The organism is Methanosarcina sp., assembly GCF_035390745.1.
In the GTDB taxonomy this organism is placed as follows: domain Archaea; phylum Halobacteriota; class Methanosarcinia; order Methanosarcinales; family Methanosarcinaceae; genus Methanosarcina.
The window spans coordinates 56,845-106,180 of record NZ_DAOOUJ010000004.1; the positions used below are offsets into that span (position 1 = coordinate 56,845).

40 protein-coding genes are annotated in these 49,336 nt (G+C 42.8%); 27 read left to right on the forward strand and 13 right to left on the reverse strand.

Features of this window, described 5'->3' with window-relative positions; genetic code table 11:
• Nucleotides 1–152: 152 nt before the first annotated feature.
• The gene (locus PLL47_RS02300) at nucleotides 153–2,546 is read right to left on the reverse strand and encodes a PGF-pre-PGF domain-containing protein (protein WP_324444341.1); all 2,394 of its coding nucleotides are present in this window, start codon (nucleotides 2,544–2,546) and stop codon (nucleotides 153–155) included.
• Between the two features lie 644 nt (nucleotides 2,547–3,190).
• Here PLL47_RS02300 and PLL47_RS02305 point away from each other — a divergent pair.
• The 5 genes from PLL47_RS02305 (at nucleotide 3,191) to PLL47_RS02325 (ending at nucleotide 7,331) form a co-directional block, all read left to right on the forward strand.
• Entirely contained in the window at nucleotides 3,191–3,595 is a 405-nt protein-coding gene (locus tag PLL47_RS02305; RefSeq protein WP_324444344.1) for a GerW family sporulation protein, read from the forward strand.
• Nucleotides 3,596–3,737: 142 nt separating this feature from the next.
• On the forward strand, nucleotides 3,738–4,640 hold the full coding sequence (locus tag PLL47_RS02310; RefSeq protein ID WP_324444346.1) for a DUF2953 domain-containing protein: 903 nt from the start codon (nucleotides 3,738–3,740) through the stop codon (nucleotides 4,638–4,640).
• A 34-nt stretch (nucleotides 4,641–4,674) separates the two neighbouring features.
• The gene (locus PLL47_RS02315) at nucleotides 4,675–5,640 is read left to right on the forward strand and encodes a beta-ribofuranosylaminobenzene 5'-phosphate synthase (RefSeq protein ID WP_324444425.1); all 966 of its coding nucleotides are present in this window, start codon (nucleotides 4,675–4,677) and stop codon (nucleotides 5,638–5,640) included.
• Nucleotides 5,637–6,647: an NOP5/NOP56 family protein gene (locus PLL47_RS02320; RefSeq protein ID WP_324444348.1), complete on the forward strand. Its 1,011-nt coding sequence runs from the start codon at nucleotides 5,637–5,639 to the stop codon at nucleotides 6,645–6,647. The genes PLL47_RS02315 and PLL47_RS02320 overlap by 4 nt, the downstream gene beginning before the upstream one ends.
• On the forward strand, nucleotides 6,648–7,331 hold the full coding sequence (locus PLL47_RS02325) for a fibrillarin-like rRNA/tRNA 2'-O-methyltransferase (RefSeq protein ID WP_324444350.1): 684 nt from the start codon (nucleotides 6,648–6,650) through the stop codon (nucleotides 7,329–7,331). It abuts the gene before it with no gap.
• A gap of 169 nt (nucleotides 7,332–7,500) precedes the next feature.
• Here the strand turns inward: PLL47_RS02325 and PLL47_RS02330 are convergent, their stop codons facing one another.
• Nucleotides 7,501–8,046 (reverse strand): ArsR family transcriptional regulator, encoded by a 546-nt coding sequence (locus PLL47_RS02330; RefSeq protein WP_324444352.1) that lies wholly within the window; start codon nucleotides 8,044–8,046, stop codon nucleotides 7,501–7,503.
• A gap of 437 nt (nucleotides 8,047–8,483) precedes the next feature.
• On the opposite strand from PLL47_RS02330, the gene PLL47_RS02335 reads away from it, so the two are divergent.
• The 5 genes from PLL47_RS02335 (at nucleotide 8,484) to PLL47_RS02355 (ending at nucleotide 22,098) form a co-directional block, all read left to right on the forward strand.
• Nucleotides 8,484–9,176 (forward strand): DUF2162 domain-containing protein, encoded by a 693-nt coding sequence (locus tag PLL47_RS02335; protein ID WP_324444354.1) that lies wholly within the window; start codon nucleotides 8,484–8,486, stop codon nucleotides 9,174–9,176.
• Complete coding sequence (locus tag PLL47_RS02340) at nucleotides 9,173–9,796, forward strand: MotA/TolQ/ExbB proton channel family protein (RefSeq protein WP_324444356.1); 624 nt, start codon at nucleotides 9,173–9,175, stop codon at nucleotides 9,794–9,796. The genes PLL47_RS02335 and PLL47_RS02340 overlap by 4 nt, the downstream gene beginning before the upstream one ends.
• Nucleotides 9,797–9,828: 32 nt before the next feature.
• Nucleotides 9,829–10,251, forward strand: a complete 423-nt coding sequence (locus PLL47_RS02345) for a DUF2149 domain-containing protein (protein ID WP_324444358.1) — start codon at nucleotides 9,829–9,831, stop codon at nucleotides 10,249–10,251.
• A gap of 698 nt (nucleotides 10,252–10,949) precedes the next feature.
• The gene (locus PLL47_RS02350; RefSeq protein WP_324444360.1) at nucleotides 10,950–16,508 is read left to right on the forward strand and encodes a cobaltochelatase subunit CobN; all 5,559 of its coding nucleotides are present in this window, start codon (nucleotides 10,950–10,952) and stop codon (nucleotides 16,506–16,508) included.
• A 1,222-nt stretch (nucleotides 16,509–17,730) separates the two neighbouring features.
• The gene (locus tag PLL47_RS02355) at nucleotides 17,731–22,098 is read left to right on the forward strand and encodes a cobaltochelatase subunit CobN (protein ID WP_324444362.1); all 4,368 of its coding nucleotides are present in this window, start codon (nucleotides 17,731–17,733) and stop codon (nucleotides 22,096–22,098) included.
• A gap of 138 nt (nucleotides 22,099–22,236) precedes the next feature.
• Here the strand turns inward: PLL47_RS02355 and tsaA are convergent, their stop codons facing one another.
• Nucleotides 22,237–22,656: a tRNA (N6-threonylcarbamoyladenosine(37)-N6)-methyltransferase TrmO gene (tsaA, locus tag PLL47_RS02360; protein WP_324444364.1), complete on the reverse strand. Its 420-nt coding sequence runs from the start codon at nucleotides 22,654–22,656 to the stop codon at nucleotides 22,237–22,239.
• Nucleotides 22,649–23,269, reverse strand: coding sequence for an FmdE family protein (locus PLL47_RS02365; RefSeq protein ID WP_324444366.1), 621 nt, complete (start codon nucleotides 23,267–23,269; stop codon nucleotides 22,649–22,651). The genes tsaA and PLL47_RS02365 overlap by 8 nt, the downstream gene beginning before the upstream one ends.
• A 1,227-nt stretch (nucleotides 23,270–24,496) precedes the next feature.
• On the opposite strand from PLL47_RS02365, the gene PLL47_RS02370 reads away from it, so the two are divergent.
• Together PLL47_RS02370 and PLL47_RS02375 are read left to right on the forward strand one after the other, a co-directional pair.
• Nucleotides 24,497–25,285, forward strand: a complete 789-nt coding sequence (locus PLL47_RS02370; protein WP_324444368.1) for a helix-turn-helix transcriptional regulator — start codon at nucleotides 24,497–24,499, stop codon at nucleotides 25,283–25,285.
• Nucleotides 25,286–25,369: 84 nt separating this feature from the next.
• Nucleotides 25,370–26,293 (forward strand): ribose 1,5-bisphosphate isomerase, encoded by a 924-nt coding sequence (locus PLL47_RS02375; RefSeq protein ID WP_324444370.1) that lies wholly within the window; start codon nucleotides 25,370–25,372, stop codon nucleotides 26,291–26,293.
• A 51-nt stretch (nucleotides 26,294–26,344) separates the two neighbouring features.
• Here the strand turns inward: PLL47_RS02375 and PLL47_RS02380 are convergent, their stop codons facing one another.
• From PLL47_RS02380 to pyrH, 4 genes are all read right to left on the reverse strand, one after another.
• Nucleotides 26,345–27,007, reverse strand: a complete 663-nt coding sequence (locus PLL47_RS02380) for an ATP-binding cassette domain-containing protein (RefSeq protein ID WP_324444427.1) — start codon at nucleotides 27,005–27,007, stop codon at nucleotides 26,345–26,347.
• Nucleotides 27,008–27,101: 94 nt separating this feature from the next.
• Nucleotides 27,102–28,217 carry an ABC transporter permease gene (locus PLL47_RS02385; RefSeq protein WP_324444372.1) on the reverse strand — a complete coding sequence of 372 codons (1,116 nt, stop codon included), beginning with the start codon at nucleotides 28,215–28,217 and terminating at the stop codon, nucleotides 27,102–27,104.
• A 56-nt stretch (nucleotides 28,218–28,273) separates the two neighbouring features.
• Nucleotides 28,274–29,455 carry a hypothetical protein gene (locus tag PLL47_RS02390; RefSeq protein WP_324444374.1) on the reverse strand — a complete coding sequence of 394 codons (1,182 nt, stop codon included), beginning with the start codon at nucleotides 29,453–29,455 and terminating at the stop codon, nucleotides 28,274–28,276.
• A gap of 181 nt (nucleotides 29,456–29,636) precedes the next feature.
• Nucleotides 29,637–30,338 carry a UMP kinase gene (gene pyrH, locus PLL47_RS02395; protein WP_324444376.1) on the reverse strand — a complete coding sequence of 234 codons (702 nt, stop codon included), beginning with the start codon at nucleotides 30,336–30,338 and terminating at the stop codon, nucleotides 29,637–29,639.
• A 185-nt stretch (nucleotides 30,339–30,523) separates the two neighbouring features.
• Between pyrH and PLL47_RS02400 the strand changes: the two genes are divergently transcribed.
• The 15 genes from PLL47_RS02400 to larC all read left to right on the forward strand — a co-directional run bounded on the left by PLL47_RS02400 (nucleotide 30,524) and on the right by larC (nucleotide 45,381).
• Nucleotides 30,524–31,102, forward strand: a complete 579-nt coding sequence (locus PLL47_RS02400) for a TetR/AcrR family transcriptional regulator (protein ID WP_324444378.1) — start codon at nucleotides 30,524–30,526, stop codon at nucleotides 31,100–31,102.
• Between the two features lie 259 nt (nucleotides 31,103–31,361).
• Complete coding sequence (locus PLL47_RS02405) at nucleotides 31,362–32,057, forward strand: flavodoxin (protein WP_324444380.1); 696 nt, start codon at nucleotides 31,362–31,364, stop codon at nucleotides 32,055–32,057.
• A gap of 14 nt (nucleotides 32,058–32,071) precedes the next feature.
• Entirely contained in the window at nucleotides 32,072–32,767 is a 696-nt protein-coding gene (locus PLL47_RS02410; RefSeq protein ID WP_324444382.1) for a DUF4405 domain-containing protein, read from the forward strand.
• Nucleotides 32,768–33,336: 569 nt separating this feature from the next.
• Nucleotides 33,337–34,080 carry a hypothetical protein gene (locus PLL47_RS02415; protein WP_324444384.1) on the forward strand — a complete coding sequence of 248 codons (744 nt, stop codon included), beginning with the start codon at nucleotides 33,337–33,339 and terminating at the stop codon, nucleotides 34,078–34,080.
• 16 nt (nucleotides 34,081–34,096) lie between these two features.
• Nucleotides 34,097–35,797, forward strand: coding sequence for a vWA domain-containing protein (locus PLL47_RS02420; RefSeq protein ID WP_324444386.1), 1,701 nt, complete (start codon nucleotides 34,097–34,099; stop codon nucleotides 35,795–35,797).
• A 17-nt stretch (nucleotides 35,798–35,814) separates the two neighbouring features.
• Complete coding sequence (locus PLL47_RS02425; protein ID WP_324444388.1) at nucleotides 35,815–36,957, forward strand: toxic anion resistance protein; 1,143 nt, start codon at nucleotides 35,815–35,817, stop codon at nucleotides 36,955–36,957.
• A gap of 208 nt (nucleotides 36,958–37,165) precedes the next feature.
• Entirely contained in the window at nucleotides 37,166–37,588 is a 423-nt protein-coding gene (locus PLL47_RS02430) for a cupin domain-containing protein (protein WP_324444390.1), read from the forward strand.
• A gap of 38 nt (nucleotides 37,589–37,626) precedes the next feature.
• A complete protein-coding gene (locus tag PLL47_RS02435) occupies nucleotides 37,627–38,610 on the forward strand; it encodes an aldo/keto reductase (protein ID WP_324444392.1) in 984 nt (327 codons plus the stop codon).
• Nucleotides 38,611–38,632: 22 nt separating this feature from the next.
• Nucleotides 38,633–39,268, forward strand: a complete 636-nt coding sequence (locus PLL47_RS02440; RefSeq protein ID WP_324444394.1) for a flavodoxin family protein — start codon at nucleotides 38,633–38,635, stop codon at nucleotides 39,266–39,268.
• Between the two features lie 56 nt (nucleotides 39,269–39,324).
• Complete coding sequence (locus PLL47_RS02445) at nucleotides 39,325–39,864, forward strand: flavodoxin (RefSeq protein ID WP_324444396.1); 540 nt, start codon at nucleotides 39,325–39,327, stop codon at nucleotides 39,862–39,864.
• Between the two features lie 58 nt (nucleotides 39,865–39,922).
• The gene (locus tag PLL47_RS02450) at nucleotides 39,923–40,462 is read left to right on the forward strand and encodes a flavodoxin family protein (protein ID WP_324444398.1); all 540 of its coding nucleotides are present in this window, start codon (nucleotides 39,923–39,925) and stop codon (nucleotides 40,460–40,462) included.
• Nucleotides 40,463–40,678: 216 nt separating this feature from the next.
• A complete protein-coding gene (locus PLL47_RS02455; RefSeq protein ID WP_324444400.1) occupies nucleotides 40,679–41,671 on the forward strand; it encodes an alpha/beta hydrolase in 993 nt (330 codons plus the stop codon).
• Between the two features lie 137 nt (nucleotides 41,672–41,808).
• Entirely contained in the window at nucleotides 41,809–43,014 is a 1,206-nt protein-coding gene (locus PLL47_RS02460) for an aldo/keto reductase (RefSeq protein WP_324444402.1), read from the forward strand.
• Nucleotides 43,015–43,314: 300 nt separating this feature from the next.
• The gene (gene larB, locus PLL47_RS02465; protein WP_324444404.1) at nucleotides 43,315–44,133 is read left to right on the forward strand and encodes a nickel pincer cofactor biosynthesis protein LarB; all 819 of its coding nucleotides are present in this window, start codon (nucleotides 43,315–43,317) and stop codon (nucleotides 44,131–44,133) included.
• A gap of 57 nt (nucleotides 44,134–44,190) precedes the next feature.
• Nucleotides 44,191–45,381 carry a nickel pincer cofactor biosynthesis protein LarC gene (gene larC / locus PLL47_RS02470; RefSeq protein WP_324444407.1) on the forward strand — a complete coding sequence of 397 codons (1,191 nt, stop codon included), beginning with the start codon at nucleotides 44,191–44,193 and terminating at the stop codon, nucleotides 45,379–45,381.
• A 259-nt stretch (nucleotides 45,382–45,640) separates the two neighbouring features.
• Here the strand turns inward: larC and asd are convergent, their stop codons facing one another.
• From asd to PLL47_RS02495, 5 genes are all read right to left on the reverse strand, one after another.
• The gene (gene asd, locus PLL47_RS02475; protein WP_324444409.1) at nucleotides 45,641–46,669 is read right to left on the reverse strand and encodes an aspartate-semialdehyde dehydrogenase; all 1,029 of its coding nucleotides are present in this window, start codon (nucleotides 46,667–46,669) and stop codon (nucleotides 45,641–45,643) included.
• 95 nt (nucleotides 46,670–46,764) lie between these two features.
• A complete protein-coding gene (locus tag PLL47_RS02480; protein ID WP_324444411.1) occupies nucleotides 46,765–46,947 on the reverse strand; it encodes a ferredoxin family protein in 183 nt (60 codons plus the stop codon).
• A 247-nt stretch (nucleotides 46,948–47,194) separates the two neighbouring features.
• Nucleotides 47,195–47,503 carry a hypothetical protein gene (locus PLL47_RS02485; RefSeq protein ID WP_324444413.1) on the reverse strand — a complete coding sequence of 103 codons (309 nt, stop codon included), beginning with the start codon at nucleotides 47,501–47,503 and terminating at the stop codon, nucleotides 47,195–47,197.
• 84 nt (nucleotides 47,504–47,587) lie between these two features.
• The gene (locus PLL47_RS02490; protein ID WP_324444415.1) at nucleotides 47,588–48,679 is read right to left on the reverse strand and encodes a CobW family GTP-binding protein; all 1,092 of its coding nucleotides are present in this window, start codon (nucleotides 48,677–48,679) and stop codon (nucleotides 47,588–47,590) included.
• 264 nt (nucleotides 48,680–48,943) lie between these two features.
• The gene (locus PLL47_RS02495; protein WP_324444417.1) at nucleotides 48,944–49,249 is read right to left on the reverse strand and encodes a hypothetical protein; all 306 of its coding nucleotides are present in this window, start codon (nucleotides 49,247–49,249) and stop codon (nucleotides 48,944–48,946) included.
• Nucleotides 49,250–49,336 lie beyond the last annotated feature (87 nt).

The window sequence follows — 49,336 nt, forward strand, 5'->3', positions numbered from 1 at the left end:
CCGATTTAAAGTATTACTCCCTCAAAAACGAAAAAAACGCATACAGATCAGTGAATTAATTGTTTAATTGTAGGAATAGTTTAATTGCAGGCAGTAATTTATCTTTTGCTTCTCGTAAAAAGAGAAATGGAATGTTGTGAAACATTCCAGTCTTATTTCTTTACACTTTTCAGTACTATCCCGATTACTGCCAGCGCTACGATCGCAATCAATCCCATTAAAATGATCTCGCTGTTGTCCTCATCAGATTCAGGTTCTTGAGTATCATTTCCTTCTGATTGAATCTCACCAACAGATCTCTCTTCTGCAGCGATCTGGGTACCTTCTGTATCCACCTGCTGGACAGCCTTACCTGTTATTGCAAAGAAGGAGTATCCTGAAACATCGGCTGTAAAGTACAGATATTTGCTGTCTTCATTCAACAGGCTGGCCGGCATCTGTTCCCATGTTTCGTCACTGTACCTGTTCAGAGTTATTGAATCCTGATCTATATTATTGTCCTGCAGCCAGGACTTTTCAACCTTGAAGCAGATCACAGGATTTTCTATGTTCTCTGAGCTTGCAAACCCGCTGTTTCCTACCCAGACATTGAAGTACTTATAGACCTCTCCTTCAGTCAGGTTGGATGTGAGCGTAGATTTGCTTTTCAACTGCTCGGCAATTGTTGTGGTTTTTCCAAAGGTCTTCCTGGAATCAAAGCCCACATACACTACACAGGTTGCATTCTTCGTGAAATCAAACTGTATGGGCTTTCCATTGGTGACGAATACCTGGGAAATTTCCTTTACCTCAACGTTCTTTGCGGGCTCAGGTGAACCCCCACCGCCACCGCCGCCACCGCTGCTTCCACTGCTGTGGCTGCTTCCTTCATCATCTTCATCATCTACGTCTATCGTAGTAGTTTTTTCACTTGTGCCGTTTGCATTGATTGCAGTCAATTTAGCTGTGTAAGTACCTGCAGAAGCATACTCATATGTAAAGCTTGAAGCGTTTGAGTCTTCAATCCCATCGCCGTTGACATCCCAGCTTATAGATGCTGCATTTTGCGAAAGGTCGGTAAAGGTAACTGATAGTGGAGCATAGCCGCCGGTAGCACTGGTGCTGAAGTCTGCTACAGGAAAGCCTTCTTTTTCTGCTTCCAGAACTTTTATGCCAAGGGTTTTTGAAGCCGTACCGTTTTCATTGCTTACTGTCAGGTTAACGTTATAGTCTCCGGGATTTTCATAAACATGAACTGGATTCTGGTCTGTAGAAGAAGAACTATCACCAAAGTCCCAGTTCCATGAAACTGCTTTTTGTGAAAGGTCCGTAAACTGGATTGCAAGTGGGGCAGATCCCTGAGTGGCATTGGTGCCGAAGTCTGCCACAGGCAGCTCAGAATTCTGTAAGACCGTTATTGTACCAGTTTTTGAAGTCTCACCGTTTGCATTGTTTACTTTTAACGTTACATTGTAATTCCCTGCTGAGGTATACGTGTGTATGGGGGTCTTGTCCTGTGAATTAGTTCCATCTCCGAAATCCCAGTTCCACGAAGTGGGAGTTCCTGTGCTTTTATCAGTAAACAGGACGTCAAGAGGTGCATTTCCCGAAGTAATGCTGCTGCTGAAGTCCGCAACCGGGATTGTGGGCGCAGCCGAGTTTGAAGACGACACAAGAGGCAGGTAATCCTTATACGAGCTGTCACCCGGCAGGCTGTATGCTGAATCGGCAATCCCGTCTCCATCACTATCCACTGCCGTATCGGAAAATCCCTTGCCATCAGGTTTTCCCCAGTAGTTTCCGCCGATATAAGAGCCGCCAATTATATTTGTGCCTGCGGTTTTTGTAATATTATAGGAGTTTCCAGATCCTTTTTTTACGGTCACATCGGTGTTATTGAAATAGTTGTTGTACACGGTATTATAGTCGCAAAGGCTGCATTCATAGAACCCTAAATAATTATTATAAGTTACTTTGTTACCTGAAATTGTATTGTAGTCAGCGGAACCCAGATAGATACCACGGCTGCTATTATAAACCGTATTATCAGAAATGGTATTGTTTCTGGAGCTCCCTACCTCAATTCCGTATACTCCGTTATCCATGACTGTGTTTTTCGAGACAGAGCACTTACTGGAACTTGTGAGGCGAATTCCATATCCGTTATTCGTAAGTTTATTATTTTCAAGTGTGCAGTCACTGCATTTGTAAAGGTAAATCCCCGAATAGCTGGATCCGCTTCCTGTGGCTTTGATCCCTCTAATCGCAACATTATTTGCTTCGTACACCAGGAGTACATTTGCTGCTGATCTTTTAGCATGAATTATCGTATCATCAGGATTTCCAGACTCTGACCTGATTGTAAGATTACCTTTGGTTATGTTGACATTTTCGATATAAGTACCTGGTTTTATGATTATTTCATCATATGGACTTGCACTGTCAACAGCAGTCTGTATCGAATTTCCCGGCTCGACAGTTATCTCGGCCGCTGATCCGATAAATGAAATTAATAATAATAGGAAAATAGCAATTGGTAAAATGAATAGTTTATTTTTAATTTCCAATTCCTCCATCCACTTACAAAATTTAGGGGTAAAATCTGTGTTCTGGATGAATTGATTTATTAGCAATCAATCAAACTCACTCACAGCGCTAACAATCTACAGGTTCAGTTATTAGTTCCAATAACTGATTTTTTATATCCAGATTTACACCTCATACTCCATACTTTAACCTGAGTGGAAGACATATTATACAATATAAATATGCTGATTTAGATTAATACTTTTTAATAGAAATAAAAACCTGATTTTCGCAGCCTAATGGAGCAATGCTTTTAAAGTCAAAAACAGTCTGTTTGTTCTTGTTTAATTACTCAGTTTTTTTATACTTCCAGTCTTCTGTCCAAGAATACTCCTTTTTTGGTACTTCATTTTTTAGTTATTTGCCAGAAACAATCCCGAAATTATTATTATATTATAGGAAAGACAATAATAAATCCTGAAAGGTTACTACAAAAGGACTATAATGTCGTATAATGAATTATATTGGGAACAATGAGAGTTATGTTTGGACTTGAGGTTCCATAATTACAGAAATATGTTAAAACTAATATTATAGTAACTTTAAGCGGAAAGTATAACAGAGAATAGATAACATTATTCTCCATATAAAAAAATGATTCCTTACACATCGGGGGATAAATTAGATGGGCGTAGAAGAAACCATTAAACAAATCGCATGCGAACTTGAAAAAGTTGCAAGCACGAAAACTGTTGTTGGAGATCCTATTACAGCTGCCGGGAAAACAATCATTCCTGTCTCCAAAATCTCAATGGGGTTCGGAGCAGGAGGCGGGGAAGGCAAGAAAGATACTGAATCTGGATTCGGAGGAGGGGGAGGTGCAGGTGCGAAGATCGAGCCTGTTGCTTTTATCATGCTTTCCGAAGATGATGCAAAGATCTTCAGGATCTCTGAAAAAGGCGATGTAGGGGCAATTCTCAGTTCCCTTCAAGAGGTAGTGCCTGAACTTCTGGATAAAATCAAAGGCAAAACCGGGAAGCATAAAAAAGAAGAAAGTTCTGAAGCCGAAAAAACTGAAGTTAATGAGTAAAAAAATCTCTGTTGAGAATGGAGACGGTTTCCACTAAATTTTTCGGGTTAAACCCCCTTCAGTGATTTTTCACGGGGCAGGACTAATAGGTTATGATTTCAGGGGATGATCAGTAGTACTCTTTCCCTTTCACTTGTTTAGCATGCTTGCCATATACCTCATCCTTCTGGTTTTTCTAATTATTCTGTTTGTACTCCTTACAGCAATAGTCCTTACTCTCAAGCTCAAGGTACTTAGTTTGAAAGAAAAAAACGAATTTGAAGGCACATTTACTGTTAAATGGCTGTTTTTTTCCCATACTTTTTTAATAGGAGAACCAGGGGAGAAAAAATACCATATTGAAGAGCCGGGTACAGGGGAGAAAGGAAAAGAAACAATAGCGGAAATGGAATCTCAGCAGGAAAAAGCAGGTCCTGAACAAACCGAAAGCAGGGAAGAAGATCTGAGCTCAGAGTATAAAGTGCAGGCCGAAGAAAGAGGGTCCGAAGAAAAAATGCCTGAGGAGAAAACGGTAATCTTTGAAGATGAGGAGAGAATTGAGGTTAAAGAAAAAACCCCGGTTAAAAAGAAAAGAGGAATATTTGACCGGATAAGAAGGAAAAAAAGAGCCGGTGAAGAAGGTGAAGTTGAATCGGAAAAGGGAATGACTATCAGAGAAAAGCTCCACTGGGGACTGGAAGCTTACAAAGCCCTTAGAAAACCTCTTTTCCGCCTGTTTTCCGATATGCTTAATGCAGTAAAAATCAAAAACCTGAAAGCTGACCTCACTTTCGGGCTTCCCGATCCTGCAGATACGGGGATGCTTTGCGGGTTTATACATGCCATACTGGGAATAGTATACAGCCGCTGCCGGAGCTGCAGTTTTTCTGTCTGTCCTGTTTTTATGGAATCCCTGCTGGACTTCCGGGGGAGCGCGGAGATCCGTGTAAAAATATATTCTCTGATTTTCCCCTTCATCAAATTTATATTAAACGGGAAAACTTTATCTTTTACTTATTCGATTGTTAAGGAAAAACTTCGGGGTAGTTCGAAGATAAACTCCTAAGCTTTATGAATAAGCAATGAGGATACAGATGAATATGATTAATGTGGTGTCTCCATCCAGACTGCACCTCACCCTTATCGATCTCAATGCAGAGATTGGCAGGGTCGATGGAGGGGTAGGAATTACTCTCGAGTCACCCAGCCTGGAAATTTCTGCATCTGAAGCGGATACTGTTGAAGTCGTGGGTTCTTCTCTTCTCGCGGGCAGGATGCTAAAAGCAGCAAAAGCTGTGCTTCCGGAAGGCAAAGGGATAAGAATCCTTATTAAAAGGGATCTCCCTGACCATGTGGGGCTTGGTTCCGGAACCCAGGCTGCACTTTCGGTAGCTGCAGCCATAAATGAGATTTACGGGCTTGGTAAAAGTGTCAGGGAACTTGCAGTTGCCGTAGGCAGAGGAGGAACTTCTGGAATAGGGGTTGCTGCTTTTGAAAACGGAGGTTTTATCGTGGACGGAGGTCACAAGTTCAAGGAAAAGGGTGCATTTTCTCCTTCCGCAGCCAGCAAAATGCCTCCAGGACCTGTACTTTTCAGAAGAGCGTTTCCTGACTGGAATATTGTCCTTGCAATCCCCAATACCAAAGGAGTTCATGACGCAGAAGAAGTGGATATTTTCAAAAAGGTCTGTCCCATCCCTCTTGCAGAAGTTCAGGAGATCTCCCACGTAATCCTTATGCAGATGCTCCCTGCGCTTATCGAAGAAGATATTGAAAGTTTCGGCAGGGCAGTCAACCATTTCCAGACTGCAGGTTTCAAAAAACGGGAAGTCGAACTTCAGCCAAAACCTGTACTCGATGCTATGAAATACATGCAGGACAACGGAGCAAGTGGTTCAGGAGTAAGTTCTTTCGGTCCCGTTGTTTATGGAATTGTCGGGAGTTCTGGAGACGCCAGAAAACTCCAGAAAGACGTCCAGAGCATGCTTGATGAATCACTTGGCGGAGAAGTTCTGCTTACAAAGGGAAGGAACCGGGGTGCGGATATCTTCGGAGGCTCCGATTGATAATCAATACCTGGTTTGGAGTTCTTGAGCTGGGCAGTAACGGGAAGCTGTCCGCCTCCGAGCTTTTTCCAAAGGATGTAAGAGAGCTTGCACTTCGTTCTCTCTCTCTGAGGGACAGCAGGCAAAATCTGCCGCCCGAAGGATTTGACCTGAAAACTGCAGCTATAGAGTGTGGTTTTGCAGATTCTTCTTCCGAATACTATTCCCTTTTACATGAAGTTACTCTGGAAACCGTAAAACTCCAGGTTTCACAGGCTCTCACCCCTGACCAGCGTATCGTTCAGGCAGTAGAAGCTCTGGACGACATTAATGAAACCACTAACTCCCTTTCCGAAAGGCTTTTTGAATGGTATGGAGGCTATTTCCCCGAAAGCGGGCTCAATGGGGAATCACTTGCGGTTTTCGTTGCAAAATACGGTTCTCGCGAGAATATTCCTCCTGAAGATCCTCTCTATTTAAAAGCCCAAAATTCTATGGGTGCAAAACTTGAAGCCGCAGATGAATTGCTTCTTAAAAGCTTTGCAGAAAGCGTATGCAGCCTCTATGAACGGCGGAAACAGATTGAGGCTTATATTGAAAGCAGCATGGAAACTCTTGCCCCCAATCTTACTGCGCTTGCGGGTCCCATGCTCGGGGCAAGGCTCATAAGCATTGCAGGCAGCCTCGAAAAACTCGCTGCTTTCCCTTCAAGCACCATTCAGGTAATAGGAGCAAATAAAGCTCTCTTTAAACACCTCCGTGCCAGGGCTCCGTCCCCCAAGCACGGTATCATCTACAGCCATCCTCTTATCAACACCTCTCCCTGGTGGGTGAGGGGAAAGGTAGCAAGAGCCCTTGCAGCAAAACTTTCTCTTGCTGCAAGAATTGACTTTTATTCCGCAAAAAAAGAACCTTCCCTTGAAGGCGAACTGGAAGAAAAGATCCGGAAGATCAGGGAAGCAAACCCGAGACCTCCTCAAAAGAGGCAGGAAAGCAGAGCAAAGCCAAAAAAGAAGAGGAGGAGGTAAATGACCGAAATAAGGCTGCTTTCCGAAGGGATTTTCGAGGTTACAAAGGATAAAAAGCAGCTTTCCACCCTTAACCTTGACCCCGGAAAAGTTGTTTACGGAGAAAAGCTGATCTCTGTTGAAGGAGCAGAATACAGGACATGGGACCCCCGCAGGAGCAAGCTTGGAGCCATGGTCCTCAAAAAATTCGATATTCCTCTTAAAAGGGATTCAAAAGTCCTTTATCTCGGAGCTGCGTCAGGCACAACGGTGAGCCACGTCTCAGATATCGTATCCGAAGGGGTAGTTTATTCTGTGGAATTTGCTCCCCGGAGCATGCGCGACTTCATAGGGCTTGCTTCCCGACGAAAAAATATTTTCCCTATCCTTGCTGATGCGGGAAAGCCGGACAGTTACGCCCATATTGTTGAGCCTGTAGACATTATCTTCCAGGATGTTGCTCAGCCCAACCAGGCAGAGATAGCTGCAAGAAATGCAGTCCGCTTTTTGAAAAAAGACGGATATCTTCTGCTCTCTATCAAGGCCCGCAGCATTGACACTGCGGCAAGCCCGAAGGAGATCTTCAAAGAAGAGGTAAAAAAGCTTGAACAGGCTTTTGAGAAGGGATTTGAAATTTTGACTGCCAGGGACCTTATGCCCTATCATGAAGACCATCTTGGGGTGCTGGCGAAGTTAAAGGCATAAATTCCCTTTTTGAATCCTGCTCTTTCGGAAGACCAAAAATCTCTGTGGTCTGTCCGGGCAGGAATTTTAACTGGTAGTGAAGTACTTTAGTAGAGGCACTGCAGAGGAGACTCTCACCGGGATTATTTAGCGGGATTATTTATTGAAACCTGGTCCAATCAGGATTGATTTACCTTCTTATATTTACAAATAGCCTCTTTTTCGTGACAGGAATCAGTTTCTTCCACTCAACAACCGAATCTTCGTGAAACTCGTACTCGTCTACAGTTTTATCCGAAAATTTGCCGTCCACTTCATATACATAAAAACCCTCTTCTCCATCCGTAGATACGACTTTTACCCTGTCTCCCATTTTCTTTACCTCAACAGCAGCTACACTTTTCAGGGCTTCAAGTAAATTCGTGCCTTCTTCTACCTCAATATGTCTGTTTTCTGCAAAACGGTCAAGGAAAGAATAGACATTGCTCAGTTTTATTCCTATCATGTGGGTATTTCCAAACTTTTTCCTTTCTATAAGTTCGGCTTTTTCCAGGACTTTCACATGTTTCGCAGCTACAGGCACAGAGATCCCTATTTCCCTTGCAAGACCTGAGATATGCTTATCTCCTTCACTCAGGCTCTCAAGGATTGAAAGGCGTGTATCACTTGAAATCGCTTTGAAGAGGTTTTCTCTACCTCCGTTAATTCCTGAATCCCTCATAACACTTACTACCATGATGATCCTCTATTTTACCTCAAATACTTATAATTATTGCCCATTCTAACTCAAGTAAAGTATATCATTCTTTCTACTAATAATCTTTTTATTTATTCTTCTAGCAAATTTGCTTTAGTTATTATTTTTCTGGTTTCGTTCTCTCTAATTTAGTAACTAGTTAACAGTGAAGAAATTTGCATATTTATTCTTAAATTCTGTTGTTCTTTTGCTATTGGTCCTGTCTGGTCTTTTTTTAAAACTGGTCTTATTTTTATGAGCTTCGATGCCTGTCCCTTTACTTTTATAATTATTTCTTCTTCTCTTCTCGTTGAAAGTCAGAAGTTAAACTTTTCATCTAAAAACAGCTTTCTTTGCACTTGTTATCCAAAAAGATAACAAACATTACCCAAAAACCAGTTTTTATTTAATCCTACCATAGATGCTCAGAAGGTACTATGGACTCTGCGACGTTAACTGTTATTGGAATTATGATAGGTATCCTTATCTTCGGAATTAAAACTGGATTAGGCTGTGGATTTTCAAATATTACTACGCGAGAAATTCTTACGATTGCCGGCAGTTACTTTTTCCTTGCCCTTATATTCGGAAGCATCGCTGACCGCTTAAGCATGGACGCCTTTGAGCGCCTTTCTTCAATGGGCATGGGAATCCATGTTCTTGTCTCCCTGCTCCTCATAGGAGCTGGTATTTACACCCAGAAAAAGTGGAATTCAGGAAAAGATGTTTCCAGGCACACTTTTCTGGCTATATCCATGCCCTGCCCGGTCTGCCTTGGAGCTCTTGCAGTATCCTGTATGCTGCTCTCAAAAAGCCTCAACTTTTCCGGGCTAAAAATAGGGCTCCTTGTAGGAATTGCTTTTTTTATTGCAGTTGTAGCTTCTTCTTTTCTTTTCAGGTTTGGAAAGACCCGGCTGGGAAAGACCCCCGAAACTATGGGAAGCGCCATGATGCTTATCGGAATATATTATCTTCTGGGAGCTCTGCTAATCCCTGCTTACATGAAAACAAAACAGATGAACCTTGTTTCTACCGGTGGAGGAGAGACAGGAATCGTGCCTCTGATGGCTTTTGGGGTCATCGTCCTTGCAGGCTTTTTGCTGGATCGTATAAGGAGGCATGACCTGTGAGTATGATGGATTTGTTATCCAGCTTGATGAATGTCTTCTCAACTGCTTTACTGATCCCGGTGATGTTTCTCCTCACCCTGCTTGTATTCCTCTCCCTTATTCAGCTGGGGGAGTTCCTCTCCGAATACACAAAAAGGCACAGGGACTGGAATAACCTTGAAACTAACTGCAAAAAACTCGAGCATGACCTCAGAAACTCGGATTTTACGGAAGCTTCAAGAGCCCTTGAGAATATTAAGCAAAATTACATGGTCACTTCCTTTGCAAGAGACGCTTCCAAATATTTGAAAGAGCAGCACCTTCCTGCAATTGAGAGGCTTTCGCAGGAATATGAAATCAAGATGGCAAAGCGCCTTGAACATACAAAGATAACCTCTACTATTGGCCCTATGCTTGGTCTTATGGGAACTCTGATTCCATTAGGTCCTGCTCTTATTGGACTTTCGTCAGGAGATCTCGAAACCCTTGCAAAAAACCTTATGATCGCATTTGCAACAACTGTTGTAGGGCTTTTTGCAGCCGGAATAGGTTACATACTTACGCAGGTCAGAAGGCGCTGGTACTGGGAGGACATGTCCGACATCGATTACATTCTGGACACAATTGAGGAAAAGAGCTGAAGCCTGGTATCTTTTAATCAGGAGGAATAATTATGCGAAAAACCAGAAGGTTCAGGCGTACAGGGCTTTTACATGCCGAGGATGAGCAAAGCCCCATGGTCACTGTTGCCAATGTTTTTGATGTTGCAATGGTCTTTTCTGTAGCCCTGCTCGTAGCCCTTGTGATGTCATACCATCTCCCCGAACTTCTGAGCTCCAGCGAGGATATTACAATTGTAAAAAATCCTGGAGCTGAGGATATGAAGATAATCGTCAAGGAAGAAGGGAAACCCATAGAAGTCCTGAACATGACTGACAGTATAGGCGGAGGCACAGGAGAAGCTCTGGGCACGGCTTATAAGCTTGCTGACGGCAGGGTTATTTACGTGCCTGAAGATTCTGAGGGTAATAGCACATCTGCGGGTACATCTGCTTCAACTGAGGCATCCTCTTCTACCAGGTCTGTTTCGACTTAATCTGCCTCAAATTATTTTTTTCCACAACTTGTGCAAGTTAAGTTTTTGTGGCCTGTATTGGTAGAATTTTATGGGATTCCGGAAAAAGAAACTTTAAATCTTCAGTGAAATGCGGCGTAACCAGATCGCCGTATTTTTTCCTTTTTTCCCTCATTTCAGATCTTTTTTCTGAAATTCAGCTTATTTTTGTCTTTTTTTAAATAAAAGTACATTCTTCTTCCTAAAATAAGTAAAAATTCTCTATTCTTGCCTTTTTACCCAAATAGCTAACAATTCTAAGCCAAAAACCGTTTTTTATATATTTTTCCACCAATGCTCCGAATGTTGAATCTATCAAACACAATCGGCTGCTCATTTATTTGAGAAAGTTCTGGAATTGAACTAAAAGTCAGAACCGAGAACTTCCAATTTCATTTCCAAAACTTGACGGCTGTTTTTATGCAAGTTCCGAAATGAGGCAATTTCAAAATTAAAATTATATCTCGAACCCGACATCCTGACTATTTTCCTCTGGGTACCGGGTTCATGATATTGTCTGGGGATAAGATGTACACGTCACGAAGTAGGTTATTGGTTTCACGTGCAGTGGTTCTTTTACTGCTAGCACAGCATGTATTGACTGCTGAAAAAAAGGTAAATAGCTATAATTTTTCTTCTATAAGGCTCCAGGACTCCTGGCAAATTAGCTGAGGGATAACATGAATAAAATTATCCATTTGCTGTTCCTGAGCGCATTGCTCTTCCTGGTGTTTACGCCAGGCGTGCTGGCAGAGGAACAAATAACAAATATAACTTACATCAGCTACGCTCCCAATGAAGCCCTTGAGAAGGCAAGTGAGACAAATGCTCATAGCGATCTCATCAAGTACACCTTCATCAATTACTATAATGCCACTTCAAATGGGATAAGTGATGAGCTTCTTCAAGCAGCTGAATCTGGTTTTTTGGAAACTCAGGATGTCATTTTCTGTGATTATATTGGAAGCACAATTCTGGGTGATCCGGTAATAAATGAGACCCTGATAAGAGCACATAATAAGGGTACGGAACTGTATACCCTGAGGACAATGGGCACTCCTCCTGATTATTTTGATTACATTTCCGATGGCAGTGCTAACGACCCCATCTGTAACTATCTCAACAACATGGGTACTGATGGCAATGGTCTTGAAAATGCGGAAAATCTGCTTCTTTATCTCGCAGTTAAAAACAAAATAACTTACATCAGCTACACTCCCAATGAAGCTCTTGAGAAGGCAAGTGAGACCAATGATTATAGAGATCTCATTGGGTACACCTTCATCAATTATTATAATGCCACTTCCAAAGGAATAAGTGACGAGCTCCTGCAAGCAGCTGAAACTGGCTTTTTGGAAACTCAGGATGTTATTTTCTGTGATTATATCGGAAGCACAATTCTAGCTGATCCGGTAATAAACGAGACTCTGATAAATGCCCATAACAGGGGTACGGAACTTTACACCCTGAGGACAATGGGCACTCCTCCTGATTATTTTGATTACATTTCCGATGGCAGTGATAACGACACCATATGCAACTATTTAAACAACATGAGTACTGAAGGTGAAGGTCTTGAGAATGCAGAGAACCTGCTAATATACCTTGTAAAAGATGACCTGAATATCCAGAGTACGGACAACGACACAAATGTGGGCAATAATGAGTTCTTATTTGTCCTGGGTACGGATTTCAATAAACTTGCCTTAAGTAATGCAGCTTCAAATGCAAACGTTTCATCCAAACTGAACATAACCATATTCACACATGACAATCCTGTACCTGAAGGCTTCGATTTCTCCAGGTATGGAGTGATCTTCATCGAGTCACAGGACGAATCTGTGGTATCTGGCTGGGATTCGAGTATAAATTCTGCCAAAGCAGGAGGCTCAAAGGTCATAGGTTACAACCTCTCATCCAATGTCACCTTCCCCAACGTTGACCTGTATTCTGATGAATACACGGACATAGAACGATACTGGGTGCAGGGCGGCGATACGAATATGGAAAGCATGCTCAAATTTATGGGTCAGAAGTTCTCTGGATCATGGAGCGGAGAAGATATCCCTGAGCCAGTGATTACGCAGGAAAAAGTGAACATGACCTTCATTATTGGTGCGGACTCAAATGCATATCATCTAAGCAATGTCATTTCTCAGAGAAAAGTGATCACTGACCGTTTCAACATAAACCTCATGAATGGTAGCAGTGCTGTTTCAAACCTCAATAATGCTTCAGACCAGGACTTTATAGTATTGTATATGATCGGCTCTGGTGATATCTCCTCGTTGATGAATGTATTGTCCGATGCAAAGAACAGTGGTACACAGATCAGCCTAGGAAGCAGTGAAGATGCATACGGGATAAGCACTATAGACACGTCCAATCCTCCTCATAATGTAATGGTTGAATATCTTGCTAACGATGGAGACGCAAACATGGAGAATCTGGTCCGTTATATGGGAGCAGAACTTGATAATGTCTATATCGAGTATTCACCTGTGGAGGCTCCATCAATTCCTGACGATGGGATCTATCATCCGGATGCTTTGCCGGAGGTTTTCAATAGCAGCACAGAATATCTGGAGTGGTATGCAAACAGAACAGACGGAGGCCATGTCTATGACCCTGATGCTCCCACTATCGGCATTGTGAACTACGAAATTCAAAAAGAGCCTATCTATCTCACCACTGACAATGCCATAATCAGATATCTTGAATCAAAAGGATGTAATGTTATCTACACTACCGATAAGGTATGTACTGATGATGTTGACTATTTCACAAAGGACGGTGAAGTACTCGTAGATGCCATAATTCATTTAAAGGCTTTCTATCTTAACTATGATGATCCTGATAAGGGTGTGGAATATCTTCAGAAATACAATGTTCCTATACTGAAAGGAATACAGGACCCATACACAACACCGGAGGAATTCAACAACAGCACTCAAGGAACAAATCTGATGAGCATTCCTGCTATGGTTACACAACCTGAAATTGATGGCTGCACTGATTTCATCTGGATAAGCGGAAGTGTGCCAAATCCGGAGAATCTCAACCAGACGTATTACCAACCTATCATGTCTCAGGTTGAATTTTTGTGTGATCGTGCAATCGGATGGGCAGAACTTGGAAGGGCCAGCAACGAGAACAAGAAAGTCAGTATCCTGTATTACAACCATGAAGGTGGTAAGGAAAATATTGGTGCAAGTTATCTTGATATCGGTTCCAGTTTCAAATTACTGCTTGAGCAGATGAAAGCAGAAGGTTACAATATAGGCAACGGTACCATACCAAACGGCAGTGAGTTCATTGACCTTTTCATCGAGAGCAGGAATGTTGGGGCATGGGCTCCTGGTGAACTTGAGAAGGTTGTAAACTCTGGCAAGGCAACTCTCTGGCCGGCTGAGGAGTATCTTGTGTGGTATAACACCTTACCTGAATCTGTCAGGGCTGAAGTTGAAGAAACATGGGGTGAAGCTCCTGGAGATATCATGGTATACGAGAACGAGAGCGGAAAATACTTCGTGATACCTACGGTCCAGCTTGGAAATGTCAACTTCATACCACAGCCAACCAAAGCCAAGCTCTCTGATGAATCACTCATATATCACAATACCTCAATACCACCAACTCACCAGTATCTCGCAACCTACTTCTGGATCAACAAAGTATATGATGCCGATGCTATCATCCACTTCGGAACTCATGGATCAATGGAATGGTTGCCTGGAAAAGAAATCGGCCTGTGGAGATATGATTACCCGTCGATATGTGCGGATGACACGCCTATCATATATCCCTATATCATGGACAATGTGGGTGAAGGTAGCCAGGCTAAACACCGTGGTAATGCTGTGATCATAGATCATCTGACACCACCGATAATAGCGGCAGGCATCTATGGTGATCTGGCCACCATGAAAGACAAGATACACAGTTATAATGAAGCCAGAAGCCTCAATGATACCTCAAAGGCAGCACTTTATCGTAACAGTACGATCGAGCTTTATACAAATCTCTCACTGGAAAATGATCTGGGGGTCTCTTCAGACGAGCTCAGATCAATGTCTGATGAGGAGTTTGAAGACTTTGTAAGTGATACCGTAGATGAATATCTCGATACACTGAAAGACACACTGATGCCTTACGGTGTTCACATCTTTGGCGTTGCACCGGAAGATGAGAAACTTGTCTCTATGGTCAAATCCATGTTAGGCGATGATTTCACAGACCATATCTATGATGTGCTGCCCAAAGATAGCGGAATTGAGGAAGATTGGGAAGATGAAGCCGATTCGGATGCCATGTTACTTTTGAATGCTACTTTGCTCAATGGGACAAACGTTTCAACTGCTCAGCTTGATGTTCTCGGTATTACTGATGACAATATCACATCTGATCTTAATCTTGGGCTGGAATATGCTGATAACCTGGGTCAGTCAGCACGTGAGATAAACCAGACCCTGCGGGCGCTAAATTCGGAATATATTGAACCGGGACCAGGAAATGATCCTGTCCGTAATCCTGATGCATTGCCAACCGGCAGGAACTTCTATGGTTTTGACCAGAGGAAATTCCCTGATGAGGAAACCCAGGTAATGGGGGCCGCCCTCGCAGACCAGCTGGTAGAGGATTATTACAACAACCATAATGGCACATACCCGGAAAAAGTCTCGTATGTCCTCTGGGCTATGGAAACACTGCGCCATGGAGGACTCATGGAAGCACAGATATATTCTCTGCTTGGGGTCAAGCCTGTGAGAGATGATGGGCGTATTACCGGTTTTGAGGTCATACCGCTGGAAGAGATGAGCCATCCGAGGATCGATGTAATGATCCACTCCTCTGGACTGTACAGAGATACGTTCCCATATCAACTGGAACTTTTCGACGAGGCTATCCGAACGGTTGCAGACCTTAATGAGACCAATGAAACTAACTATGTCAGGTGGAACTCACTGAAGATGGAAGATGCACTCATAGCAAATGGGTACAATGAGAACACAGCGCACTATCTTTCAAGATCAAGGATATTCAGTGAAGCACCCGGGAACTATGACAACGGAATGGAAGATGCAATAGCTGCAAGTAATACTTGGGAAAACGAATCCAAACTTGCCGACCTCTTCATATCAACGTCGTCTTATATTTACGGACAGGATATGTGGGGTGACGGTTACGAAGATGTTTTCACAATGAACCTTATGGACATTGATGCTGCTGTGCACAGTGACTCTACAAACCTGTTTGGTCTTCTCGATGGTGACGGGTACTACGGTTATCTAGGAACTATCGGGCTTACAGTAAGGTCGCTCACTGGAGAGACACCTGAATTGTATATAGCCAACCAGGAAAATACGGATGATCTTCAGATGATGACACTGAAGGATGCCTTCAGGACTGAGCTGCGTGCACGTAACTTCAATCCTGCATGGATTACCGGAATGATGGAAGGTGACTATGCAGGCGCCCGTCAGATGATGAAATCTATTGAATATTTGTGGGGATGGGATGTGACGAATCCGGATATGGTCACAGACTCTGACTGGAATGAGATATATGACATCTACGTCAACGACAAATATGATCTTGGTCTGGATGAGTTCCTGAAAACAGAGAACCCCTATCAATACCAGTCCATAACTGCAAGGATGCTTGAAACTGCAAGAAAAGGTTACTGGGATGCTTCCGACGAAGTGATTCAGAGCCTTGTGAAAGAATATGCGGAATCCGTAGCTAAAGATGGTGTCACCTGCTGCCACCATACCTGCGGAAATGCCTTGCTTGATGAATATATTCAGGGTGTAATGTCAGTTCCGGGTGTTGTTGATGAGGAGACCGCAGAAAAATATAAGGAACTGATGGAGGATGCTACGGAATCTTCCCCGCAGCAGTCCAGTGAGAGCAGCAGCCACAGCAGTAATGGTCACCAGACGAGTGTTGCTGAAAAACTCAACCAGACTGCTAAAACCAGCATCGAAGAATCGGTAAGCAACCAGACTGTTCAGAACTCTGATGCCGGTTATGGTGTGGATTCCCCCGAACCTGCTCCGGAAGCCCGGCAGTCTGCAGATTCCAATTACGTGGAGGGTTATGAGATGCAGAAAGAATCGCCTGCCGAGGAAAGTGAAAGTGGTGGAATGTCCTTCTCAGGCGCTGACATACTGGGAACTCTTTTCGTGATAGTAGCAGCCGGTGGAATTTATATGGGATTCAGGAAAAAGAAACTTTAAATCTTCAGTGAAATGCGGCGTAACCAGATCGCCGTATTTTTTCTTTTTATCTGATCCTGAATCCAGTTTCTCTGGTAATTCGCTCTATCGGTGCCCTTTTTAGAATTAAAGTGTGTTAATAATCTTAAATTATTTGTTAATCTCTAATATTATCTCTTTATCTAAATAGCTAATAATTCTTACCCAAAAACCGCATTTTTATGTATTTTCTCCCCTAATTCTCTGATGTTTAATCCCGAAAACAACATCGGATGCTCATTGGTTTCAGAAGTTTATTGTCTTTAATTAAAAGTCAGAATGAGAGTTTTTCATTAAACTTTTAAACTAGAAATGCATATCTTTACAAGTTTCTAACATTAATAAACTTTTGAACACCCTATCTCTGATGAGCCAGAAGTTCTGGATATTTTCTTTCAGGCACTCCGTTTTCTTTCGGGTACTCAGGGCTCATAATACCTTTTCAGGAGATCGAAAATGCAGGAAAAGTCTATAATGCTATTGGTTTTTGTTTTGTTCTTGTTAACAATGTTATCTAATGTTTTATTCTGGTGGAAACTTCCCAGAAATACGAGATCGGAAGATTCTTAAAATTCAAATTTGCAAAATAGTCCAAATTAATAAATCTTTTTCTTTTTCTGCCTATATGTAGCTTTTTTAAATGTTTATCAGTTTGTTTTAACTGAAGTCTTTTGATTCGATTATTTTAGTGTCTTTGAATCTGAAAATCGAACTGCCTTTTCGTCTAAGAGTCTAATACTACTCAATAATGGTTCTTCTTTCCATTTAAGTCCTTTTTTCTTCCTTTTTTCCATTTAAGTCCTTTTTTCTTCCTTTTTTCCATTTAAGTCCTTTTTTCTTCCTTTTTTCCATTTAAATCGTTTTTTTAAACGTTTCTTTATTTATGTGTGGTTTTTACCCGAATAGCTAACAATTGTAAGCCAAAAACCGTCTTTTATATCTTTTTCTCCCAATGCTCCGAGTGTTGAAGATACCAAACAGAATCGGCTGCTCATTTATTTGGAGAAGTTCTGGAGTTGAATTAAGAGCAATAAATCGAAAGTTAATCGAAAGTTTCCAGTTTAATCTTCAAAAACCGCCTTCTGTTTTAATGTAAATTCCGAAAATTTGCAAACTCTTAAATAAATTAGTCTGATGAGTTGGGCATCCTGATTCTTTTTCTCCCGGGGTGCCTCCTGGCTCATTATGGATTATCGGGGATAAGATGCGTACGGCACAAAGCAGGTTACTGGTTTTATGTGCAGTGGTTCTTTTGCTGCTGGCACAGAATGTATCGGCTGATGAAAATCAGGTAAATATTACTTTTATCTGTTATGACGGAAGTGCTCTTGCTGCGGCAGAGCAGTCCAATCCATACAATGCAAGTATAAATGTAACATATATTTCGGGGTATTCGGATTTTAGCAATGTCACCTTTGAAAACCAGGATGTAATCTTTTCCTACATGCTCTGGAATCAATTTGAATATATCGGGGACGACCTCGAAAGTGCTCATGAAAACGGGACGGCACTCATAGACATTACGTCTGTGATGGACCCGACATATATTAACACTTCATCTTATGATCAGATCTTTTCCGGGACCGAACCATACAATTCTACTGAAGAGAAATTCTTCTACAATATGGGTTCCAGAGGAGTCCTGAAGAAAAATGCTGAAAACTTCCTTATCTATCTAGCAAAAACTTACGGAGACAAACCAGAGCTTACAGCCAACTGGACTTATCAGGATCCTATAGAGTTTCCGGACGCCGGGCTTTACCATCCTGATGCCCGCTCTCTTACTAACGAATCTCAGCCCGACTGGTTCGAAAACACAACCGATTATCTTGAGTGGTACTCTAACTCAACCAGCGAAACCGAATCAAGGCATATTTACGATAAGAGCAAGCCAACCATAGGGATATGGTTCCATGCTTCGGATTATACCGGAGATAACCTTGAAGTCATAGATGCCCTTATCCGCGATCTGGAAGGGAAGGGCTGCAACGTAATTGCAGGTTTTGACACTTTCAATGATATCCACAAGTTTTACTTTGACGAGAACGGAGAACCTCTTGTCCAGTGTGTGATTTCTCTTAAGAGTTTCCGCCTGAATTACGATGACCCTGACAAAGGTGTACAGGAGCTCAAAGACCTTAATGTTCCCGTCCTCACGGGACTGGTTGTCAACAATCCTGCTAATTCTACCGATATAGCTGACAGCAACAGGGGCATCCCAAGTAGCGAGGTTGTATACAAGACCCTGCTCCCAAGCATTGACGGTATTTTCGAGTACATTGTAATAGGAATCGATAATTACGACTCAGAAACCGGTGAAAGCAACTATGAACCCCTGCCTTCCCAGATTGACTGGATATCAAACAGGTCGATCAACTGGGCGGAGCTGAAGTTAAAGGAGAACCAGGACAAGAAAGTAGCTGTCATCTATTACAACTACCCATCAGGAAAAGACAACATAGTCGCAAATTACCTCAACGTCACTCAGAGCATGCTTGACCTTCTCAACGCTATGAACGAGAGCGGGTACCAGGTTTCCGGAATTCCGGCAAATGACAGTGCCCTTCTGGAAATGCTTCAGGCTCAGGGTATCAATGTCGGTTCCTGGGCTCCCGGAGTTTTGAATAAAATGGTCGAAAACAGGACTGAATGGGGGCTGCAACTCATACCCATGGAGACTTACAGAGAGTGGTTTGAATCTGAAATTCCTGAAGACCTGAGAGCCAACGTGACAGCTGAATGGGGAGAACCCTGGTCTGAAGATCTGCCTCAGGATAAGAGTGTTATGATCTATGAGAATGAGACCGGAAAATATATCGTAATTCCTACGGTGCGTTTCGGAAATGTCTGGCTCATGCCTCAGCCTGCCAGGGGAACAGGGCAAAACAATGACACCCTTTACCACAGCAATGTTGTACCACCTACACACCAGTACATAGCTTTCTACCTCTGGCTGAACCACGACTGGCAGCCTGATGCGCTTATTCATATGGGAACCCACGGCACGCATGAGTGGCTTCCGGGTTCTACCTACGGTATGAACAGGACGTCTGACTGGTCTCCTCTGCTGCTGCAGGATCTGCCAAACATCTATCCTTACATAGTTGCCAACGTGGGAGAAGGAATAACTGCGGAGTACAGAGGAAATGCCCTGATTATCGACCACCTGACTCCTACTCTTGAACGCAGCGGGCTTTACGGAGGCTTGCTTAACCTCTCAATTGACGTCCAGCAGTACTACGACCCAAGCATTACTGCCCAGACCAGGGCAGGGTACAGGCAGGCAATAATTGACGAGATCTCAGCTCTAAACCTCAGTGTCGATCTGGGAATCGAGAATGTAACCGCTCTCCAGGATTACAGCGAAGAAGAATTTGGTAACTTCGTCAAAAATACCCTTCATGAATATCTGGAAGATGTAAGTAACGAAAATATCCCATACGGGATGCACATTCTCAGCCGTGTTCCGGGGACGAACACTACAGACCCCGAGAAAGATGAGCTCTCTGCAATGGTAAGAGCTATGCTTGGAGGAAGCTTTGAAGATAATGTCACTGCCGCCTTCTATCCTGAATCTGCTTATCCTCTCGGAATTCCGTTAAATGACACAAAAGTTACTCAGCTCGTCTGGGAGGTCGTAACCAATAATACAGGCGTTTCCGATGCACAGATTGATGTCTACGGGGAAACCAACAGTTCTGTTACGCTTGACCTTGAACTTGGACTCGTGTACAGGGACCGGCTTCTTGACTGTGATGTGGAAATTGACGAAATTCTTTCAGCCCTTAACGGCGGGTTCATCTCTCCGGGTTCCGGGCTGGATCCGATTATGAATCCTGATGCTGTGCCTACAGGGCGCAACTATTACAGCATAAATTCAAAGCTCTATCCTTCAGAGGCGACCTGGGAAGTCGGGAAATCTCTAGCAATCCAGCTGCTTGAGGACTATTACAGCGAGCACGGGGAATATCCTGAAAAAGTTTCATTCTCAAGGTTCGGGGTGGAGTTTATTGCTGACCATGGAACTCTGGAAGCCGAAATTCTTTACCTGCTTGGAGTAAAGCCTGTCTGGGACGAGTACGGGTATGTGACTGGAGTTGAAGCTATCCCTGAAGAAGAACTGCTTCCGAATTATGATACCTCAAAGCCGGGCAGACCGCGCATTGATATCGTCTACACAACCGCAGGCATGAGGGATGCTTTTCCGGATAAGATCAAAATGGTAGACAATGCTGTTAAACTTGCAAGTTCTCTTCCTTCCGTAAACTATCCCAACTACGTTAACCAGAGCTCTGCTACGCTTTATAATACCCTTGTTGAGGCAGGATATGACAGTGAGACTGCAGCAAAGCTCTCTACGATGCGCTGCTTTGCGGTAATGGACGGCACTTACGATATCGGTGTTGCAGATGCGGTCAGTGCAAGCGGGACATGGGAAAATGAAGAAGCTATTGCAAACGTCTACCTGAGCAAAATGGGATATGCTTACGGAGAGGATTTCTGGGGCATACAGTGCAGAGAACTTCTCGAAGGCAACCTGAAAACCGTTGAAGCGTCGGTGCATTCGTCCTCTTCAAACCTGTACGACTCCCTTGATAACGACGACCTCTTCCAGTACTTCGGCGGCATGAACCTTGCAACGAGGTATCTCAGTGGCAATACTCCTGATATGTATATTTCGGATACAAGTGACCTTGATGGAGCTCAGATGGTTGGAATGCAGGAGTACCTCAGCAAGGATCTGCGGGCCAGATATTTCAATGACAAATGGATTGAAGGGATGCAGAGTTCCGGATATTCAGGCGGCAGCATGATGGCCGAATTTGTGGACAACCTTTTTGGCTGGGAGGTAAGTGATCCTGACCTTGTAGACGACACTGTCTGGCAGCAGGTGTACGAGACCTATGCCAATGACCCTTCCATGAAAGAGTGGTTCCAGCAGAATAATCCGGATGCTTACCAGTCCATAACTGCCAGGATGCTTGAAGCTTCCAGGCATGGATACTGGACACCCTCGGAAGATGTTCTCGAAAGCCTTGCAACGGAATATGAGGAGTCTGTAGCTGAGAACGGGGCTGCATGCTGCCACCATACCTGCGGAAATCCACTGCTTCATGAGTTTGTAAGCGGAATGGTATCTGTTCCGGGATACGCTGAGCAGGTGGAAGCTGCAACTCAGGCGGAAACTGAGACGGAAACTCAAAGCAGCAGCCACAGCAGCAAAGGTCACCAGACAAGTGTTGCTGAAAAACTCAACCAGACAGCCAGAGCAAGTTCGGAATCCCAGGAAAGCAACCAGACCTCTTCAGCAACTTCAGGGGATTCGAGCAGCAATCAAACTTCTCAGGACTCAGATGCAGGATATGGTATGGATTCTTCAGAGCCTGTTCCCGATGTCCGGCAGTCTTCTGAATCCGATTATGTGGAAGGCTATGAGATGCAGAAAGAAAGTCCTGTAACTGAAGACGAAAGCGGAGGACTCTCTTTCTCCGGCTCTGATATGGTCGGAATTCTCTTCGTGGTAGCTGCAGTCGGTGGAATTTATCTCGGATTCCGTAAAAAGAAGATGTAAATGAAATTTGGAAGGGGGTAATCCCCTTTTCTTTTCATTTGAAAACAGGACTTTTATTTTTTGATTTCTCTATTTTCTGCACTGTTTTTTTTTCTGTACCGTTTTCTGTACCGTTTTCTGTTCTTTTTCATCCACTATTTACTTTTCTTCAAGTTCTTTGAAATATGGCTTGATATCCAGTACAGGTGTCCCGTTGATGGCATCCAGCCCTTTTACATGGAGCACGTTGCCCTCTACCTTTAAAAGATCCACAATGGTGAGACCTATTCCGTTAGGGCGGTATGGGCTTCTGCTCGCAAAGACTCCTGACATCTCTCCGTCATAGCGGCGGCGGTGAATCAGCTTATAACCTTCCGATCTGCTGAAGTAAAAGAGGATATACAGTTTTTCAAGCTCTTCTACCCTGTAAAGGCCGTCTACCAGGTCCTCTCTCAGGACAATTTTTGAAACCTTCTGGTAAACTTCTTCATTATACTTTGGCTCAAGATAATCGTTCTCCACATAGCCTATAGGAGTAAACTCAATTTTTTCTTGAGTATTTTCTGCGTTTTCACTCATTTTTTGCCTCAAAGCAGGAGATGCAGACTACCTGTCCGTTTTTTACTCTTCCCAGAGGTTCCATGAACCCTTCTCCGCATTTGCTGCATATTATTGTGGGGTAGATTATGGCTTTTTCCGGAGGTTCGACTTCAATTTCAGTGATGCTGAAAAGCTCTTCTTCCGGCATATCCAGAATTCTCTGGCTCTTTGCCGCATGTGAAGCCCTGAATTCTTTTGTTTCTTCCGGGCTTGCAGTACCTGCTCTTATTTTTGCGAAGAGTGCGGTGTGTTTTTCGTCCTGGGGGAGAGCATCTGGCTTCAGGGAAATTCTCAGGGCTTTTTTGTCTCCTCTCTTGAAAAACGTGTATACATGCTTTCCGTTTTCCTTAAAAATGAGGTTTCCTTTCCCGCATGTACAGCCGTTGATTGCCTGAATAGCGTCCACTGCACAGGACCGGTTTTCCACAACTGCAACAAGTTCTTCGTCTTCGCTCCTGTCTTTGAAACGATTTGCAGCCAGCGTAGCTACTCTATATCCTATCGAAAGACCAGGGCAGACATGTCCGTGGAACTTTACAGCGGTATCGAAATCAGCGTTATTGAAATCCAGGTTTTCAGCTCCTATCTCCATTATTTTCGGATATTTTTGAGGAATTTAACGAGTCCGTTTCATATTCTCTGAATACTATTTATAAATTTTGTATTTAATTGATGTTACAAAAAAAATCCTATGTATTAATTCAAGCTTTTAATTAAATATCTCTATGATGCTGTCTACCGAAAATATCCGAAGCTGAAACTGTGCAGTCTGGATAAGGAAAGGTCTGAAAATTATGAAGAAATTATTTTTAAAAAAGAGCTCAGAACTCAAATTATTCTATAATAAGGATAATAGGGACCATTTGTTTCCTGTCCAGGTCCCTACTGATGATCCAACCCCGTAGACTGAGAGGAAACCCATAACTCTCAATCTCTATTACTTTTTTACGGTTTCTAGTTATATAACATAAACGACGTGAAATATTGGTTAATATTCAAATTATAGATACTTCTATTTTTTTTCCTATATTCAAAAATTTGTTCTATATTAAATTATTTGTCGATATCAAAAGTTTCAATCTCATTGAAAATCCTCTCTGTGGTTTTATGTGGTTTTATTTCTTTTTCAATTCTAAAAATTTATTTCAGGATTTGAAAATCTACAATTTAATTTTTTTGAATCAATTGGGTTTTATCTGGTTTTTCAGACTACAATTTCTCCAATCAAAAAGTCTTTATTTCATAAGTTCTCATAATTCTATAGAATGATCTCAACTGTCTGAACTTATTCAAATTAAATCAAAATATTTTCTTAAAGTTCTCTCTAAAATAAGGTAGTTTTTACGGAAAAGATCTCTTCAAAATTGCCGGTGTTATAATTGGGAGCCGTTTGCCACCTCTGATTCGGCTCCCAATTGTGTGATTCAACCCCTACGATTAAGAGAAAAACCCCTTAACTCTTAATCGTCAACTTCCTCTTTATGTTATTGAGGTATATAACCTATACGACCTCAAAATTTACTTCCCATTAAATTATTTCGCAGCCTCAAAATCAAGTTACTTTGACTTGAAAATAGTATCTTACATTCTTAATTTTAATGATTTTTTACTCTGTAATATTTGTTTAAATCTATACTTTTCTCTCCTGATTGTATATTAAAAATATTTATTTAACTTTATACTTATATAACCTGATTGTATATCTAAATTTTCTTCTACAAATTAGTGAAAGTTTTTTATCCAATTGTTAATGCTTTTAAAAATTACTCGCTAAAAATACGAAAGGTACTTATTGAGTTTTCACTTATACATCGAAGATATGAACAGCCCGCTTCTTGAACTCATTTTCCTCTCCGAGAAAAGGAAAGATCTTCTTTTATTTTTAAAAGAGGGCCCCAAAAATATTGAGGAAATAAAAACATATCTGGATGCCAGTGCTGTGGCTGTTCTTCCGCAGATTAAAAAATTGAGGGACAACTCTCTGGTATTCAAGACCGAAGATACTTACATTCTGTCTCCTCTTGGCATAGCGGTAACTGAGAGAATGCAGGCAGTGACGAGTTTATTAAATGTTTTTGAAACTCACTATGAGTTCTGGGCAAGCCATGCAATTGAATGCTTACCCGCTTCTTTAAGGAGCAGGATTGGAGATCTGGAGAACTGTACTTTCTCCGAACCACCGGACTGGACTCGCCTCTTTGAACCTCACAGGGAATTTGTGGAAAAACTTACAATATCGAGAAAGATAAATGGTATTTCCTCCATTTTTTTCCCTCTTTATCCGTCTCTTTTTCTTTCGTTTGCAAAAAATGGGGCGGAAGTTTCTCTTCTTGTGACTCCGCCAGTTTATGAGCGAATAAAAGGGGAATACAGGACGGATTTAAGGGAATTTCTCAGTCTCGATAATACATGCTTCTATGTATGTAATGAAAAAATAGAATTTTCTCATGTTGTCACTGATAAGTTTCTCTCTCTAAGCCTTCCTTTTTCAAATGGTATTTATGACCATACTCGGGACGTTCTGTGTTTCGAACCTCTTGCCCGTAAGTGGGGAGAAGACCTCTTTGCTTACTACAGGGACAGATCCGAAAAAATAACAGATATTTGAATTTCTTCAATCCGGCAGTATCTCCTAAATAACTGGACCTGCCGGAAGATAGCTATAAATCTGTCTCTGATTATCAATTATGTTATGAAAAATGTTCAGGAAACCGCAGAAAAGATCCGGACAATGGAAATCCGGGGCGCAGGCAGGATTGCGAAAGCTGCAGCTGAAGCCATCAGGGATTATGCTTCAGGGCTCGAGGCTGATTCAATTGAAGAATTTGCAGCCCGAATCAGGGAAGTCTCAGATTACCTTATCAGTACCCGTCCTACAGCCGTATCCCTTCCTAACGCCGTAAAACTCTCTTCCAGATTCTCTTCTAATAATGTAGAGGAAGCCAGGCAGGAGATAATCACAAACTCCAATCTCTTTATCGAAAGAGCAGACCGCGCACTTGGAAGAATAGGAAAAATAGGGTCACGAAGAGTTCAGGACGGGGATGTAATAATGACCCACTGCAATTCCCATGCTGCACTTTCCATAATTACAACGGCTTTTGAAGAAGGGAAAAAAATATCGGTTATCGCTACCGAAAGCCGCCCAAGGCGCCAGGGTCTGTTGACAGTCAGGCACCTTAACGGTTTTGGCATCCCTACAACCCTTATTGTGGACTCTGCTGTACGTTACTATATGAAAGATGTGGATAAAGTAATAGTCGGAGCTGATGCAATTGCGGCAAACGGCGCTCTCGTAAACAAGATAGGGACTTCTCAGCTTGCCCTTGCCGCCCACGAAGCCAGAAAGAGCTTCATGGTAGCTGCTGAGACTTTCAAATTCAGCCCGAGCACTATTCTGGGAATCCCTATAGAAATCGAAGAAAGATCCGCAGATGAAGTTGTTGATCCTTCAATCCTTGCAGATTTACCTCATGTGCAGGTAAAAAATCCGGCTTTTGACTTTACCCCTGCCGAGTATATTGACATGATCGTTACTGATATCGGCATTATCCCGCCAGCTATGGCGTATACCGTAATAAAAGAGCACCTTGGATGGGAGATAGGGGAAATTTAACGATATTTTTTCCCATATTTCTTTTTCAGGACTTTCTTCTGATTTCTTTCTCTAATAATCCTTTATCATTCCGTCTGTAATCCTGAGAACCCTCGAACACTCTTTTGCGACCTCAGGGTCGTGAGTTACTACAAGAATCGTCTGCCCTTTCTGGCTCAATTCCTTAAAAACCCGAACAATGGAATCCCTTGTTTTGCTGTCCACCTCTCCCGTTGGCTCATCTGCGAGGATCAGGGCAGGTTTATTCGCAAGTGCCCTGGCAATAGAAACCCTCTGCTGCTCTCCACCTGACAGCTCTGTGGGTTTATGGTTCAACCGGTCTCCCAGACCCAAATCTTCAAGCAGGGCTTTAGCCCTTTCTTTTCTTTCTTTTTTTGGCACCCTGGAAAATCGCATGGCAAGTTCAACGTTTTCAAGGGCAGAAAGTGTAGGAACGAGGTTGTAATGCTGGAATATGAAACCTATTTTTTCCCTTCTCACACGCGGAAGCAGCTTTTCGGGCACTGAGGTAAGGTCTATTCCGTCAAGGATTATTTTTCCGTCAGTGGCTTTTTCAAGCGTGCCGATTAGAGCCAGAAGAGTTGATTTCCCCGAACCCGAAGGCCCCATGATAGCAAGAAGTTCCCCTTTCCTTACGGTTATGCAGGCACAGCGGAGGGCGTGGACAGGAATTTTGCCCTGCATATAGGTCTTGGAGAGGTTTTCGACCTGCATTATGATTTTTTGCTCTTCGTTTCCCAAATTACTTTTATTCTCTTCTCTTCCAGGCCTTTTCTCAGTTTTGAACCCTTGTTCTCCGATTATGACTTCAGGCATGCTTCAAAGCCTCCATAGGACTCATTTTCGAAGCCCTGTAAGCCGGATAAAGCCCTGAAAGAGCGCCTATAAGCAGGGCAAAAAGCATTGCAATTATAAGGAGCCTCGGAGTTATCAGGAAAAGCACTATTCTTGTCGTTGCAAGCCACGCGTTCATAATCTGGACAGCTCCGACGCCAACAATAATTCCAAGAATGCCACCTAAAAGGCCCATCAATGAAGCTTCTCCAAGTGTCAGGAGCAGGATATCCCTTGTTTCTGCACCTATGGCTTTTAAAATTCCGAATTCTCTTGTTCTTTCGGCAACGGACATCAGCATCGTATTCATCACGCAGAGCCCGCCTATGATTGCTGCAAGGAGCCCTGAACTGATGGTTATGACGCTGAATATCATAAATGACTGTCTTGCCTGAACTTCGAGTTCTCCGGGGGAAAGAGTGCTTGTGCCTTTTACGCTTAATTCGATGCGTTTGGACAGCATCTCTGCGTCCACCCTCTCATCAGGTACGGCAAAAATATAGGATACCGAATTTCCCACACTGTAAAGGTTCTGGGCAGTTTCAAGAGGAATGATCACAGCGTTGTCAAAAATAGAGCCGGTATAATCAAGGATTCCGACAACGGTAAAATATTTGTCGTGAATCTCGAACTTGCTCCCAATTTCAAGTCCGTATTCTCTCTTGATATTGTTTCCTACCACCACGCTGTAAGAGTCTCCGGGGTTGAGAAAGCGTCCTGCCTTCAGCTCCACGGGGTATAGAGCAACGCTGGACTTTTCAGGAGGGACTCCAAGGATCTGTTTGCCTGTCATGCCCAGCTTATCCTCATCAAAAGTAGTCATCAAAAGACCGTAAGCATCTTTTACCCCGGCTACCCGCAGGACATCGCTGACCTTATCGTCCGTAAGCCCTCCTCCAAAAACTCCGCTTTCGGCAAAAACTCTGATCTTATCGCTGGTTACACTCATGGAACGCTCAAATGTCTGATGGAAATTTTCAGACATAGCGCCCATAACTATAACTGCAAAAATCCCGAGGGCTATCCCGCAGATTGTCAGCGCACTCCGGATTTTCCTGTTCGTTATGTTTCGAATGATCAGGTCAAACATAATGATCTCGCAGACAGATGATTCTTAATCCGGCTAATTCTAAACAGCTACCTGGATTATTCTTTTTTCCAGATTTTTCTTCTTTGCAGCACGGCTACAATGCACAGGAAAACTCCAGTTGCTGCCTGAAAACTGAACGCAGGAGACTCTTCAGGAGGGGTTACTTCCGCTACGGGCTCAAAAACCCTCAAAACCGTTTCATGGCTGTCGAGGACTTCGCCATCCAGGTTTACCGCATATATTTTTACATTATAATCCCCTCGGGGAACTCCCTGCCAGATAATCCCTACAGTATCTTCTTTTCCTGCGGTAAGGATATCTGCGGTTTCTTCAAAAACCTGCGCTTCTCCTTCTTCAGGAGTCAGAACAACTCTAATAATTCCGTTAAAAGGAACCTGTGACCTTCCTATTACTGTAACGCTGGCTCCGTATTCGTCCACATCGATGTCAGAATCAAGGATTTCTACCTTTTCTGCTGCCCTGAATTCCGATATATATGCAGTAGTAAGTTCAGGGGAATGGGAATGTACTTTCAGAAGGGCTGTATAATTTCTGTCTTTTTCGAGGAGGAAGGGCCAGTTAATTGCTTTATAATAGGCATCGGTTACAGGGACATTTTCCAGTCTTTCTGTGTATATGACATCCGTGCCGGAAAGGAGTTTCATGTCAAGGTCTACCATGCCAGGCTCAGGCACCTGAACATATCCGAAATTTACGGAACTTGTGAGGGACATCAGAACCGAAGCTTTTTCAGAGTCTGCAGAAAAATCCACAACTTTCAGGTTTGAAAGATACGCGTTCCGGTAAGAAAAAGAGGTTTTCCGGGTTTCGAGAGTTTGATCCCCGTCCTTTATAAAAAGCTGTGCTGTATAAGAGTCTCTATCCTTTGCGAAATCCTCCGGAATCCCCCAGAAAACAACTTTTGTGATCTCCTGCCCCGCCTGTACCGAGCCAGAGTCAAAGGTTTCCGTTTTAAGAATTTCTTCTCCTGAACTCAGGGTAAAGACAAGGGATATATTTTCGTGGGGTTCTTCAAACCTGACCATTGCATCGCTCAGGTCGTGGTCTGAAAAAAAATCAATAATAACTGTGCCCTTTTCTCCGGCAGTTTTTTCGTTTACTGCCCCATAAGCAGGATTTATCTGGGCGCAGAAGAAAATAAGAAATAAAGTTAGAGAAAATAAACGAAAAATGAATTCTTTCAGTCCTGAACAGTTCTTTTTTTCTGGCAGGCTCAAGCCCGGTTCCTCCTCTTTTCCAAAAACTGCAGAGAATCAGAGCCGGTAGCTCGATAAGGCTCTCTGCAATATGAATGTATGTAGGAACCTCTATGTTTAACTTTTTGATTTCTTCGTTGTTTTTTGGTTTTCAATGTTGCCAGAAGAGAACCACAAATTTACTTCGATCTGTTTCAGGCTTTTATTTTTTTGCTGTTATCCAGGTTCCGCAGGAGACAGGAGATTTTTTTGGGGCCTCTCCACCCATGATCTCTCCAAGAAGGGCAGGATTTCGGGCATCCATTACGAGGGCATCGAGCTTGCAGCGTTCTATAATCTTTGCAGCTACAGGGTCCACAGGTGATTTTGAGCCTGCCTTCATCTCGATTGCCATTACAATGCTTATGAGTTTTTCAGGAGAGATTTTATCGAATTTGACCGCATTAGGGTCGCAGTTCGGGTCTGAAGAATAAACTCCGTCAATTGAGGTTGCAATTGTCAGCAGGTCTGCCCGCAGGTATTCTGCAAGGATTGCAGCGACCGCATCAGTTGTCTGGCCGGGTGTAACTCCTCCCATTACCACAACTTTTCCTGAGGTCATGGCTTTTGAGGCTTCAAGATAGTTAGAAGGAACTTCAGGATAAGCATCCTTCCCGAGCGCCGCAATAAGAAGCCTTGCGTTCAGGCGTGTGATCTCAATGCCTATGTAGTCGCAGGTTACTTCGTCTGCACCCATCGCGCGCGCAGCACCTATGTAGTCCCGTGCTGCTTCTCCTCCGCCAGTTACTACAAGCAGTGTATGTTTTTTCGATATGTCGCGCAGGACATTTGCATATTTTAAGAAACGATCCGGATCAAGATTTTTTGCGAGAATTGAACCGCCTAGTGAGAGTACTATGAGCATGATGATCTCTACACATTGACAATTCGGATTTTTAAATGTATCGCTGAATACTTTTTCCTTAAGTTCACGTAAATCTCCTATGTACTGCAACACTTAGCAAGAGTTAAGTAAAAGCACCATTAAGTATTTATAATAACATAATATTAGAATATAACTGACTAATCAGTCAATTCAAGAGATAATACATGAAAGAACAGGTCAAAGACAAAAAAACAGCAATTATGGAAGCTGCCCTGAAACTCTTCACTGAAAGAGGCTTCCACGGTACATCCACTGCCCAGATCTCAAAAGACGCAGGTGTAGCCACAGGCACCCTTTTTAATTACTTCCCCACAAAAGAAGACCTTATAAACAGCCTGTATTTTGAGGTTAAAGGAAACTTAAGCCAGGCTATGGGGAAAGGTCTCGAAGCTGAGAGTACCTTCCAGGGCAAATTACGAAAAATATGGTCAAATTTAGTCAAATGGGGAGTAGACAATCAGGAAGAATTCCTTTTTGTCGGGCAGTTCTGCACATCTCCCTATATCACAAAATTTACGCGTGATGAAGTGATGAAAGAGTATGTCTTTCTTCATGATCTTGTGGATGAAGGAATAAAAACTGGAGAGATCAGAGATTTTCCTGCAGAGCTGGTCATTGCAATGTTTTACCAGGGCAGCAGGACGATAGTGAACTTTATACTTGAGTCAGATTCGTTAAAGGATCAAAATAAGGTTTTAGAGTATGGATTCCAGATTATCTGGAAAGGTCTGGCTAGAGAATAAAATTTTTTTCGTCCTTCACGTGAGTGAGCAGTCAATCATATTTGAGATGAATATTTAAATAACATTAAGCATTCTGGCGATTGACTGGTCAGTCATCAACCCAATTCACGTTATAATGAGCTTATCTCAAAACTCAAAATTACCCTTTGTGGAAATTGAGGAAATTGAATCATTGCTAAGGAAATATCCCAATATCTGTTCCACTATAGCTAACATGAGAATAAATTTGTGGATGAAAATAAAAGAGGAGATACATACGATGAAGAAAATATCAGCGCTGGCCCTCGTAATAATGACGGGAATCTTACTATCCGTCTGCGGATGCACAGACAGCAACACGACAAACGGTGATGTAAGCAGCACTCAGGCAGAAACAGAGGACAATAGTGCCAATGCTGCTGCCTCAGAAGAAACCACCAGTCCGTCATATACTGAAACGGAAAGTGAGGATCAAACACAGATGGATTCAGCACCAAAAAAAATTCTTGTGGCTTATTTTTCACATTCCGGCAACACTCGTGAAATTGCCAACCAAATCCACGAAAACGTCGGCGGGGATATCTTTGAAATTGTGACTGTAAATCCGTATCCTGCTGATTACGATTCAGTGGTTGACCAGGCAAAGCAGGAACAGGAAGATAACTACAGACCGGAGCTTGCAACAGAAGTTGAGAACATGGACTCCTATGATGTAGTTTTCGTTGGTTATCCTAACTGGTGGGGAACTATGCCGATGCCTGTGTTTACATTCCTGGAAGAATATGATTTTTCCGGGAAAACCATCATACCGTTCTGTACTCACGAAGGAAGCGGCCTTGGAAGAAGTGTTGAAGACATCACCGATCTTTGCCCGCAGTCAACTATTCTTGATGGTCTTGCAATCAGAGGATCAAGTGTAGAAACTGCGCAGGGTGATGTATCTGAGTGGCTTCGTGAAATAGGAATGGAAGAATAAATGAGGAGAACTCTTTGAATCGGAAAATCCTGTTCAAACTGGCCATTGACCTCTTTATCGCAGTTCTCATGCTGGCAGCCATGGCTTCCCAGTTAACCGGAAACACGATCCATGAGTTGTTAGGAGTTTCCCTGCTTGCTTTATTTATTGTCCACAATGTTTTGAATCGACGATGGTATCAGAAAGTTCTAAAAGGAAAGCACAATGCACGCCGTGTTCTTAATACGGCGATCAATCTGCTTCTTCTAGTAAATATGATATTGCTGGCGGTAAGCTCTGTGATGATTTCCCGTACCGTGTTTGCTTTTATTCCGGTAGACGGCGGTTTGATTGCACGGCAGATGCATATTCTGGCCACATATTGGGGTTTTATCCTCATATCTATACACATAGGAATGCACTGGAGAATGATTATAAGCGCGGCTAGAAAGATACTGGGAATTACTGCTCTGAACTGTTACAGCAGATTTGCACTGCACGTCATGGCAGTGCTGGTTGCTGTATATGGAGCTTATGCTTTCTTTGCCAGAGAAGTTGGTTCCAGGCTGATTTTGTACTATACATATTCCTACTGGAACTTTGATGAATCAGCCATTTTTTTCTTCACGGATTATCTTTCCATCATGGGAGTTTACATCTGTGTGACTTATTATGTTCTGAAATTTGTTCAGAACCGAAAAAAGCAGCTCCTATCAAAGAATAATCAATAATAGCGGTGAAAGGGTGAAAGTAAAAATAAAAAATGAGGCAAATAAGAGATGTAAACATAATAGCCCCGGAAATTGGTGAAACAGTCCCATTAGATTCAGATTCAGACCAGCACATGCCTCCAGCTTCATGGTGGGATATGCCAACTGAAATTTAAACAATTATTTGGAGAGCTGGGGCAAAATATTAATTTTTCTCTATTCGGCAGGTCGACATTTAATTTTTGATACCTTTTGATGATGGCGATTTTGAAATAATATCCTGCAATTGTGTGTATTTATCAGGTTTACACATGACCAATTATTGATCTCTCATATTAAACTTCAATGAAAAAATGCTTAAGTGGTTATATAAGCCGTGAGAGTTGAACCCCCTGTTAACCAGTTTTAAAAATAATATCTAATTATCTAAAGTTCTAAAACGATATCATTAACTGCATTCTGCCTTCTAATGTCGACCCCTCCGAAAGTAAATTATAAGTGATCTGTTCATATATGTTAACGTTCTAATGAGAACGAAATCGAAATAAACGGGGGGAAGAACACGGGAACTGATCTTGGGGTAAGAGTACATGGACAGGGAAAAGCTGATTAAACTATCGGGCCTGAATTTAGGCATTGCCGCTGCCAACATAATTACTTTTTCTCCAAGATTGATCGGACTACAGTTGTTAGGGGCCAGTGCATTGGAAACAGCCCTTAGCATCACATTCATCTTCTTGAGCCTCGCCGGGTTAAGTTACGGTAATTACGAGCTCCTTACCAAACCAGAGAAAGTAGTTCAAACCAATAAAATCTGGACGGTGGAAGATTATATTGAAGAACTGAATATTCACAGGGGGCTCAAAACATTCGAAAAAACCGTTGACTTGCTGCTCGATCAGATTGAGCGGCTACAGAAAAAGAATAAAACTATTCGGGATATCCTTTTGCAAATCTTCAGTGCCTCAGAGATGAGCTACAAGAAATTTGATACAGTCATTGCCGAGGTGGAGAAGATATTCTTTATGAATATCCGCAGCATCCTCAATAAATTTGATGCATTCGATGAAGGAGACTACAATTTCATTAGAAAGAAATATGAAGACGGGACTTTTTCTCAGGAACTTGTGGAAGAAAAGTTCAAAGTTTATAGTGAGTATATTAATTTTGTGAAAGCTGCCACTGAAGATAATGAGCAGATCCTGCTAAAGCTTGATAAGTTGCTACTGGAGATCTCAGGCTTAAACAGCATAGAGAGTGGGCAACTGGAGCAAATGGCTGGCATGATCGAGATCGATAATCTGATTAAACAGGCAAAATACTATAAGAATTGAAGAGGGAAGCATTGGCATGCTGAACGAAGGCAACAAGAAAGTAATTTTGAAGATAATGGGAGCAGCAGTTGCAGTATTTATCTTAGTTTATCTGGCGATTACTATAATTGGACCCGATGAGAGCGGACCCGACGAAAGTAGACTCAATGAGAGCGAACCCGATGAGGGAGCAATGGATGACATCATTAAAGACATCAATGTGAATACAGTCCAGCATTCTATGGGTCATGTCCTCGTTCCTGCAGACCTGAATGATTCCCTGACTGAAGATTTGCCTGATATCTCTAAATACCCGACGCAGGTTAATAACAGCACACCCAACTACATCGAAATATTCTCCTCTACAGAAAAAGCTGGCACCGGTACTGATGGCTGGCTGACAGAAGTTGCCAGGGATTTCAATAACGCGTCAATAATGATCGACGGCAAACAGGTATCTGTAAGGCTCAGAGGAATCCCCTCCGGGGAAGCTGCCGACTATATTAGCTCCGGTAAGTATTTGCCGGATGCTTATACGCCGTCCAATGAGCTCTGGGGCGAGATGGTCATCTCCAAAGGGGTCAAAGCCGAGTTAGTGGAGGAAAGACTTGCCGGCAATGTGGCCGGGATCCTGCTCACTAAATCCAAGAAAGAAGAGCTGGTAAACAAATACGGGGCAATCAATACCAGGACGATTGTCGAAGCAGTCTCGAACAAGGAACTATCGATGGGCTATACCAATCCTTTTGCCAGTTCAACCGGGCTAAACTTCCTGATCTCAACTTTATACACATTTGACAGCAGCAACTTATTGAGTGACAAAGCAAAATCAGGATTTGAGAGCTTTCAGACCAATATTCCCCTGGTTGCCTATACCACTCTGCAAATGAGAGAATCTGCCAAATCAGGTGTTCTGGACGGTTTTGTCCTGGAATACCAGACCTATGTGAATACACCGGATATCAGGTATTACGAATTTACTCCCTTTGGGTTCAGACATGACAGCCCGATGTATGCCATCGGCGAACTATCGGAAGAGAAAATGAAAATTTTGAACGAATTCGTTGAATTCTCCCAGCAGGAAAAGTATCAGACCCTGGCTACCGAATATGGTTTTAATGGCTTTAATGAATACCAGTCCGAAGCTGAACCCGTCAGCGGCGATGTGATCTTCCAGGGTCAAAAACTCTGGAAAGAAAAGAAAAAACCTATTTGCGCAGTATTTGTTGCCGATGTCTCCGGCAGCATGATGGGCGAGCCGCTCAACCATTTGAAAGATTCATTGCTCAAAGGTCAGTACTACATCGGCGAGGACAATATGATTGGCCTGGTGTCATATTCCAACGATGTCAATATCGATCTGCCGATTGCCAAATTCGATCTGAACCAGAGAGCCTTGTTTGCCGGAGCAGTTAATGATCTGGAGGCCGGCGGCACTACAGCAACCTTCGATGGGATTGCTGTCGCCATGAAGATGATCCAGGATCAGCGAGCTACAGATCCCAGTCTGAGACCGATTATATTCGTTCTCAGCGACGGCGAGACCAATAGAGGCCATTCGCTGGACGACATTAAAGGCATAGTGGAGGACACTGGAATACCTATATACACAATTGGCTATAATGCGAATATCCCGGCATTGCAAACTATCTCCAGCATCAATGAGGCTGCCAGTATTAACGCAGATACCGATGACGTTGTTTATAAGCTGCGCAACCTGTTCAACGCTGAAATGTAAATTCAGGAGTGGCTAAGATGGCTTTTACTATGGAGGTGCCAGATGAAGAGGCAATCAAGAGTGAGGTAGAGGAACAAGTCAAACCAGTATCGGAGGAAGTAGCCCAGCTTCAGGCTGTAGCGGAGAGAAATGTTGCGGAAATTCTGACCCTGGATATAGATGAATTTGCCAAAAAGAAGTATATCCTCCAGTCGATCGAGTCTTTTGGGGCTGCCTCGATGAAAAGCTCGGCAGCTAAAAATTCTTTGCTGCAGGTGACAGTTGGGAAACTGTCCAGAGACGGTGATGAAGGCGGTGTTGTGGCAAAAGGTTTAATGGACTTGAACCGGGAATTAAAAGACCTTGATCCCAGCCTTATTGATTTCACCAAAACCGGCGTCTTAGGCAAGTTTTTCAACCCTATCAGGGACTATTTTGACAGATACCAAAAAGCAGATTCGGTAATTGCGGATATCATTGTATCCCTGGATAAAGGGAAAACAATTCTGAAAAATGATAACACTACTCTGGAGATTGAACAGCAGGCATTACGCAATTTGACTAAAAAGCTAATGAAAGAGGTCCAGCTTGGTACCCTGATGGACAAATTGATTGAAACGCAGATCGAAGCGGCTAAAGGCAGGAACGAAGATCCGGAAAACGTTAAATTTGTCACTGAAGAAGTCCTATTTCCGCTGCGGCAGAGGATTATGGATATGCAGCAGATGATCGTCGTCAATCAGCAGGGCGTAATGGCAACAGAGATTGTTATAAGAAATAATAAGGAACTGATGCGCGGTGTAGAAAGGGCAAAAAATGTGACGATTTCCGCTTTGAAGACCTCAGTGATGGTTGCCGGGGCTCTCTATAACCAGAAGATTGTCCTGAAGAAGATCCAGATGCTCAATGAGACCACGAATAATATCATCAGCAGCACCTCGCAAATGCTGAAGAAACAGGGGGCGGAAATCCAGGAACAATCAATGGAAACCAGTATCTCTGTAGAGACGCTGAAGACTGCCTTTGCCGATGTCATGGAAGCACTTGATTCTATCAGCACCTATAAGCAGGAGGCTCTGCCCAGAATGCGGGATACTATCAATCAGTTCAGGGAATTAGCCGCCAAAAGCGAAGAACAGATTCAGCAGCTGGAGAAGGGTCATAAACTGGAGCTTGGCTGAAGAAAGCCGATTCTGCCATTGTTTTCAATTTTTTCATTCTATCTCTTTTTGCAAGGCTTACTTTTATATAGCATTAAATCTTACGTACTGACTGATCAGTCACTCGCATTGACCGATTGAGTAAACGGTTAAGAAAGAATATCATGAAAATTTTAAAGAAAATAAAATCAGAGAGGTCATCCTGAAAAATTCCAGAGAGGACTAAAATATGGACAAATCAAAGTTAAGTGAGAGTGTAATTTTCCCTAAAGGTGAAAAACTTCCGGAACAGTTCAGTAAGTATTTTTCAGGTAACGCATGGCTTAGTATGCTGGTTCCTGGGGATAATGAATTTAATTGCCCTATAGGCAATGTGACATTTGAACCCGGCTGCCGGAATAACTGGCATAAGCATCCGGGCGGACAGATTCTGTTAGTAACAGGTGGACGTGGTTATTATCAGGAGGAAGGAAAGCCTGCACAGGAACTTAAACCAGGTGATGTAGTAAAAATTCGCCCGAATGTGAAACACTGGCATGGAGCAGCACCTGACAGCTGGTTCGTACATCTTTCAGTTGAGACAAATGCCAACGCAGGTCCGGCAGAATGGCTGGAACCCGTAACCGATGAAGAATATAACAATTTAAGCTAACACTGTTAGACAATTTGACAATCTAGAGATGAGAAATAATGAAAAAACGTGTTTTGGGCAACACTGGTCTTGAGGTTTCAGCAATTGGTTTGGGATGTATGGGAATGAGCCATGCATATGGACCGGCAGCAGATAAAGAAGAAATGATTAAACTGATCCGTTCAGCTGTTGAACGTGGTGTTACATTCTTTGATACAGCAGAAGTTTATGGACCCTATGTAAATGAAGAATTAGTCGGGGAAGCACTTGAACCATATAAGGGAAAAGTTGTGATCGCCACAAAATTCGGTGTTGCTTTTGAACATGGCCAGAGCGGCGATTTATTGATGAATAGTACCCCGGAAAATATTAGAAAATCAGTTGAAGGTTCTTTAAAACGGTTAAGAGTTGATTCAATCGATCTACTTTACCAGCATCGCGTTGATCCTAATGTACCAATTGAAGAAGTTGCTATAACTGTTAAAGAATTGATGCAGGAAGGGAAAGTAAAACGTTGGGGACTTTCAGAAGCAAGTGCAAATGTAATCAGAAGAGCACATGCAGTTTTACCGCTTACGGCAGTACAGAGCGAGTATTCTATGATGTGGAGAAAACCCGAAGAAGAGGTTTTGCCTGCACTTGAGGAACTCGGTATTGGATTTGTTCCTTTTAGCCCGCTTGGCAATGGTTTTCTTACGGGTAAAATTGATAAAAACACCAGATTTGGTGAGGGGGATATACGCAGTATACTTACCCGTTTCCTTTCAGAAAACATTGACGCAAATCAGGTACTGTTAGATTTGATCGGAAAAATAGCTGATACCAAAAACGCAACTCCGGCTCAAATTGCTCTTGCATGGGTACTTGCACAAAAACCATGGATCGTTCCGATCCCGGGAACTCGAAAACTAAATCGTCTGGAAGAAAACATAGGTGCAGCAGACATTGAACTGACTGAAGATGAATTAGTTATGCTAAATGAAACATTATCACAAATAAAAATTGCTGGAAACAGAATAGAGAGAGTTAAAAAAGATTATTAAAGACATAATTTGGGGTATGAGAATGAAAGTATTACTGGTAAACGGAAGTCCGCATGAGAAAGGCTGTACCTATACGGCTCTTTCAGAAGTAGCAAAAACTTTGAATGAAGAAGGGATTGACACAGAAATTTTTTGGATCGGAAAAAAGCCTCTTACCGGCTGCACCGCCTGCAAGAGCTGCGCCAAAACAGGGCTCTGTGCGTTTAACGACCGTATAAACGATTTTCTTGACATTGCCAAAGATGCCGATGGATTTATTTTCGGATCTCCGGTGCATTATGCAGCCGCAGCTGGTGCGATTACATCTTTTATGGACTGCGTTTTCTATTCTGACCTGCTGGGAGGCAGACAGTCTTTTTATCTGAAACCAGCAGCAGCAGTTGTTTCCGCAAGGAGAGCAGGAACAACAGCCACACTTGACCAGCTTAATAAGTATTTCACCATTTCGGAGATGCCTATTATTTCTTCCCGATACTGGAATATGGTTCATGGAGCAAAGCCCGAAGATGTGAAAAAAGACCTGGAAGGACTGCAGATCATGCGTGTGCTTGCACGCAATATGGCATGGTTCTTGAAGTGCAAGGAAGCCGGCATGAAGGCTGGCGTACAGCCCCCTCTGAAAGAAAAAAGTATCTTCACAAATTTCATTCGGGAATAATTATTATTTGAAATTTTTGAGTATGAATAATCAAAAAGAAATCGAGGAGCAAAAAAATGACAAATTTAAATGAAGAGAAATGTCTCATAGCCTATTTTTCACGTGAGGGAAATAACTATGTCAGCGGAAAGATCGTGAATTTGCCTGTCGGTAACACAAAAGTAGTAGCCGACATGATTCAGGAAATAACAGGAGGCGATGTTTTCCGTATTGATACAGTAAGGTCTTATCCCAGGGATTATACCGCAACCACCAATATGGCAAAAAAAGAACTGAATGAAAATGCCAGACCGGAGCTTTCCAGCCATGTGGAAAATATGGACTCTTATAATGTGATTTTCCTGGGTTATCCTAACTGGTGGGGAACTATGCCGATGCCTGTGTTTACATTCCTGGAAGAATATGATTTTTCCGGAAAAACTATAGTCCCATTCTGTACACATGAAGGAAGCGGATCAGGCCGAAGTGAAAAAGATATTGCAAAACTTTGTCCGAAAGCAACAATTTTGAAGGGGCTCGCTATTCATGGCTCCCGTGTAAATGCTGCGAAAAAGGATGTTGCAGATTGGTTGAATAAAATCAGTATGATTGGATAAAAAGTTCGAATATCATTTTTGATCAATTAGAATAACTCAAAATCTGGAGATAATTTTAATGAGTAAAAATGTATTGATACTGTCTGCCAGCCCGAGAAAAGGTGGAAACTCCGACCTGTTGTGCGACCAGTTTATGCTTGGAGCAAAAGAAGCCGGAAACGCTGTAGAGAAGATATTCTTGAGGGACAAGGAAATCAATTACTGTACAGGATGTGGAACCTGTTTTAATATGGAAAAGAACTGTCCCCAAAAAGACGATATGCCTGAAGCTCTGGAGAAAATGATTGCGGCAGATGTCATTGTAATGGCAACGCCGGTGTACTTCTACACGATGAATGGTCAAATGAAGACTCTTATTGACCGCACCTGTTCCCGTTACACTGAAATTAACGACAAAGAGTTTTATTTTATTGCAACGGCAGCCGACGATAATAAGCAGGCAATGGAGAGAACATTTGAAGGATTCCGAGGATTTACTTCCTGCCTTGAAGGAGCAAACGAAAAAGGCGTTATCTATGGAATCGGTGCTTGGAACATTGGAGACATCAAAGGAAGCAAAGCAATGGAGCAGGCATATGAAATGGGAAAAGCGGTTTGATTGGAGCAGAATATACAATGAACAGAGTAGAATTTGCTAACAGAAATTTAAAGGATTGTCTGGAGAGGTCTTGCCAAAAACTAATTTTTTCACTCTTTTTGTGAGTGATTAGTCAATCAAAACAAATATATACTACAAATCCTATCTATCCATGACTGTTCAGTCAGTCAGTAACGATGATATTTAATACAATTCTAATATTCAGGAGAACTAAAAATGTCGGGAAATATGGAATCTAAAAATGAATCTGGTGGGAAAACTTTTGAACTCAGTGAAAAGGTAACTGTAGAAAAAGTATCCTATAAAAACAGATACGGAATTACCGTTGCAGCAGACATGTACTTGTCAAAAGATATAGATAAATCTAAAAAATATCCAGCAATTGTCATAGGAACACCTTATGGAGGTGTAAAAGAGCAGGGTGCTGGTATTTACGCACAGAATATGGCAGAAAGGGGATTTGTTGCCATTGCGTTCGATGAATCTTTTAATGGCGAAAGCAGTGGGGAACCAAGGCATGTTTCTTCTCCGGATATATTCGTTGAAGATTTTAGTGCAGGAGTAGACTTTTTGGGGACACGTCCTTTTGTGGACAGAAACAGGATCGGCGCTATTGGTATCTGCGGTAGTGGTGGATTTGCCATTACTGCAGCACAGGTTGATCCACGTATCAAAGCAGTTGCTACTGCAAGTATGTATGATATAAGTAGCATGATAAGAGATGGATTTGGAAAAACAATGACTGATGAACAGCGTGCTCAAACTTTAGTTCAGTTGGGCGAGCAACGATGGAAAGACTTTGAGAATGGTACTCCAGAAGTGCCCATGGGTTTCCCAAGTGAACCAGCTGATTCAATTCCAGAAGGATTAGATCCAATTTCAAGTGAATTTTTTGAATACTACGGAATGAAGCGTGGACATCATCCTAATGCAGGAGCCGCATTCACTATTACAAGTAGCATGTCATTCATGAATTTCCCATTGATGAACTATATTGATACCATTTCACCGCGACCAATTTTGTTCGTCATCGGTGAAAATGCCCACTCCAGGTATTTTAGTGAAGATGCCTATGAAATGGCTGCTGAACCTAAAGAACTCTACATTGTTCCGGGAGCAAGACATATTGATCTGTACGACAGGACCGACATGATTCCGTTTGACAAATTAGAATCATTCTTTGCAAAATATCTAGGTTACAAAAAATGAGCAGAGCAGTGTTCTACGAACCGAAATTTGAACAATTATCTGGAGATAGCAGGCTGGATACTTATTTTTGCCTCGCCTGCGATTGATTAGTCAATCATGCGCAAGTAAAACAATTCAAAAATTCAGGAGAAAGAAAAATGCTATACAGAAAAATGCCAAAGAACGGAGACGAGCTTTCGATACTTGGATTCGGATGCATGCGCCTTGCCTCTAAAGAAGACGGTAGTATAGATGAAGAAAGAGCCACCAGACAGGTACGTGATGCAATTGACCAGGGAGTAAACTATGTTGATACGGCTTGGCCCTATCACATGGGAGAGAGCGAGCCGTTCCTGGGCCGTGCCCTTGCTGGTGGATACCGTGAAAAAGTGAAACTCGCAACAAAGCTTCCTTCGTGGCTTGTAGAGAAACGAGAGGATATGGATAAGTATCTGAATGCCCAGCTGCAAAAACTGAACACCGACCATATTGATTACTATCTCATACATGCTCTTGTTGGTGACCTGTGGGACGGTGTTGAAAAGCTTGGAGTAGCAGATTTTCTTGATAAGGCCAAAGCTGACGGTCGCATTATCAATGCTGGTTTCTCCTTCCATGGAGCGTCAGAAGATTTCAACCGTATCGTAGATGCTTATGACTGGGACTTCTGCCAGATCCAGTACAATATTCTGGATGAAAAGAACCAGGCAGGGAAAAAGGGTCTTGAATATGCAGCTTCAAAAGGTCTTGGCATTGTAATTATGGAGCCTCTTCGCGGAGGGAATCTTACAAAGAACGTGCCTCAGGCCGTGAAAGATATCTGGGACGAAGCCCCGGTAAAGAGGTCACCTGTAGAATGGGCTCTTCGCTGGGTATGGAACCACCCGGAAGTTACGGTTGTCCTTTCCGGCATGAATGAAGAGGCACATATTGAAGAAAATCTCAGGATAGCAGGTGAAGCTCACTCTGGTTCACTCACAGAAACTGAATTACAGCTGGTAAAAAGAGTTGAGAACAAATATCGTGAACTGATGAAAGTTGGATGTACCGGCTGCCAGTACTGCATGCCCTGCCCAGCAGGTGTTAATATTCCCCTCTGTTTCGAGGAGTATAACAATCTGTCTCTGGTCGACAATCCCGAAGGAGCACGGTTCATGTATGCTGCAAGGCTTGGCGGTGCTGTTGCTCTCGGTGAACCCGAGTTTGCATCCCTGTGTGTCCAGTGCGGACAGTGCCTTGAAAAATGTCCCCAGCACATTGATATTCCAACGATGCTCGAATCCGTTGTAGAAGAACTTGAAGGACCCGACTTTGAGCAGAGAGTTGCCATGGCAAGGGAGATGTTCAAGCAGACCGAAAAGTGAGAAAGTCGGAGTCTTGAAAAGACAAAATGAAGATATTGTTTAAGCCGACTTTATTGAAAGATAAAACAATATCTCATTTTCCGCTTTTGATTTTCAATCAGTTAACTATACTCATTCAGCTTTAGAATTTGATTTTTTTATCGAATTTCAAGATAGTAACCCAAATAATTATAAAAATCAAACCTGTATGAGTTAGCACGAAACTCTAAAAATCTCCAAACTAATAATTATTGCCTTATAACGAGGTATTTAAGCTGTTTATTGCTAAAGCATTAAATTCTTCCTGGCGAGGGGCGGTACATGGACCTCAATGATATACTAAAGTCTGTCAAAGAAGGAAAAACCGATCTTGAAACTGCGGAACAGCAGGTCAGAGGTCTTGGTTTTGTTTCCTATTCGAATATAGCTAAAGTGGATACCCACAGGAAAAACAGGACCGGAGTCGTCGAAGCTATTCTTGCTGACTGCAAGGAGCCTGAAGATGTTGTCGAGATTGCCAGGGTTATGGTAGAAAAAAGTAAAAGAGCCCTGATTACCCGCGTTTCTGCCATACATCTGGAAGCTTTAAGGAAGGCTTTTGGTACTGATAAACTCGAATGGAACAGCCGGGCACGTACAGTGGTTATTCACGATGGCACCCCTGCTCCACGCACAGGAGGGGTTGTTGGTGTCATATCCGCAGGCACGGCAGATATCCCTGCTGCAGAAGAAGCCAGGGTTGTTGCTTCCGAAATGGGCTGTGAAACCGTAGCCGTCTACGATGTCGGGGTTGCCGGAATCCACAGACTGATCCCTGAACTCCAGAAGCTTAAACTCCGGAACCCGGGGGCAATTGTTGTTGCAGCCGGAAGAGAGGGGACGCTTCCAACCATAGTTTCAGGGCTTGTTGACGTGCCTGTAATAGGGCTTCCGGTATCCACTGGCTACGGGGCAGGCGGAGGAGGAAAAGCAGCTCTTCTGTCAATGCTCCAGTCCTGTTCTACCCTTGCAGTGGTAAATATTGATGCTGGATTCGTTGCAGGGGCTTATGCAGCCAGGATTGCAAATATGATTGCTGTTGCCGGAACAGGAAAAATAACTGAAGAAGCGGAACCGGAAGAGAAACCGGTAGAATTGTGATATCCGGATAACGATGACGGCAGAGAAGTTCAAAAGTAAAATTCAGGGAGAAATTTTATGAGATCACTGGTTTTTAATCCTTTTTCAGGTGCAGCAGGAGATATGATTCTGGGGTGTGCTCTCGACCTCGGAGCCGACAGGAAAGAGGTAAAGGAGTTAATCGAGGCTTCAGCACCGGTATCTGTGGATATCAGGGAAGTGGTGAAAAAAGGAATCAAAGCACTGGATGTCCGCATAAATGTGCCTGAAAAAGAGCATGTGAGGTCATTCCCTGAAATAATGGATCTTGTAAAAGCTGCAAAACTGCCCCCAAAAGTGGAGGCAAGTTCTCTAGATATCTTTTTGAAAATGGCAGAAGCCGAAGCTTCAGTTCACGGAGAACCTGACCTTGAAAAACTCCACTTCCATGAAGTGGGGCAGAGCGATGCCCTTGCCGATGTTATAGGATCTTCTGCAGCTATCCATTCCCTTAACTGTGATTCGGTTTACTGTACCCCTATCAGTGTGGGCAGCGGGACAATAGAATGTGCGCATGGTACTCTTCCTGTGCCGGCTCCTGCAACCCTTGAGATTCTCAGGAAAGGAAAGCTCTATTTCAGGGGAGGAAACGTGAACAAGGAACTGCTTACTCCTACGGGGGCTGCAATTCTCGCACATTTTGCAAAGCCTGTAGACACTTTTCCTCAGGGAAAGGCAATTGCCATCGGATACGGGGCAGGGGATGCCGAGCTCCAGGGTCCAAATGTGCTGCAGGGAGTGCTTCTTGAGCCTGATTCTCACCTGATCCCTGATATAATCGAGGTCCTTGAGACCAATGCTGACGATGTGAGCGGGGAAGTCCTGGGCAACCTTTTTGAGGAACTCCTGTCAATGGGGGCAAGGGATGTTGCAATTATACCCGCAACCATGAAAAAAGGACGGCCTGCCCACATTATCAAGGTCATTGCAAAGCCCGAAGACAGCGCAAAACTCGCCCGGAAGATCATCATTGAAACGGGGTCACTTGGAGTAAGGGTTATGCCTGCACGGCACAGGTTAATGGCTGCCCGAAACATTGAACGGATAAAAATAGGTATCGAAGGTCAGGAGTTTGAAACCGCAGTCAAAATCGCCCGAGACTCGGAAGGCGTCCTGCTCAATATCTCTGCGGAATTTGAAGACTGCAAAAAGATTGCAAAAACCAGCGGGATTCCTGTAAGAGAGGTTATGCGCAGAACAGAAGAGGCTGCAAGAAAACTTTTTTCATGATATTACCTGAGGGTTGCCTGAAAAAACAGTTTTCAGTTAAATAAAGCAATTATGAATTGATTGGAAATCTCAGGGAAAAGAGATTCAAAACAAAAGAGTTTCCGGTAAAGGAATTTAAAGAAAAGTAAAAGTCCTGTTTTTTCAGACTTTTTACTTCTCATTCTTATTTTTTGCTATTTATGTACTGATTTCCACAGTTTATATAACGTTTTTAAGCTTCCAATGATGCTGTTTTTGATGCTGAAGCTTTTTCCTGAACTCAGAGCTTGCCCATCGAGTGCAGGAGTTCTGCATTCAGGACACTTGCACCTGCAGCTCCGCGGATTGTGTTGTGCCCCATTGCAATGTAGCGGATCCCTTCTCTGATCCTTCCCACTGAAACACTCATTCCCCTGCCCATATTGCGGTCAAGGCGAGGCTGGGGCCTGTCAATCTCATCCCGTACTATCAGGGCTTTAGCTGGCTCTGAGGGGAGTTCTCCGAGTCCGGGGTTGAATTTCAGGAAGGCTTCCCTTACTTCTTCTGGCGTGGGGTTGTCTCTCATGCCTGCCCAGATAGCTTCTGTGTGCCCGTCAACTACAGGCACCCTGTTGCAGGAAGCACTGACCTTTACGTCCGCAGGCACGACTTCGGAGCCGTTGAATTCCCCGAGGAGCTTTAAGGTCTCAGTTTCCATCTTCTTTTCTTCGCTTCCTATATAGGGGATTACGTTATCATAGATTGCCATGGCTGCAACTCCGGAAAATCCTGCTCCGGAAATCGCCTGCATTGTGGCAACCTGCACGGTTTCAAGTCCGAACTGCATGAGGGGCTTTAAGGTAATTGTCATGACAATTGTGGAGCAGTTAGGGTTTGTAATGATGTATCCTTCCCAGCCCCTTGTATCCTGCTGGACTTCGATGAGTCCCAGGTGTTCGGGGTTAACTTCAGGAATTACAAGAGGGATGTCTTTTTCCATCCTGTAAGAAGATGCATTGCTTGCGACTGCAAACCCGGCTTTTGCAAACTCAGGTTCAACTGTAAGGGCAAGGTCTGCAGGAAGAGCCGAAAAGACCACGTCTGCATCAACGGCTTTTGGGTCTACAGGGACAACCTCTATGTTTTCGACACTTTCCGGCATTGCTGTGTCAAGCCTCCAGCCTGCCGCTTCTCGATACGTTTTGCCGGCGCTCCTTTCGGATGCTGCAAGGGCTGTTATCTCAAACCATGGGTGGTTTGCAAGTGCTTCTACAAATCTCTGCCCTACAGCGCCAGTGGCGCCTAAAATACCCGCTTTAACTGCTGCCATCTAAAAAGCTGCCTCCGGAGAGATAATGAATAATTTGATAAGAGAGAAAAAGAAAAGAATGGAATAAAAAGTTATTCCATCTTGATCTCTGTTTTTTATTCCTGTACTTTAATTGCCTGGTTCGGGCATGCTTCTTCACATGCACCGCACTCTACACATTCATCCTGGTCAACAACTGCAATTCCCTTTTCTTCATCGAGGGTGATTGCTTCAGAGGGACATTCATCGACACAGGTTCCGCATCCAGAACATTCATCTGCGTTAACTATTGCTGGCATATTTTTTTCACACTCCTTTTTATTTGCTCGATATGTACCAGGAAATTATATCGGGGCGTTTTTGAAACTTCCATAGAATATCGAAAAAATTGATCATAACGCCTTTATTCAGATAAACATAAAAACTTATCGCTTTTTAGCAAAAAGCAATTTTCAAGAATCGGAAGGAGCTAAGGCTTACGCTTCCAAAATTTATTTTTTTTGAAAAATATGAAAGAGTAAGAAAAAATATGAGTAAATATGCTTTTTAACATACGGAATCGTGCAGTGCAATTCCCGAATCCGTGAGGCGGTACATATCTTCTTCAAACTTAAGGAATCCCTCTTTGAGCAGGAAATCCATGTGAAACTTATAGAAAAAATCGTTTAAGCCTGACTCTTCCTTTAGCTGTTTTTCAGTTTTTCCAAAGATGCCAACCGTCCGAAGCAGTTTTCTTCTTGCCGGATTTATGGAAACCTTTTCCATCATCACATGTTCCAGTTTGACAGCTTCGCCTTCCGTAGGTTCTCCTCTGGAGGCGAAATAAGCATCAATTTCGTCAATTTCATCATGCATAATTAAAACTCCACTTCTTTTTAGTATCTCAGTTTCTTCAATCTTTATTTTCTTTACTGATTGAAAGCCTGTTTTTATTGAGATTCATTTTTTTATAATTATATCGGTTAACCCATTTTCACTTTTTTTCATGATCCCGCTTATTTTTGTAATTGTACCGTGGGGGTTCTGTTCTTTTTTCTCAAAAGAGACGTTTGACTCATTTAGCTTCTCTTCAAGTGTTTTCTCCACTATTCCTGTGAGCCTGTTTTTCGGGACCTTCGTAATAGCGGAAAGCAGCCTGAGTTCGAATCTTTCATTTGTGCGGGGAATAAATTCAACCTGCGGAGCTTCTTCAGAGGAGGTTACGCTGCCCTTGATCATGGAATCCGGGAGTTTGAGAGAGAGTTTAACATGTCCTATGAAATCAGGGTTAATTTCCTTCACCCTGTCCCTTATCGCCTGCAGGCTCTCTTCTATAAAATTCCTGCCTTCTTCGGGATTATATTTACAGGATTTGAGGGTATAGAGGACCGAATGAGCCGAGACTTCAGATATTTCAATCGAGTTTTTCCTGTCCTGGGAAGGCTTCTCAATCCCTGGAAGTGCGAGGTGGATGAGCAGGTCCTCAAACTGCTTGTCTCCCTGTTTTGCTGAAAACTTCAGGATTCTGGCTTCAGGGTTCAGTTCGGCAAGCATCTTTTCTGTTGCCAGAATTATTTCTGCAGGCGCTACATCCACTTTATTTATGCCGAGGATTTCAGCTTCCTTTACCTGGGTTTCGATAAACTTTGGAATCTCTTTTGCCTCAGTGCCAAAACGCCCCGGGTCTACAAGGGTTACAACAGGAGCAAAAGATAACTCTGAAAGCCCCATCACTTCAATTTCTTCCCTTATCTGCCCCGGGAAAGCAATTCCTGTCGGCTCGATAATTACAACATCAGGCCTGAACTCTTCTTCAAGGGTCTGAAGTGTATACTGCATGCTGATTCTTAGTGTACAGCAAATGCAGCCGCTTGTTAACTCTTCGGTTATAATTCCGGGGCTTTTAAGCGTCTCTCCATCAAGACCTATTTCCCCTATTTCATTTACGATAATTGCAGTCCGTTTTCCGGCATCACTAAGCTGTCTGCTAATTCTCCGAATTGCAGTTGTTTTCCCGCTTCCGAGAAAACCTCCTATGATCATGACTTTCATGTTTTTCCTGTCCTTATTACCTGAAAAATATTCTATCTGGGCTGACAAATGTAATATATTTATTCATATATATAAAATTGGCAGCGTATTTTATTTCGGGATTATTTCATAAACCCTGTTAGAAACATCTGTTCTTTCTCCAGAAGCGGGAATTTGCCGGCTGTTCAAAGGGTTTATCTGGGGAAAATTCAGTTTTTTAGCCCGCAGAAAAAATATTTTAAAAACAGAAGTGCTTTCTGAATATCATACCTGAAAGAAAATATTTCAAAGCTTCGGAAGCACCTTAAGCCCGAGTTCTGTCAGTCTGTAAACCCCTTCTTTGTCCTGGTAGATAAAATCAGCATTCATCAGAATTTCTGTATGGAACTTTAAAGCAGTTTCATCGAGGCCAGTTTCTTTAAGAAGCTCCTCTTTCCTCTTCCCTAGAAAGCAGACCGTCCGTATTATGTCCCTGCGAGTCTGGCTGGACGCCGCATTATAAGTTTTCTCACATTTTTCCTGCATCAGTTCTTTCTCGGTTTTTACCCTTGAGTCCAGAAAAATGTCGATTTCATCTTTTTCTTCTGTCATTTATGGTCTCCTCGCCGTAAAAACGTCTTTTGAAAATCAGGGCGGTTAATATATATTTATTTTGATTTTGCTTCAGGGATTTCATTT

Bases quoted from the DNA above. Each gene is read 5' to 3' on its own strand.
- PLL47_RS02330 (WP_324444352.1), bottom strand. From the start codon at position 8,046: ATGGTAGTAAGTGTTATGAGGGATTCAGGAATTAACGGAGGTAGAGAA.
- PLL47_RS02380 (WP_324444427.1), bottom strand. From the start codon at position 27,007: ATGCAGGTCGAAAACCTCTCCAAGACCTATATGCAGGGCAAAATTCCT.
- PLL47_RS02325 (WP_324444350.1), top strand. From the start codon at position 6,648: ATGACCGAAATAAGGCTGCTTTCCGAAGGGATTTTCGAGGTTACAAAG.
- PLL47_RS02425 (WP_324444388.1), top strand. From the start codon at position 35,815: ATGGCTTTTACTATGGAGGTGCCAGATGAAGAGGCAATCAAGAGTGAG.
- PLL47_RS02440 (WP_324444394.1), top strand. From the start codon at position 38,633: ATGAAAGTATTACTGGTAAACGGAAGTCCGCATGAGAAAGGCTGTACC.
- PLL47_RS02490 (WP_324444415.1), bottom strand. From the start codon at position 48,679: ATGAAAGTCATGATCATAGGAGGTTTTCTCGGAAGCGGGAAAACAACT.
- PLL47_RS02335 (WP_324444354.1), top strand. From the start codon at position 8,484: ATGGACTCTGCGACGTTAACTGTTATTGGAATTATGATAGGTATCCTT.
- PLL47_RS02350 (WP_324444360.1), top strand. From the start codon at position 10,950: ATGAATAAAATTATCCATTTGCTGTTCCTGAGCGCATTGCTCTTCCTG.
- PLL47_RS02400 (WP_324444378.1), top strand. From the start codon at position 30,524: ATGAAAGAACAGGTCAAAGACAAAAAAACAGCAATTATGGAAGCTGCC.
- PLL47_RS02375 (WP_324444370.1), top strand. From the start codon at position 25,370: ATGAAAAATGTTCAGGAAACCGCAGAAAAGATCCGGACAATGGAAATC.
- PLL47_RS02430 (WP_324444390.1), top strand. From the start codon at position 37,166: ATGGACAAATCAAAGTTAAGTGAGAGTGTAATTTTCCCTAAAGGTGAA.
- PLL47_RS02305 (WP_324444344.1), top strand. From the start codon at position 3,191: ATGGGCGTAGAAGAAACCATTAAACAAATCGCATGCGAACTTGAAAAA.
- PLL47_RS02415 (WP_324444384.1), top strand. From the start codon at position 33,337: ATGGACAGGGAAAAGCTGATTAAACTATCGGGCCTGAATTTAGGCATT.
- PLL47_RS02495 (WP_324444417.1), bottom strand. From the start codon at position 49,249: ATGACAGAAGAAAAAGATGAAATCGACATTTTTCTGGACTCAAGGGTA.
- PLL47_RS02345 (WP_324444358.1), top strand. From the start codon at position 9,829: ATGCGAAAAACCAGAAGGTTCAGGCGTACAGGGCTTTTACATGCCGAG.
- PLL47_RS02455 (WP_324444400.1), top strand. From the start codon at position 40,679: ATGTCGGGAAATATGGAATCTAAAAATGAATCTGGTGGGAAAACTTTT.
- PLL47_RS02370 (WP_324444368.1), top strand. From the start codon at position 24,497: ATGAACAGCCCGCTTCTTGAACTCATTTTCCTCTCCGAGAAAAGGAAA.
- larC (WP_324444407.1), top strand. From the start codon at position 44,191: ATGAGATCACTGGTTTTTAATCCTTTTTCAGGTGCAGCAGGAGATATG.
- PLL47_RS02435 (WP_324444392.1), top strand. From the start codon at position 37,627: ATGAAAAAACGTGTTTTGGGCAACACTGGTCTTGAGGTTTCAGCAATT.
- PLL47_RS02365 (WP_324444366.1), bottom strand. From the start codon at position 23,269: ATGGAGATAGGAGCTGAAAACCTGGATTTCAATAACGCTGATTTCGAT.
- PLL47_RS02355 (WP_324444362.1), top strand. From the start codon at position 17,731: ATGCGTACGGCACAAAGCAGGTTACTGGTTTTATGTGCAGTGGTTCTT.
- PLL47_RS02485 (WP_324444413.1), bottom strand. From the start codon at position 47,503: ATGCATGATGAAATTGACGAAATTGATGCTTATTTCGCCTCCAGAGGA.
- PLL47_RS02385 (WP_324444372.1), bottom strand. From the start codon at position 28,217: ATGTTTGACCTGATCATTCGAAACATAACGAACAGGAAAATCCGGAGT.
- PLL47_RS02450 (WP_324444398.1), top strand. From the start codon at position 39,923: ATGAGTAAAAATGTATTGATACTGTCTGCCAGCCCGAGAAAAGGTGGA.
- PLL47_RS02405 (WP_324444380.1), top strand. From the start codon at position 31,362: ATGAAGAAAATATCAGCGCTGGCCCTCGTAATAATGACGGGAATCTTA.
- PLL47_RS02445 (WP_324444396.1), top strand. From the start codon at position 39,325: ATGACAAATTTAAATGAAGAGAAATGTCTCATAGCCTATTTTTCACGT.
- PLL47_RS02460 (WP_324444402.1), top strand. From the start codon at position 41,809: ATGCTATACAGAAAAATGCCAAAGAACGGAGACGAGCTTTCGATACTT.
- PLL47_RS02310 (WP_324444346.1), top strand. From the start codon at position 3,738: ATGCTTGCCATATACCTCATCCTTCTGGTTTTTCTAATTATTCTGTTT.
- larB (WP_324444404.1), top strand. From the start codon at position 43,315: ATGGACCTCAATGATATACTAAAGTCTGTCAAAGAAGGAAAAACCGAT.
- PLL47_RS02420 (WP_324444386.1), top strand. From the start codon at position 34,097: ATGCTGAACGAAGGCAACAAGAAAGTAATTTTGAAGATAATGGGAGCA.
- PLL47_RS02480 (WP_324444411.1), bottom strand. From the start codon at position 46,947: ATGCCAGCAATAGTTAACGCAGATGAATGTTCTGGATGCGGAACCTGT.
- asd (WP_324444409.1), bottom strand. From the start codon at position 46,669: ATGGCAGCAGTTAAAGCGGGTATTTTAGGCGCCACTGGCGCTGTAGGG.
- tsaA (WP_324444364.1), bottom strand. From the start codon at position 22,656: ATGAGTGAAAACGCAGAAAATACTCAAGAAAAAATTGAGTTTACTCCT.
- pyrH (WP_324444376.1), bottom strand. From the start codon at position 30,338: ATGCTCATAGTACTCTCACTAGGCGGTTCAATTCTCGCAAAAAATCTT.
- PLL47_RS02315 (WP_324444425.1), top strand. From the start codon at position 4,675: ATGATTAATGTGGTGTCTCCATCCAGACTGCACCTCACCCTTATCGAT.